Raw genomic sequence first — 57,671 nt, 5'->3', positions numbered from 1 at the left:
GATAGACAAATGATTGTCCACAGATGTACTGTATGCCACTTATGTCCATATTGTTCACTCAAATCGTGGATCTGGGCATGACAATTATGACATGGAGTTATACAATAGCTTGCACCTGTTGCCAGAATCTGCTCTGCCTTTAAGCTCCCATATTTTCTCCTTGCATTTGTGTATCCAGATTGCAAATATCCACCGCCGCCACCGCAACAATAATTATTTGATTTATTTGGGTACATATCTACAAAATTCTCTTCACCAACACATGATTTAATAACAAATCTCAACTCTTCAGCAACAGGATCACCAAAGGATTTTCTAACCAACTGGCAGGGGTCCTGGACAGTAAACTTGATCTTTAAATCTTTGTTCCAATCAGAGGATACTTTGAGTTTTCCTTCCCTTATCCATTTTGCATAGTACTGGATAATGGATTTTATCTCAAAGTTGTGGGAGATATTGAATTTCTGCAGTCCAGACCGAACTGCAAATAGCTCGTGTCCTCACTCGGTATTTAGCCACACCCTGCATCCCAAATCTTCCACTGCCTTTGCCTTTGTACGAACTATTTTTTCCCAGGACTCATCATCTGCCAAAAACATACAATAGTTTTCAGCTGCCCAACCTTTAGTCCCATAGGTCCAGTTGGCCCCTGCAAGGTGTAATATTTTCCATAAAGGCACCATCTCATCTGGTTCAGTAACTGGCTCCCTTGAGTTTTGATTTAAGTAAAATTCTGCGCCCTTTTTGTTTATTGGTGCCTTCATCTCAGCAAATTCAGGCTGTGCCGCCCTGTATTCATCTAAGACATCTTCAACAACAAACTGGAAATCTTCTTCAGATGCACCCATTGCACTACATGTATCGTGTTTTAATGCAATATCACATGACTTTAAAATTCCTGTGGGTCTTTTTTCCCTGGGCCAGGCCTGTCTTGCATAATACACCAGTTGAGGAATATCGATCTTCATCGGGCATACATATATACACCTCTGGCACATTGAACACATCCACACCCAAGGTGTGGTAGTTACAATTTCGTCCATTCCAAGTGCTGCAAGTCTCAAAAACTTCCTTGGATCCATATCCTCCAGACCTGATGCCGGACATCCAGAGGAACATGCACCGCAGGTAAGACAGCTATTTAGATTACCCCCCTCAGGGAGCAACTCCATAACCTTATCCTTAAAAAAGCTCTTTTTCTTTTTTCCAAGAACTATTTTATTATCCATAATATATTGCCTCCAAGGTACAATTACCCTTTATTTTTTAAGGGATTTGGTCCAATTCCCTTTATCTTCTCAACGAACTCAGTAACCAACTTAGCAAATCTGGGGGCCTCAGCAGATGATACCCACTCAATTGTAAATCTATCTGGATTAATACCCATCTCTTCTAAGGCAATTTTTATTGCCTTAGACCTATTTTTTGCCTTATAATTACCATCCTGGTAATGACATTCACCTAAATGTCACCCCATAACCATGACACCATCTGCACCTAATTTTAGTGCCTTGACAACTGTTTCAGGAGGAACCATACCAGAGCACATAACCCTGATTGGCCTCATGTTTGGAGGGTACTGAAGCCTTGATACCCCTGCCAAATCTGCCCCAGCATAGGCACACCAGTTACATAAAAATCCCACTATTATAGGCTCAAAATTATCTTTCATATCAAAACTCCTTAAGAATTTAGAAGGGTTTCTACCTGTGTTTCAATCTGTCCCAGGGTAAAGCCGTGAACCAATATACCACCCTTTGGACAGGTGGCCTCACAAAGTCCACAACCCTTACACAGTGCTGGATCTGGAGAAATCCTTTTCTTTATTTGACCATCAATATCTGTAATTTCCGTAAGTTTTAGCGCATTGTACGGACATACATCCACACATAATCCACATCCATCACATCTATCAGTAACAAATGATTTTATTGCATCTAGTTCCAAGAACTCTTTTGAGAGAACAATTGATGCCCGGGCTGCAGCTGCCTTTGCCTGTGCTATGGACTCATCAATTGATTTTGGGTAGTTACAAAGTCCAGCAATGAATACCCCATCTGTGGAAGAATCCACTGGCCTTAGTTTTGGATGGGCTTCATCAATAAACCCTTCTGCATTTTTGCTCAATTTAAATAATTCACATACTTCACTGTTACTATCTGTTGGAACTATACCTGTTGCTAAACATATATAGTCTGCATAAATCTCTACTGGCATCTTTAAAATGGGATCTTCTATATTTATTACAAGTTCAGAACCCATGGAACTAACTTGAGGTTTTTTGTCAACTGAGTATCTAATAAATATAACCCCCATATCCCTGGCCTTTTTATAGAGCTTTTCCCTAACTCCATAGGTCCTTATATCTCTATAAAGTACATAAATCTGCATATCAGGATTCTTTTCCTTTAATTTAATGGCATCTTGCATTGTATGGGTACAACATACCCTACTACAATAGGGCCTTTTACCTTCCCTTGAACCCACACACTGGATAAAAACAATAGAATTTAAATTAGAGGGATCAATCTTTCTGGACATGAGTTTTTCCTCAAATTCCAACGATGTCACCACCCTATCATCCTGACCATACAGGTACTCACTTGGCTTAAATTCAGCACCTCCAACACATACAACAGCAGCACCAAACCTTAGCTCCCTGGTTACACCCTGAACATCTATTTGAGCTGAAAAATTCCCTATGGAGCCATGAACACTTTTTATTGTTGCTCCTTTAATTACCTCTATTTTGGGATGATTTTCTACCCTGTGCACCTGGGCCCTAAGCCAGGGACCAATCTTTTCGCCCTGATAAGTAGTATCCAATTTCCACCCATTACCACCAAGTTCATCTTGTTTTTCAATCAAATAACACTCATAACCAAGATTTGCCAGAGTAAGTGCAGCGCTAATCCCTGATACACCACCGCCAACAACCAGGGCCTTTTGTTCCACCTTTATCCCCTGTCTTTTCAAAGGATAATCAAGGGCAGCCTTGGCAACAGCCATTTTAATCTGATCCTTTGCCTTCATGGTTGCAGCCCTGGGATCAGATTGATGCACCCATGAATTCTGGTTTCTAATATTTGCCATCTCAACGAGGAAATCATTTAACCCTGCGTCTTTTAGGGTTTCTTGAAACAGGGGCTCATGGGTCCTGGGTGTGCATGCTGCAACAACTATCCTGTTTAGATTGTGTTCTTTTATCTTCTCAATTATTAGATTTTGAGTATCAGTGGAACACGAAAACATGGTGTTTTCAACATAGTGAACATATGGAAGCGTCTTTGAGAACTCTACAAGTTCCTTAACATCTACAACACTTGATATGTTTATACCACAGGAACAGACAAACACTCCTATCCTGGGTCCTTCTCCTGATATATCTCTCTCTTCTGGATACACCTTTTCCTTGGTAAGGGTACCCCTGGCACTTGATAAAAGCTTTGCTGCCTCTGCAGCTGCAGTGGATGCCTCTGTAACTGCCTGGGGAATGTCCTTTGGACCTGAAAATGCACCTGTCACATATATGCCTTTTTTTGAGGTCTGAACTAAATTAAAAGAAGATGTCTTGGCAAAATTATATTCATCTAGATCAAATTCCATGGTATTGGACAAATCTTTAGCAGATTCAGGGGATTCTAGGCCAATGCTTAATACCACAAGATCATATTCTTCTTTTACAACCTCTCCATTTTCGTCAACATAGCGTAAGATAACCCCCCTATTATCTGGACCAGGCTCTAAGGTGTGTGGCCTTGCCCTAACAAATTCAACACCCTTAACTTTTGCGTCTTCAAAATACTTTTCAAACTCCTTTCCATGTGTCCTTATATCCATATAAAAGATAGATTGTTTAATTTTAGATCCTAGAGGCAGGTGCTCCTTAGTTACAAGAGCCTGTTTTATTGCATACATACAGCAAACAGATGAACAATATTCATTTGAGCACCTATTGGTATCCCTGGAACCAACACATTGAATCCAGGCGATTTTTTGAGGCTCTTTTTCATCTGATGGTCTCACTAAATGACCCATATAAGGACCACCAGCAGAAAGCAGCCTCTCATATTCCAAAGAGGTAACCACATCTGGGATCTCTCTATATGCAAAAGAATCCAGAGATGATGGATCAAATGGTTTAAAGCCTGGTGCGCAAATAATTGCCCCAACATTTAGGGTGATTACCTCTTCCTTGTCTTCAAAATTTATTGCCCCTGTTGGACAAAACTTCTCGCAAGCCCTACACTTTCCACGGGTTAGATAAATACAATTTTCTGGGTCAATTGCGTATTTTAGAGGAACAGATTGGCCATACTTTATATATATGGCCTTTCTCTTTGAGAGTCCATAATTAAACTCATCATCCACCTTTTTAGGACATTTTTGGGCACAAAGCCCGCAAGCAATACACTTGTCCATATCCACATAGCGTGGATGTTTTTTGATCTTTACCTGAAAATTTCCAGGTTCACCAGATACATCAATGACTTCAGACAAGGTGTGAAGATCAACATTTAAGTGCCGGCCGACCTCGACCAGTTTGGGTGAGATAATTCACATGGCACAGTCATTGGTGGGAAAAGTCTTATCTAGCTGTGCCATAACTCCGCCAATGCCAGCAGAGCGCTCAACAAGGTGAACAAAATAGCCTGAATCAGCAAGGTCAAGGACTGTCTGAATCCCGGCTATTCCACCCCCCAGGACCAACACAGACCCAACTGTCTTATGCTCATGCATATTCTCTTTCCTCTCCTTGGTTGCAGGTTGAAAGACATCTATTATTTCATTTTTAACCTTCTTGTCTCCCAAGATCTTGTCTTCAATAAACTTATCCTGGACCCTATTTTTCTCAATAAAACTATTTATTATCTCATCTGATACATTATTTTCCCTTGCAAAGGCCCTTAACCTCTCCTCTGATATAACATATTTTCTTCCAACAATTGGTTTGGCATTAAGTGTTCCCTTTCTAATCCAGTTGGTAATGGTATTTCTATGGACACCAAATACCCTGGCAATATCTACCACCTTAAATCTAACCATAAGCTACTCCTCACACTCTTTTATTATGATTTCACACATTTTAGGTATTGCCTTTGATACACTATTACTCAGGCCAGGCAATACCTTATCTGGCACAAATTCTGTCTGCACAACAAAGACCTTGACCTCCACAGAGGTGTTTTGCTTAAGTTCTTTCAAGAGATTTATAGTGGGGAATTGATGGAGGGAAAAATCTGAAATCTTTTTTGGGGATATCTCATCTAGATCAAGCTGAGTTATCTCCCCTGGCTTAAAATTACCCGTGTGGGCATCAACAATTATTATCTTTTTTGGCTTGGCTTTGAAAAGCAGTATATCAAATAAAAAATCCCTAACAGCAGTACCCATATCAATAACTTCAACATTTGGCCCAACCCTGTGTTTAAAATGTAAATTAAAATAATCAATAAAAGCAGGTCCAAAACCATCATCCCCAAACAAAGGATTCCCACACCCCAAAACAAAAACCTTGTTTTTCATAAATAATCCCTTTTTCCACAAAGAATAATTATTGCTTTTAGCTTATTATGCAATTTGTTTAATTTTAAGTCAAGTATTTTAAAAATAAATTTTTATTTTTTGCATAATACGCATAAATTCTTTACAAAAAATTATCTACATAAAATCAAAAAAAATCTTGATAAAAACAGAGTTTAGAGTTATTAATTTTGAAAACTAAAATTATTTTAGTTGACTAGTTATGTAAATATATAACAAAAAAAAGGAGGAAGGGATATGTGGGATACCAGTTAAGAGATTGGGCTCGTATTAAAGGTTTCAGGGAGCAAAAGGATGAAAACTAAAAGTAATAGGAGGAGGTTATGGCTAAGGTAAAAAAGATACTTTTAATCAGTCTCACAATACTGATGATTTCACCAGTTCTCTGTTTCGCAAAAATGGGAACAGGTAAGGTGAGTGCTGCGAGCAAGGATGTTGATATTCAGATATTTGGCAGCTTAAAGACCTACCCAATGTATAGTAAAAACGTGGATTTTAATGACGACGATACCCCTTATGACTTCACTTTAGATGAAAATGGGTTTGCAGGTGATGATGATATAAGTGTTAGAAGTGAGTTTAGGCTTGGTTTTAAGGGTGGTGGAGAGAACTGGAATTTTCTGGCCATCTTAGAATCTGATTTAACCTATGACAAGAGAAATACTGACAGGGGTGAAAGATCAGGAGGACTTGAAGATATAGAAAGGGCAAATGGAATGTCTGGTAACAGCTTTGGAGTGGAAAAACTTGAATTCACTTACGATTTTTCTTCCATGGGTGTTCCCACTAAATTGGAAACTGGTTGGCAGACCAAGTTCCTAGATTTAAAGACAGGTGGTGTACTATATGGTGATGATCACCCATATATTGGTCTTAAAGGTAAAATCGCTGGCGTTTCCTATGAGATATTAGACCTTTTTGTATATGATGACATTGGAAATGTAGGTGTAACTGACGGAGATGCATTGGACTGGAATGTATATACCTTAAAATTGACTGTCCCTGTTGCTGGGCTAAACTTTTCCCCATTCTATGCATACAGCGACAATGACATGATGGGAGCAACAGTTAATTATTTTGGTGCAGAGGTATATGGGAAAATAGGTATAATTGTACCAAGGGCAGAGTTTGTATATGCAGTTGGTAATAAAGAAAAGCTTACTACACCAAATGGGAAGACCTATACTGACTTAGACATCTCTGCATATGCTGGTTTCGCATCCCTGGAGCTTGATTTGTCAAAGGCATTCAAGCCTTATGTGGGTGGTTATTATATGTCTGGTGATGACGATGCAAATGACGACAATATCGATGCATATAACCCAATTACTAACATTTCCAGATATGCTCCTACCTTTGGCATGGAAAATGCTTTTATTTACAAATATGTTCCTATCCTAGGGTCTCACCTATATGCTAATGATTTTGCCATGTTAGGAGGGAAAGAAACAGGTTATGGTGGTATAAGTGGTTCAGGTTCTGCATATAATCCTGGTATGTATTCTCTGGGTATTGGTTGTAAGGGTGCAATGGATCAGTTCTCCTACAAGACCCAGTTCCAGTATTTCTGGTTTGATGAGACAGGTGCTTTGGAAGATGTATATGGTAAGAAGATAGATGATAGTGTTGGCTGGGAATTTGATTTGCAGCTTACATATCACTTCAACAAACACTTTTCCCTTGGAAACGTATTCTCATACTTTGATCCAGATGATGCCGTCGAAGACTTAGCTGGAGACGATTATGACAATGCTGCCATAATGGATACTGTTGAGATGATCTGGAAGTTCTAACTCAAATAACTACTGGTTAGTTTTAAAAGGGGCTGAAATCCAGCCCCTTTTTTTGATGTTTACAACTACCATAAAACCAAAAGGATATGGCATGATAAAAAAAGTTTTCATTTACTCTTTGTTGTGTACCCTTTGTATACCTCTAGTTAGTTTTGGATATTCTAATAATATAAAAGATGTAATTCACTATTTAAATAACCACTATCCATCTCAATACAGGCTTATCTCTAACATATCAGAAAAATACGGCAAAAGAGTTGTATTTCCTAAAAACAAAATTAAAACTACCAGAGGTGAAGAACTATTAATACTCCACAGACAAAAAAATATTCCATTATATTTATTACCACAATCTGCAGTAATCAAAGTATCATCATTTTTCCAAAATAAAGTCCTGGCACATATAATGTATGAATTAGGACCTGAACCCAAAATAGGAGATCCAGTTACAATACCCAGTGCACCAGTTATTTATTTGTACACAAACATACAAAATAAAAATAGTATAAGTATTTACCAGGAATTACTTAAATCACTTATCTCTTCCAACTATCAAGTAGTTGAACTATTTAAGCATAATCTAGTAAATCCACAACCAGGATATGGAGTGTTACTTCGCCTTGAATATGACAATCATCTAATCTCAATAAAAATTTGTTCTATTTACAGTGGAAATACCCTATTTACAAAGACATTTACATATAAGAAAAAATTGGCAACATATGAACCTCCTGGGTTTCCAATATTGCTGAGAACTGCAACAAAATTAGCTGAAAGAGGGGAATTAAAACAAAACATAGGACCTTCGCAAGGAATGCAAAAGGAACTCAGTTATAAATTACCATCTACCTCTTTTAAAGGTACAGCAAACTTCGTTAGTCCACAAGCCCCCAAAAGACGCCGCTTTTTAAGAGTGAGGGGACATTATGTAAGACTGGTTTCATGTAATATACTCAAAAATGGAGTAGAGCTTGCTCTACTTAACAACAAAGGTGTTTACGTTGTTAAATATACACCTGATGGTGTAAGTCGCGAGTTTCAATATATATTTAAAGAAGACCTTATTCCATTAAACCTCCATGCCATGGATATTGACAAGGATGGAAAAGATGAGCTTATGGTTACCCTGGGTAGAAAAGTACAGGAATTAGATGCCGATAACACTGAGCTATGTTCCATGATTTTAACCAACAAAGACAACTCCCTTATTCCTCTGGTAAAAAATTTTCCTTATTATTTGCGAGTAATAGAAGATAGATCAGGTAAAAAGGTCTTGTTAGCACAGCAAAAGGGAGATACTGATCCATATGATGGAGACATCTTTCGTCTTATATGGAATAACTCTACCCATAAATTCAATATAACTCCCTATAATCCAGCCAAAGATGTATATTGTATCTATCAGTTTAATCTTATTCCAGGAGATAAAGATCACATAATTATCCTGGAACCCACTAATTTTATAACAGTCTATTATGCACCCACTGAGAAAGTTGAAGCTATATCTGACAGATCCTATGGTGATTTTGAGGTAACTCCATTTAGAGTTAAATTAAAGGAACCCAAGTACTTAGGAGGTTTTACTAAAGAAACATCAAAAACCTACTTTGCTTATAGGAGATTTGTATTTAAACACGAATATGCAAATCAAAACTTCTTGATAGACAAACAAAGAAGGACTTCTTTTGGTGTGGCAAAGATAAAACAGATTGTTTTAAATGAAAATGCCGAAGACAGCTTAGTTGGTGTTAGATGGAATGGTCAGGAAGTAGTTGAGACCTGGCGCTCACGTAAAATGGCAAAAGATATCCTCGATTTTACCTTTATACCAAACAATGAGATCTTACTATTGGTTAGGGATAGATTGGGCTGTGCCCTTGTAACAATACCCTAATAAAAAATAAAGATAGCCAGGCCATTGGCCTGGCTTTGTAGAAAAATAGAAGGTGATAGGTGCCATCTCCTGAAATCTTCCAATTCCTTCAACTCATAGTTGATCTGTATTTCAACCCAGATATTAAAACTTGAGCTAACTAATAATTTTAATTTAACCTTTTAGTTACCACTACAATTTTTTCTTGTAAAAATTTGGACTTGAATTCCATTTTTTTATCATATAAAATTAATTCCATGTATATTCCAAGAACTGCGGAAAAACAATTACATATACTGGTGAAACAATATCCTGTGATCTTCATTACAGGGCCAAGGCAGTCGGGAAAGACCACCTTATGTCTTAATCTCTTTAAGGACAAAAAATACGTGTCCTTTGAGGACTTAGATAATAGGCATCTATTTTATGCTGATCCAAAGGGATTTTTAGATAACTATCCAGATGGTGCAATCTTTGATGAGGTCCAAAGGGTTCCAGAAATCTTTTCTTATCTTCAGAGAATAGTTGATTTAAAAAATAAAAATGGACTTTTTGTTTTAACAGGTTCTCAACAATTTGAGATGCTTAGCAATATATCACAATCTTTGGCTGGAAGAGTTGCGATTGTTACCCTACTGCCTTTAGTTTAAATGAGGTATATCATAGCTCTAACATACCAGAAATTGAACAGGTCCTATATAAAGGTTTTTATCCAAGGATATTCAAAGACAATCTAAATCCAACACAATACTATTCCTTTTATGTATCAACATATATAGAAAGAGATGTAAGACAACTAATAAATGTTAAAGATATTTCACTATTTGAAATATTTATAAGGACTTGTGCAGGCCGCTCAGGCCAGGTATTAAATTATTCTTCAATATCAAATGAATGCGGAATAGATGTAAAGACAGTTAAAAATTGGTTAAGTGTATTGGAGGCAAGTTATGTTATTTATTAAGGCCATATTATAAAAATTTAAATAAAAGGCTTATTAAGTCACCAAAGCTCTATTTTCTTGACACAGGACTCTTATGTTATCTTGTTGGCATAAAAAATATTGATCAGGTAAAATTTCATCCCTTATTTGGGAGCATATTTGAAAGCTTTGTGGTATCTGAGCTTTTAAAGGTATACTACAATCATGTATTAGAGCCCAATCTCTTTTTCTACAGGGATTATAGAGGAAATGAAATTGATATTATCATTGATAATATCACATCTATTTCACAAATAGAGATAAAATCTGCAAAAACCATAGCAATGCATTTTTTGAAGGGTTTTGAAATATTAAAAAATCAGGAGATTCCCATCAAAGATTCATTTTTGATATATGGTGGACATGAAAACTTAAAAGTAAAAAGCTACAAAATCATAAGCTGGAAGAATATAGAAGAGAGTCTTTGTCCTGAGCTTCTAAAATAAAAAAGGGGCGGGCAATTTTGCCCGCCCCTTTAGTGGCGTCAGGTATAACTAATTTAACTTAGAAGTTGTAGACAAAACCAAAGGTTGCAAGATAAGCATCATCATCTAAATAATCCTTTTGACCCCATGTACTGTCATCCATATCTAGGTGAGCATATCCCAGTTCTAAAACAGCTGAGAGGTTTTCGTAAATTTTGTATTGAGAATCCAAAGCAATTTGGACAAAAGAATCTTCGTCAGTGAATGCTACACCTGAATGTTGAGGCAAGTAAGTAGTTCCATGTTTTTTCACTAAATCACTATCTATAGTTCCCTGTCCATATTCAATAGCAAATGTAGATTTTAAGTTTTCTATTAAGGAAATATCCTTCAAAGCAAATCCAATAAGCCATAAACCATCAGGATAGCCATTGGCTATAGCGTAGTTATTATCATTAAAGAAAAATTCAGTGGTCTGACCTACAGCCCATCCACCCGGAGTTGTCCACCAACCATCTGTAGCAAGCAAGGGTAGGGTTTCACTACCATCCATTGGATCGTCATCATCCCCAGAGAAGTAGTATCCATAAACACTTGGAGTCATCATATCCATTTTGTAGTCAATGGCCAAGTCAACATACCAACCAGACCTATCTGCTACATCACCATATTTTTTACCAGTTGCAGGATCAGTGTAACTAATGTCACTGTTTAACTCACCATATATAAAACTTCCCTTAATCACTAATGGATCAAACATGGAAATTTTATAGGTCAAAGCTGCATACCACAGATATGAATCATCCAAATTCAAGTTGTTCAAATGAGTTAACGCTGCACCGCTGTATACAAAAGCTTCTGTGGGCTTGGAAGTAAGAGCATGATCCCCTATAAATGCATACAAGAAATAAGGAGTAATATTAATACCTTCTAATTTTACAGGCAATGCCATAAACAGTGCATCTATTGCTTCACCACTACCTGCTCCAATACCGGCATTACCATCTTCATTAAACCATGGCCTCGCCCATCCAAGGGTTACACCAAACATATCATTAATTGGAGCATTCACAACTGCCCCAGTGATGTCACTACAGAGAACAGGGCTTGCGCCAAAGGTCCCAGGTAGTGCCATGCCCTGGGCTCCAACTTTGATCAAAATATCAGTATTGGGCCACTTAAAGGTAAGATATGCCCTCTTTAGTTCTGTAACCCTGGCAACATCCATACCTGTGGAACCACCAGCATTTTTATAATCTTGCCATACGTTTTTCTTACCCCATGTGGTATCCCATTCCAATGCCAATGTTGCCTTCAAATTCTCGTTGGCTACAAAATCAAAGTAAGGTCTCAGCCTTTGAGCTGCTGTAAATTCATTCCCATCTGTGTCATCATCAAAAGTATAATTGGTCACGTGAGATACAAAGGCCCTATAAAAACCATAAGTCTTAATCTCAGTTGCAGATGCTGTAAGGGCATAAGACAGGATAAATGCACCTGCCAGCACTGCTAAAAGTAACTTCTTCATACCCAACTTCCTCCTTCTGCTATTTTTTATTAAACTAACCTGACGCCACCGACCTGAAAAGTATTTATAAACAAGTTTAAACCAAAATCAAGCAAAATTTTGCAAAAAGTTAAAAAATTTTTACAGTAAAAATTTTTTAACCGACTTTTTCTAAGATTTGCCTATTTCTTTAGCTCCGATTATTTATTAGGTTATGGATCAAGTGATTAGTGAATAGTGAAAGAATGAAGGATGGAGGTAGAAGGATGAAGGCCATCCACAGACACATACACACACATGAGTATAGACAAAAAAAACAAATTGTAGCATATTTTTGTCAAATGACCATAAAACCCTGGATATGGGAAAAACTATGACAGGATTAAAATTAAAAAAACCTATTAAAACTATTTTTTTCTGTCTTATCTCAATTATTGTATATTTTTTATCCTTGAACCTCGCTTTACAGGTATTCCTACCCAGGATAGTCTCTAAAATTCACAAAAATGCCAAAAATTTTGTCACATATAAAGAAATAAAACTAAGGTTGTTTCCTTATCCTGGAGTGAAAATTACCAACCTTAATATAAAAAAAGAACAACTTATTGATCTAAATATTAATAGCGCTGATATAATTATAAATTTTCTTGGAATTCCAGACAAATTCCTTGGTATTAGGGTCTCTCATGGGACAGTGATTCTATATAACTTGAAACTATCCCCAGAAAAAAACAACAAACCCTTTACCATCCCTGAAATCCCAATAGAATTTATTGATCTAGTCAATATTGACATTAAGACCACCATAAATAAAAGACCTGTAATCTTTCAAAATACCAATACATCTATTCTATTAAACAAAGACAACATCCATATAAAGTGCAGTGGAAAATCCAATATTTCAAAGGAAGTAACCTTGTCATCAACCATATCAAATAGTGAAAAAAAAATAAAAGCCCATGTGGTGGATTTAGACTTAGGGAAGCTACTTAAAATACTTCCCCAAAAGTATGTTTTTTTAAAGGACCTATCTGGACAAATTAGCTCTGACATTCAGATTGATATAAAAAATCAAAAAATTATAGCTGATATCCACACAACATCCAAAGAGATGGGCATATCAGGAAAAATCAAGGGACTGGACTCTCAAATAGCATTAAAAATAGATACAAACAAAAAGTCTAGCACTATTAATATAAAAAAGTTAACTACCACCTATCCTTATATTGATTTATCTGGAAATATTGAAATATCTAAAAACAAAATTATCACCCAAATAGCCAGCCAAAAAATAAATTTGTCACAGGTAATAGAATTCTACAAAAAGTTTCCCATAAAAAACTCCATTGCAGACCATGTATTATCCATAGTAAAAGGTGGTGAATTATATAATAGCACCTTTACTATGATCCATAAAAATCACAACACCAATTGGGAACTTACAGGAGCATGCAAAAACACAGATATTATAATACCACACATTGAACTTCCTCTAAAAAAGGTTTCTGGAGAAATAAAAATAAAGGACAACATATTAGAGTGCAGAAATGTAGGTGGGTATTATAAAAATTCTAAAATACTAAATGGCTACCTGGACCTTGGTCTAAATAGTCAACTAAAACCCTTTATAATCAAAACCAATGTTGAGTTTGATTTAAAGGACCTCACCCCCTTATTAAAAAAAATTAATGTATCCAAGAGGATTATCAATGAACTTGGCAAAATCAAAATTAATGCAGGTAATTGTAGTGGACTTTTTACTTTAAATAAAAATTTAGACCAATATTTATGGAAGGTAATAACAAAAAACATCAAGGCAAATGGCAAGATAGATAAAACACCATTTGATATTGCTACTCATTTATTTACTATAACAGGTGATAATATTTATTTAAAAGGAGGGAATATTAAATTAAAAAGATCTCACCTAAAAGATATAGAAGTGGATTCAGATCTAAGAAGCAAGGATTTTAAGCTATCTCTACAAAATTCAAAAATAAATATTAAAGAGCTAAAGGATGAATTTAAATATCTGTTCAATTATAGTGACAGGTTTAATGTAATTGGAGATCTTTTTTTAAAAAAACTAAATATCCATTATAATTACTCAGAAAAAAAACTAAAAGACTATTTACTAAATGGATCAATATCCAACCTAAAAGTAAAGAATTTAAATCCAGGTAAAGACCTACCCAAAGATATAAATATTTCTATATCTGGTGGAAATTTTTCTGTTTACCCAGAAAGACTAAAGTTTGTATCTTCCAATATAGATGCTCTAAATTCAAAAATAAAATTAAATGACCTTGAATTATCAGGTAATTTTAAAAATCCTAGGTCCATAAAAATTGACTTCTCTGGAGACATTTCCAGAAAGATCCAGAATATAATAAAAAAAATGGTTCCCCAACTAAAACTGGTTAAGACAAATAACAATATCCATGTAAATAAAATGAAAATCAATTCCAGTGGAAAAAATGTAACTATTAATGGTCAGGTAATATTAAACGGAATATTAACCAACTTAAAGGTAGAGAAAAATCCAATAAAATTATTTACAGCTATTGGACTAATATATAAAAATTCACGGTGTAATGTCCTGTTTAATAAACAAAAAAGAGACTTTTCCCTTAAATTTAAGGGCGAGTTAACAAAAAATATAGTAGATAGATTAATTAATGAAAATTCCTATTTAAAGGGAAAAATCTCTGGAGACTTTAGTCTAAGATTTTCTTTAAATCCATTTTATATTATAAATTCAAATGGGTATATTAAAATAAATTCCCTTTTTATAGATCCATCATCTAATCTTTCTGTAATACAATTAAGTGCAAATTCTTTCAACAATATGATAGTAATTGAGAAATCCTTAATCAGTTTATTTAAGGACAAAATAAATGCATATGGTAAAATAAATCTAGTAAAAGACCATAACAACATAGATATAGCATTAAAATCAGATAAATTACATTTAGATCCAATAATTAATAAATTCCACAAAAAACAAGAAAAAAAAGTACAATTAAAACTAAAGGGTACTATTTATTTTAAAATAAAAAACACCTTTTATAAAAAGCGAGTAATCACAGACTTAGGAGGACAAATTTTTATTGACAATGGTTTTAAGTTTCTTAAGGTATCCAGGGGGTATTTATGTAATTTACCAATAATGGCCAGGGTACAGAAAAAAGAAAAATATAATAAGTTAGACATATGGATAAATTCATCATATTTTCCAATACAGGATACATTGACCTGTCTAATTTCCAATAAAAACAAGTTGATTACTGGCACATCAAAATTAAAACTGGATCTGCACTCTAATCTGGACAGTAAAAATAATTTTATTAAAACCCTTAATGGAAAATTTATCTTTGATTCAAAGGATGGAAGGATATTTAAGCTAACCTTAATATCTCAAATTTTAACCATTATTAATTCAACAGAGATATTTTTTGGAAAGGTCCCTGACCTTGAAAAAACAGGTTTTAAATATAATAACCTGCAGGCCATTGGTGAAATCAAAAAGGGAACTATAATTTTTAAAAAATCCTTTATAAATGGAACCAATATGGAGCTTGCGTTCCATGGGAAAATTGACCTCAATACCAAGAAAGTTGATTTAATTGTATTATTCGCCCCTTTAAAGACTGTTGATAGGATTATAAAAAAGATTCCCATATTAAAAAATATCACTGGAGGGAACCTACTTGTAATTCCATTTCAGGCAAAGGGGAAAATTAACGACCCAATGATAATCCCATTGTCTCCAAAGGCAGTTGGCGCTGAGGCCATGGGGATTTTAAAGAACACCATAAAATTGCCATTTACCATATTTCAGCCATTACTACCCAACAAAAATTAACGATTAATAAAGGGGATAAAATGGGGAAAAACTTTGACACACTACCGAAAAATGCAAAATGCACAAGATGCAAGAAACAGGCTATAATAAGGCTTCCTTCCCACAATGCAAAATTTTGTAAAGAGTGCTTTGAACATTTTTTTAAGACTGCAGTTATCAGGGCCATGAAAAAGATAAAAATTCAAAAGGACACTCCCATTATGGTAGCAGTCTCTGGGGGTAAAGATTCCCTTGTGCTCTGGGACGTCTTAAATGAGCTTGGGTATAAAACCATGGGAATACATATTGACCTGGGAATAGATGAATTCTCCAAAAAATCAATTAAGGCCATTGAAAATTTTGCTGGTCCAAGGGACCTTGAATGGAAGATATATCATTTAACAGATTTTGTGGGCCTTGATATGGTACAAATCCACAAAAAAATCAGGAGAAAGATATGCTCTGTTTGTGGTAAGCTTAAAAGACAACTTTTAGATGTTGTGACCACAAAAGAGGGATTTTCTGTGGTTGCAACAGGTCATAATTTAGATGATGAGGCCGGACGTCTTTTGGGAAATCTAATTGGAAAAAGAGAAGAATATGTAAAAAAAACATACCCCTATCTCCCTTCACCCCATCCTAAAATTCCAGCAAAAATAAAGCCCTTATATCGATTGGAAATAAAAGAAATATTAATCTATGCTCAATTAAAATCAATTGAACCAGTAAATATTGACTGCCCATTATCCAGGGGAGCTACATCGAGAAAGTTCAAAAAGGCCTTAAACCTCTTAGAAAACCAGATGCCAGGTATAAAGAGGAATTTTTTGTTTAGATACATTGAACAAAACAGACCAATGACTGGTTTTGAAAACTATAGAGAGTGCAAAATCTGTGGATATCCCACGTATTTGGATCTATGTAATCTATGCAATATAAAAAAACAACTAAAAGCATAAAACACGCATCAACACTTATCTCTGAAATAATAGACCAAAAAGGAGGCACAGAAAAATTTGCATTAATTCGCCTCTGGAAAAATTGGGAACATGTCCTGGGGGAAAACCTTGCAAAACTTGCAAAACCCTTAGGTACAAACAAAAAAACACTAATAATAGGGGTTGAAGACAGTTTGCTTATGCAAGAGCTCACCTTTTTTACCCCTGATATTTTAAAAAAAATTAATGAATTTTTGGGCTATGAACCATTTGACAAAATAATATATAAGTTGTTAGAAGACAAAACTCCCCTTGACAGGATTTTAGTTGAAGAAAAATCCTTAAATAGGAGAAAAAAAATCAAAATCCCGTCAGAAGTGGGCAATTTAAAAAAAAGTATTTCAAAAAAAAGCCCAGTATACAGAGCATATATAAAATACTTAGAACTCATTCAGCAAATAAAAAACCTTAAGGAGGAGTCCTATAATGAGCGATGAAATTACCTTGGAGTCCTTGGAACTAAAAAAGCCTTTGGAAAAAATGACTGCAAAAGAGCTCAGGCAGCTTGCCATGGAAAAAATTCCCCAGATCGTTGGGGCATCTGGCATGCAAAAAGAGGAATTGCTCGCAAAAATTAAAGAAGTGCTTGGTCTTGAGGAAGAAGGCACAGTATCTCCCTACAAGGAACAAATTTTTGAGCTAAAAAGAGAGATAAAAAAACTAAGACAGGCAAAGCTCGCTATCCCTAGAAGAAACAGAAAAGAAAGGGATAAAATTAGAAAGCAGATCAAAAAACTCAGGAGAAAGACCAGGATATTGGCAACTGCAAACTAAAAAAAGTGTTGACAAGGATGTAAAAAATCTATATGGTCTGTTTCTCGTTGATTGGGGGATCGTCTAGTGGCAGGACGCTGGGTTCTGGCCCCAGTAGCAGGGGTTCGAATCCCTTTCCCCCAGTAAAAATTTTTGATAGTGTCCCCATCGTCTAGCTCGGTCTAGGACACCGGCCTTTCACGCCGGCGACAGGGGTTCAAATCCCCTTGGGGACGTAAAAATTTATGCTAAGGCCTCTAGTTTTTGAGGCCTTTTTTTAATTGAAACGCCTTACTGTCCTGATATAATGATAAATTCTCTTCTAGAGAAAATAACCAAAGTCTTTTACGTGCCACAATGGGATTCAAATCCCCTTGGGAAAGCGAGAAAAAAAAAGCGCTAACTTAATTTTAGCGCTTTTTTATTTTCGTAAAGTTTCATACTATTTTGTACCAGATTCTATACATGCGTAGGCATTGTGGTTGTGGATAGATTCATGGCTTTCCACCTCAACCCTAAACCATTTAACAAGTGGATGGTCTTTGAGTCTAGCAGCCACCCTTCTCACCACATCTTCCACAAACACTGGATTGGAAAAAGCGGATTCAGTTACATATTTTTCATCTACCCTTTTTAAAAGGGCATACACTGGTGAAGATGCAGAAGTAGTTGCCATTTCAATTACGTCTTCTACCCATAATAGACCTTCAAACTGACATCTAATCTTTACAAGTGCCCTCTGGCTATGTGCACCGTACTCGCTAATTGCAAGGGAACACGGACATACAGTCATAACAGGGACAGTTACTTCCAAAAACATAACGAGCTTGTCATCTTCTAACTCCCCTAAAAAGACACATTGATAATCCATTAAGGCTTTTATGCCACTTTTGGGTGCATGGTGTTCTAAAAAGTAAGGAAAGGAAATGGACAGATGAGACTTTCTGGCCTTTAATCTATTTTGGACATCCTTTAATAGTTCTTTAAAACTGTGGTAATCTAGGACACCAGACCACTCCTGGAGGGCTTCAACAAACCTGCTCATGTGGGTCCCCTTAAACTCCGAGGGAAGATCCACATAGATATTTACATTGGCTACTGTATGTTGAATACCATTATTCTTTTTCCTAACCACCAGGGGATACCTAAAATCCTTCACACCTACCCTATCTATGGGAATTTGAACTGAAGGCATTTTGCTCTGAATATCTTCCATTACACTAAGTCCTTACCTGTGGTTGAAAGGTTAAGGCTTCCGTATTTAACACCTTTGGTAGACTGAAGTCTCTGGGAAACTTCCTTGATCCTTTTAACAGGTCCTCTAAGTATCAACACTTCCATACAGTTATGATGATCAATGTGGACATGTAGTGATGTTATTATAATATCCAAGGATTTATGCTGAATTTCAGTCATCTTTTGAGATAGGTCACTTACGTGGTGGTCATAGACCAAGGTAAGGGTACCAGTTACCTCCCTATTTTCATCTTCCCACTCCTTTTGAACCAGTTCTTTTCTAATGAGATCCCTAATGGCTTCAGACCTTGTCTGGTAACACCTCTCTTCACACAACTTATCAAACCTATCCAATAATTCTGAGTCCAATGAAACACCAAATCTTATTGTCTGTCCCACCTTACTTTCCCCCCGCTTTATTAATTAGATAACCCAATTTTATCTTTTAAAGATTTTTTTAAACAGAGTGGATTTCTGTTGTCTTAAACAAGACATAAACCCTCATAAACGATTTTCTTCACGTTTGCAACAAACACTTAAACTCTAAACATAAAGGAGTCTAAAAAAACCAATTGACAAGTATTAAAAAAAATAGAAAATTTTTAAAAAAGTCCCTAAAGTTTTTTTCAGCCCTGTCGATAAAAAAATTAAGAATACGATCAGGAGACAGATGTGACTACTCCTAAAATAATAAATGCCATCCAAAGATATTATGTGCAGCAAAATAGATCCAAGCGTATTATATTGCTAAAAAACGACTTAACTCGTGAATTATCTGAAGACAAGGTCAGTTTATCAAAGGATGGTAAAAGGAAGGAACTTATCTCCAGGCTCACAAAAGAGGTGGTGAACAACTTGATTCTGGCAAAAAATCAACCAGAAATTGTTGAGGAAATAAAACAGGAACTGGAAAATGAATATGGACACAAACTTCTATTTAAATTTAATCCTAAAGAAAAATCCTTAACAGTCCGAAGAGAGGACAAAAGGCCTCTTTCTGATGAAGAACAGGAAAACCTACTTAAAAGGATATGGGATATCACATATAACAAATTAAATTCTGTGTTGTCCCCTTAGTTAATTAAATTAAGAAGACAACAAAATGGGGGTAAAAATGGTAATAAAAGGTGTTTTTGATAAAATAAATCTATACAATCAGAATAAAATCTCCCAGGAAAAAGAAACTCCTTTAAAGAACAAGGAAAAGGCCCCAGATTTAATAACCACATCTGATAAGGTTGAGTTGTCTGATCAGGGTAAACTCTTAAATAACTTGATTGAAACTGCCAAAAAGCAAGATGTTGTTAGACAGGAAAAGGTAAATGATCTTAAGGATAAAGTTTCATCCGGGGAGTATAAAATTGATACAAAACAGATTGCAAAAAAGTTAGTGGAAAATGAAATAGATTTATACCTGTAAAAAAGGAGAGCCATCAAGGCTCTCCTTTTTTATGCTTGAACCAGTTATTTTATTACAATATTACCCACCTTAAAATCCCTATCCCCTTCAATCCTTGAGCATTCGCTAACATCTTCACCAATCAGACGAATTACCTTTAGTTTCCCAATGGTTTCGCCAGGGGACCAAGCAACAGGGACTCCTGTTGGAGCAAATATTGGCTCTCCATATTCAACTACTTTTAAAATCTCTCCTGGTTTTATCCCTGAGAGTTTTCCTGAATTCACATAATATTTATCTTTTTTTATTGAAAATATACGTGCATACCACTCCATAATTGATTTCTTTTTCTGGGCGAATTTCAAGATACCATTTGAAATTTCTTTTAAGTATAGTTTAAATTCTTTTTCACTCTTAAACTCCTTATTTGTATCTATTATTTTATAGTTATAGTTCAAACCAGTATCCACCACTCTAATGGTAAGGAACATCTGGGCTGGAAATTTTGAATAGACTTTTGCCCTGTCAACTAATATTAAAAACCTTATTCCTGGATATAGGGACAAATTAGATACTATACACTTTAGATCTTTTTTATCCAGACATCCAGTTGGAGACAGTAACTCTCTTAGCTGGGCATCTGAAAAAAATAAAAATCCATATGAAGGGGATGAGAGATTCAAATCACTGGATAACTCATCTCTAAAATAGTTATTCTTATGAAACATAATTATCCCAATCTTTTCCAGAGGCTCACCACTTACTCTTTGCACCTGGGCCTTAATTGGTTGACCAGACATTGCCATGGGTTTTGACATAGGAGCATTTTTTCCTTCAAGTTTTTTTTCTAGTTTTGCAACCCGCTGTTCTATTGACTTACTTTCACTGAAAAATTTACTCAGGTCTATGGTATCCTTTGGAGTTGGCCTTTCCCTGAAATAGTCACCAGATATCAAAAAGGGTTGATCTACCACAATCCTTCGAACATCTGCATTTGAGATGGTACCATTGACCTTGGTTTCTGAAACAATATCTGGCTTTTTCCCATATATACCAGCACAGGAAAAAATAAATAAAAACAAAATTCCAGCTAAAATAGCTCTGTAATAAAGATAAAATTTATTCATATCCGTCCCCCATTTTAAATTTTTTATAAATTTAACACCTTTTTTATAAATTTTCCATAAAAAAAGTCCCCCAAAAAGGGGGACCTTAATTCTAAGGGACTGTGTATTTTTTGATCAAATTTAAAATGTCCAGATAAGCTCAGCTGCAAACCTCATAGCAGTATCGTCGCTTTCAGGTCCTTTTTTTCCTCCAACGGCTGTCAAAGCACTGGTTACGTCTTTTATAGTGTCACCAGGGAAGAAAAAGGCTGCTTGACCTTTGATAAATGTGTGTTTTGAAAGTGCAAGTGTTAGCTCATTATCCCATTCTGTTCCAGCATAATCACTCTCTACCTTAGTGGTAGTTGCACCATCGGCAAAGCTGGTCACATAAATATCTTCATTCCACCAGATGGAATTTACATTTGTTCTATAGATAATGAATCTTTTTGGGGCAACGGTTAATCCAACGGATAGCATGGTCATACCTGGGTTGTCACCTCTACCTCCACCAAGTCCTGCAACATTTTGGAGACCTCCAGTAAAGATTGGAGTTCCATTACCGTAGAGTTCAGGGAGATATCCATAGAGGATAGAACCATATACCAGGTTGGTATCACCAATAATTGTATTCTCACCACCCCAATATTGAGAAAATCTCTGGGCATTATCTACACCCTCATATCCATTTAATTCATCGTCATTTGGGTCATCGTCACCAGAGGTATAGATAAATCCAATATGTGGTTTTACCGTAAATCCAACGAGGTCTTTTAAATTATAAGCAATGTCACCAGCAAATGCATATGCAGAAATATCATAGCTATCATATTTAAATCCTTTTACATCATCAGCAGTTCCAAACTGGTAAACACCTTCTAAAAATAGCTCCAGTCCTGCAAATTTTCCCGTGTAATACCCACCAATGTGATGAGATTGTACGTCTGGGGCATTACCCATACCACCAGGAAATAACTTCTTTCCTATTTTTTCATTTACTGCATCAGAAAAATAGTCGTAAAAACTGCCAGTCTTAACACTTTCTATTTGATCATAGGCATAAAATACCTTTATTTTGTTTGCATCATCTATCTTATAAATCAAATAACCTGCATACAGGTCCCTATCATCATTGTTACCATCTTTTAAATCCCCTATACTGTTCTGGAAATTATTCTCACCTAATTTAAAATACCCCACAGAATATGTAATGGGTCCATAACCACCTGTGATCCAGAAACCAGGATTATCATCTCCATAAACCAATCCACCACCATCCATAACATCCAAATGCCAAATATCCCATCCAGCATGAAGCCTCAAACCAAATGGAAGAGCCATGGTGCCATGGAGTCTCTCTAAACCAAAATTGCTGTGTTCTTTGTCTTTACCACCCCTATTATCTACAGATTGAGTATCCAAAGGACTATCAAACTCAAGTGCTGCATAAAAACTCCATTTCCTATCCCTTGGCATGGCATTAAAATATAGGCGGTCTTCAGACCTTATATAACTATTGTCTATATTTCCACTTTCATTGAAATGGGCCTTGAAAAAAGACTTTTTTAAAGCACCACCAAGATATCCAGAAAGTCCTATATCTTTTAGACTATCTGCCATACCAAAGTCCCAATCGGTCTCAGACGTTGGGATCATCCTGATTTGTCCACCAAAGGACATCAAAATATCCTTTTGTGTGGAAATAGCAACTGATCCTGGACCTACCAATACCTCTTTTGTAATATCAGTTGCCTCATCTGCAGCAAAACCAAGAGATGCCACAAATACCAATATAAAAGATAAAACAATCAGTCTAAACCCTCTCTTCATACCTTTACCTCCTTTTGCTTGATGTTACACAGTCCCTTAAATTACCAGGCGATAAGTAAACAAAAAACTTTCTAAAATATTAAACAAAGTTCCTTATTTGTGTCAACATATTCTTTAAAAAAATAGTTAACACAAAATGTTATGCAAACTTTAAAATAAATCTGGAGATGTCCACTACGTCCAGTTTATACTTCAAAGCCAAAGACTTTCTTGCATCCTCTAACATAACTAAACAAATGGGACAGGATACAATAAGAGATTCAATACCCAAATTTACTGCTTCCAGAATTCTCTTTTTTGCTGTTGTATATTCATTTTTTTGCGTAAAAGAGGTGTAAAAATTTCCACCACCCCCTCCACAACAAAGAGAATCCATTTTATTTCCGGGAAGTTCTAAAAATTTAACAGGAAAGGAGGCTATAATTTGTCTAACAGTTGTAAAATCCTTTAAATATCTGCCCAGATAGCATGGATCGTGGTAAGATACCTTTCTCTCTTTGCTGTTATGTTTAATACCTTTAGTTAAACAGGATAGATTTTCTAAGACTATCTGGGTAAAATGATATGTTTTAAAGTTTATCTGAAAAAACTTGGGATATAATTCTCTAAACGCATAAAAAGTATGAGGAGATATTAGTATTACTTTGCTTACGTTTGAACCATTGATATTTTTAAGTAATTCTCCTGCTATTTCTTTAAATAAATCTATCTCTCCCAGATTATATGCTTCCAGACCATCTGATATTTCGTTATTTTTCAATATACCAAAAGATATATTTAATTTCCTAAAAACCTCTATAGTGGATTTTGACATCTCATTTGCCATAGGATCAAAACAGCCTTCATCACCCACATATAAAAGATATTCATGTTTTTTAGGATCAAATTCTTCCACCTCATCATCAACCCATTTAAATCTCTTTCTATTTGGTATTCCAAATCCATTTTTAAATTTATACAAATTAGTTAAATAGTCCCTAACAGGAGCAGGAACTTTGCTCTCATCTATTAATCTTTCTTTTGCATATCTAAATACATCTAAAAGCATATCCCTAAAATCAGGAAATGCACAGTGAGTGACACAATTTGAGCAGGTTGCACATGAATATAAAATTTCCTGGAACCTTGTACTGGTCTTGAGTTCTCCACTTAACCACTCTCTAATTAACCACATCCTCCCACCAGGTGAAAATGTTTCAAATCTATAAGAAAAATAACTAGGACAATTAAAATCCGTATAATCAGATGGAAATTTGCAATACCCACACCTAAAACACCTGTGAATAATATCTATAATGTCCATAGATCACTCCTCTAAATTTCCTGGGCTCATTATCCCATTTGTATCCAATAATTTTTTTATATTAAAAATTAGCTCTTTTGTGTTTTTATCCATTCTTCTAAGTATTTCCTTTTGCGCTGGTATTTCTGCCTTCCATGGGATTCCTCCAATATCAATTACTCTTTTATTAGTTTCATGCAGGGCCTTCTGAGCACTTTTCACATCTAAAGGATCTGCTCGGTTAAAGGCATAGGCATAAAAAAACATCATTGAATGGGAATTTCCTATAATTCTAGATCCCAGGGAATAGGCAACATTATACTTTTTTGCAATATCCAACCCCAATCTATAGGCCTTTGAAAAAATATTACTGGGAATCATTGCTCCCACATATTCAAACCCCCCTCCTTTTTTTGCATCCGCAAATCTCACTAGATCCTTACCTGGAACATCCAGAAATCTTTTTTTCATAAAAGGGAGTAATGGCAAAAAACCTGTTACCTTTTTGTGAATTAGATCTTTTACCTGGCTGTATAAAAGGTCTCTTTTAAAAATTAACTCCTCTTTTGTCTTTGCCCCATATATAACATTGCAATGCAAAAATCCCCTTGCCCACTCTGGTTTTGGAGTCATCCAGGTAATAATATCTTCAGCAATGAGAATATCAGTTACCCTATAGAGTATCTCTTCCATAAGATCAGGATCCTCACATATCAGGACCCTGACATCTTGTAGGGGATGGGCTGGATATAGTTTTAATCCTACCTTTGTAATAATGCCTGTGGTTGCAAACCATCCCAAAAAAAGACCAGATAAATCTGGCAGTGGTGCTTTTGCAAACCAGTAATCTGACACTGAGCAGCTTCCAGTTCTAATAATCTTCCCCTTGGGAAGAACTATCTCAAGACCAGTTACCATATCTGAGTGAAATCCACCTAAAAAAGAGAGGTGTCCTGATCCATGGATTGCAATGTTTCCCCCAATGGTGGCTGCTGGTGGTGCATCTGGCATGGAATGTTTAAAATGTGGATAATTTTTTTTAAGATAGGCCTGCAACTTGCCCTGGGAGATACCTGCCTCAACTACCAAATATCTACTCTTTTCATTAACTTCCACAACTCTGTCCATCCTCTTCATATCAATAAGGATCCCGCCATTTATTGCACGGTGAAGTCCAGATAATGTAAGTCCCGCGCCCATACAATATACAGGGATTTTATTTTCATTTGCCAGATACAAAATTTTACTTATCTGCTCTGCATCTCCAGGTAATATTACAACATCAGGTTCACAGGGCTCCATTGTACCCCCATCCCTTGAATAAAAAAATCTTTCCTCTCTATGTGTTGATACAAATTCTGATCCTATTATATCTTTTAATTTTTCTATTAAGTCTACATTCATCTTTTTACTCCTGAATTTTATATCTCTCCAAGTGAATGTCTTACTAAATCAGATACATGCAAAGGAAATAGACCATTGGCAAGTACCTCTTCTCCAAGGGTCATCATACACATTGGACAATTAAATACAGCAAACCGTGCCCCTGTTTTTTTCATGTCCATTATATTCTCCCTTTGAATCTCATCTGCTTCCCTGTCCTTTTGTTGGATTCTTATAACACTACCACAACAAAGGGGAGTCTTTTTATCGTATCTTCTATCTACCCTTATTGCTCCAATTCTATGAAAAATCTCATCTAACAATTCATCCATTTCAGGACATAACCTATTAGAGCACGGCCTTTGATAGGCTATTTTCTCATTTAATGGCTTTATAGCATCTTTTAGTTTATCTAATTTTCTCAATATATACTCAAAAATATGAACAGGCTTAAAAGGGACATTAATTCCATAGGCTGGGGCAAGATGTGTAAAGGCACCGTAGCATTCATCATGGAAGCATATTATCTCATGAGTATTACTTTCTTTTACATAATATTCATAAATATTTTGGATCATCTTAGGCAGTCTCTCAAGTATAGACGACATATCTGCAAAGTGAAGCCACATTATATTGCAAAAAATATCCCCTCCCCATATAATTGATGCATTCTCATATAACTTTCCTTTAATAGAATCTATAAGTTGAGGAAATAAACACATATCAATAATTGGAGGATTTAGAGATTCTTTTTTTATCCTATTCTTAGGCCCCATCATCTTGAGCTGTTGTTTATGTATTGGCTCTGGTACATTTTTAACCCCTAATTTCTCCTGAAGCTCCACTATTTGATAAAAGGGATGGTTATTATTTGGACAATACTCCTCACACCCATAACATGTCTTGCAATCATCTAACACCTTTGAATATTCCCCTCTTAATATCTTATTTTTCTCTTCTCTTGCCTTATCAACATCTTTTAGCTCTTGATACCAACATCTTGTAAGACAATCTATAGTTTTGCACGAGTAACAAATTTGAGAATCATAATTTAGTGTATACATATAAATCTCCTTATATATCTATCCGTTAAAATTTATTTCATAGTAAAAGGGATATGCAGTGAAAAGTTCACTAATTTTACTCCTTAACTCATCTTTGCTCACATCTTTTTCAGGAACAACTTCCAACCTCACTTTGGTGCCATGAAGCTTATCTTCTCCAACATGCACAGAAAACCCCTTTGCCATGTCCTTAATTTTTTTAAGCTCAGCTTCAAAGGTCCTCTTTATTGCATCCCATCTAAGTGCAGGTTTAAACACCTTTCCAACAGGGGTTAGGGGTATCTGATCAACAATTATTATCTCTTTTGGAATAGCCGCCCTCTCTCCTATATTACTTTTTGCAAATTTAAGTAACTCCTCTTCTGTTATCTTTGCTCCTTCTACTAATTCCACATAAGCTACTGGAACTTCACCTGCATATGCATCTGGTTTTCCAACAGCAGCAACATTTTTTACTTCTTTAATCTTGAAAAGGGCCTCTTCTATGGTTGATGGATCAATGTTGTGACCACCTCTGATTATCAAATCCTTTTTCCTTCCAGTTAAAAACAGATAACCATCTTCATCTATTCTCCCAAGATCACCAGTATTAAACCATCCTTCCTTTGGCCAAATACCCCTATTATGTTCTTCTTCTACATATCCTTTGAATACACATTCTCCAGAAATGCAGACAACTCCAATCTCATTGGTCTTTGCCTCTCTAATAAATTGATTATCTTCATCTAAGATAAATACGCGCACGTCCTGATATGGAAGCCTTATACCCACTGAACCTATCTTTCTCTCTCCATCCTTTGGATTCACACATGATGCAACACCAACTTCAGTTAGACCATATCCCTCTAATATCTTCATCTTGGTCTTTTCTTCAAAACGTCTAAAGAGCTCAACACTCAATGGTGCAGCACCACATATTACATATCTTAAAGATGAAATATCACATTCCTCAGTTGGAACTTCAAGTAACATGGAAAGCACTGTAGGAACACAACTAAAGAATACTGGTTTATAAAATTCTACAATCTTATAAAAATTCTTAATTATACTTGGTTCCCTGTATCCACGAGGCGATAACATAACAACGTGTGCTCCAATTGAGAATGGTGAAAGACCAGTTACAATGGTTCCATTACAATGAAACAGGGGAAGACCTACCATCACTGTTTCTCCAGCATTTATGCCAGCTGCCCATCTAATGTCATATGATACAACAATCTCATTCCAGTGCGTTCTCTTTGCAAGCTTTGGCCTTCCTGTTGTGCCTCCAGTGTGATATATGGATGCAATGTCATCTGGATCTATATTTCTCTTAAAATCTAAACCATCTCCATTGTAATTTTCAATTACCTCTTCATATCCTATGATATTTTGAGATTTATTTGATGGTCCCATTACCCTTACAATGTATTTTAGAGAAGGTATCTCATCTTTGATTTTTTCTACCTTTTGCCATATATCTGCCCCAGGGAATTCTCCTAATGCTACCAATACCTTTGTCTTTGCAGCATTACATATATCTCTTATTACATGTGGCTCTAATAAAGGATTTATGGGGTTTGCAATTCCTACTGCTTCAGCACCATATAATATAAAATATGTTTGAGGTATATTGGGCAAAATATAGGTCACAACATCTGTATCCCTTATACCAAGATCATAAAATAGATTGGCTGTTTGCCTCAATTTTCTTATAAGTTCTTTATAAGGTATAACCTGTGGCGTATTATAGGTATCTCCATTTAATATAAAACTTATTGCAGGTGCATCTGGATTTATTAAAGACCCCTTGTAGATCAATTCATATGTGCTTTTTTCTTTAATCCTCTCCTTTACTGGGACCTTTTCTATCTCTTCTATGTCCTTTACATTTCTGATTAAAAAATTTTCACTCATATCCCCCTCCTTTTAAAAAATAAATTTTGATATAATCTCCTTCATTATCTCAGTGGTCCCACCCCCAATGGATAACACCCTGTTATCCCTATATAGCCTCTCAACCAAAGATTCCCTCATAAACCCATAGCCACCAAAGATTTGAACAGCGTCATATACCACCTTATCACTGACCATGCATGCAAAATTTTTAGCCATAGATATCTCTTTTATGCAATTTTCACCCATATCAATCTTTGCTGCAATCCTGTATGTGAATTCTTTGCTAACCTCAATCAAGGTTGCCATATCCACTAACTTATGTTCTATCACTTGAAAATCCTTAATCTTTTTCCCAAAGGCCTCCCTCTGCTTTGCATAAGAGAGGGCCTCTTCATAAGCGAGTTGTGCTGTCATATTGGCCATTATTGCAAGCTGTAGCCTTTCATTCTGGAAATTTTCCATGAGATAATAAAACCCAAAATTTTCTTCTCCAATGAGATTTTCAGCTGGGACCTTACAATTATCAAAAAATATTTGAGCAGTATCTGATGCCCACCAACCCATTTTTTTTAAAGGAGAAGATGTCCTATAACCAGGAGATGTTGCTTCAATTATGAGTACGCTTATCCCCTTTGCCCCTTCACCTCCTGTTCTCACAGCACAGGTTATCTGATCAGCTCTACATCCGCTTGTTATAAAGGTCTTTGACCCATTTACAATGTAATAATCCCCTTTTTTTTCTGCAGTGGTTTCTATATTGGCAACATCTGATCCACCAGATGGTTCAGTAACAGCCAGTGCTGCAATCCTCTCCCCCCTTATCACTGGTTTTACAAATTTATCAATCTGCTCCTTTGTACCATGTTTAATAATAATTGGGATAGCAATATCTAAAGAGCCAAGTCCTGCAGAAAAACCTCCTGAGCTAGATCTCATGAGCTCCTCAGTTGCTGCAACTTTATAAAATATATCTCCAGAAGTTCCCCCTAATTCTTCAGGATATCCTATTCCTAATATCCCCAACTCCCCTGCTTTTTTGTATATCTCCTTTGGAAAACTACCTGCCTCTTCCCATTCGTTCACATAAGGCAAGACCTCCTTTTTCACAAATTCCCTAACGGTTTTTCTCACAAGCTCGTGGGATTTAGTAAAATAATCAGGAGCCTTATATTTGAGTCTATATTCCATATTTAGATTCTCCTAACCCAAATTAAGTAATTGTGATTACCTCAAGATAAATTTAAGATTCCTCTTTATATAAATCCTTATATATGTCTTTATATTTCTCCCTCAGTATATTTTTTTGAAGTTTACCTGTTGCTGTCTTAGGAAGATCCGTACTTATTATCACCTCTTTGGGAACCTCAAATGGAGATAATTCCTTTTTGCATAAATCTATTATCTCTTGCGGATCAATATCTTCCCCTGGCATAGGTTCTACAAATGCTGTTATAGCCTCTATCCATCTGGGATGTGGCAGTCCCACAACAGCAGCACCAACAACCTTAGGATGTGACAAGATCACCCGTTCTACTTTAATAGAAGGTACATTCTCTCCTCCTGTCTTTATCATATCCTTCTTTCTATCCACAAACACAAGCAATCCATCTTCATCAAAGTATCCTAAATCCCCTGAATGATGCCATCCATATTCCCAAGTCTTTTTGGTCTCTTCTTCATTTTTCAAATACCCATTCATTGTCCCAGGACCCCGCCAAACAATTTCACCAATCTCTCCAGGACCTAAGATGTTTCCAGATTCGTCCATTATTGCAGTATCCAATACCAGGGCAGATTCACCCCAATAATTCCCCATTTTTTTTAGCTGCCACTGATCCTTAAAACAATTGGTTGAAGGGAAACACTCAGTTTGACCAGTACCCAAAATAAATTCCACATGGGATCCAAAACGTTCCTTTGCCATTTTTAAGGTATTTCCATCCATTGGAGTCATGGCATAGATACATTTTTTTAAGCTTGAAAGATCTACATCTTTACTTAAGGGATGATCAAGTAAGGTTTTATACATCATAGGCAGACAAAATATAAATTCTATCTTTTCCTTATCTATTGCTTTAAGCAATTTTTCAGGATCAAAAGAAGGGAATATAACACTCTTTCCTCCAATATGAAATAGTGATATAGTTAATGTCTGTTGTGCACAGTGGAAAAGGGGCATGATTGTAGTGGCAACATGGGGTTTAGTAATGTCCAGTTCAATTAGATTACTAAGAGACATCAAAAATACTGACAGATGAGATATCTGAACACCCTTTGGCCTTGATGTTGTTCCACTGGTATATAGTATCTCAAAATTATCCCTATCTTCTATTATAACATCTTCTATTTCATCTTCCTTTTCAACAATTAGGGGATCAAATATTAACACATTATCTAATACTTCATGTCCAACAATTGGTAGGGATACAAATTTCTCTATAAAATCTAGTTTGGGAATATGATCTTTTATGTGAGGATAGAGCCTATCATCAAATATTATCACTTTTACCTCAGAATGTGTTAAAACATACAAAAGGTCATTAGGATTTAATAAGGGATTTATGGGTACTGCTTCAAACCCACCTTTTCCACATCCATAAAGACATATTAAATATTCTGTTGAATTTGGTCCAATTAATCCAACCCTATCGCCTTTTTTAACTCCAATTTCCCTCATTTTCCATACAAAATTATTTAAGCAACTATTTAGCTCTCTAAATGTAAGCCTGATCTCTTTGTCTTCTCTAACTTCAACCACTCCTTCTTTATTACCAGATAATTTGGCCCTTCTCCTAAATATATCCCCAACACACACCCTTTGCACCAAATTTTTATAAAGCTCAAAAGACATAATCTCCCCCTCCTTTTTAAAAAGTTTTAAGTTATTCCTTTAACTTTCTTCTAAGTATCTTTCCAACAGCACTTTTTGGAAGCTCATCTCTAAATTCAACTATCCTGGGCACCTTAAAATTTGCTAAGTTTTCCCTGCAAAAATTAATAATCTCCTCTTCTGTGACATTACCCTTATATTCAGGTTTCAATGCAATGTATGCCTTCACAGTCTCCCCCCTGTATTCATCAGGTACCCCTATAACTGCTGCCTCTTGAACTGCAGGATGCTTGTATAAGACATTTTCAACTTCAACTGGAGCAATATTATAACCAGATGCAATAATTAAATCTTTCAATCTATCCACAAAATATACAAAGTCATCTTCATCAATATAGCCCATATCACCTGTTTTAAACCAACCATCTGAAAGAAAATTACTTTTGGTTTCCTCTTCCTTATTATGATAACCTTTTGCAACTTGAAGCCCCCTATAATATATCTCCCCTCTTTCACCCCTTTTTAATACCTCACCATTTTCACCAACTATCTTCGCTTCAGAAAAAATAGGAATTCCTATTGAAGTTGAATTTTCTTTTCGCTCTGGTATAGATATAATTCCACCGCTATTTGTCTCAGTCATGCCCCATCCATTTGTTAAACTAAGTCCCGTATACTCAAACCACTTTTTTTGAACTTCTTGAGGAACTGGTGCTCCGCATCCAACTGAACACGCAAGACTTTTTAATTTCTCTTTACTTAAGAGATCAGCCCTAGACATGAGGGCAATGTAAAATGTTGGAGGTGCAAACACCACATTTACCTTATATTTTTCTATCACATTTATTACGTATTCAACATCAAATAAAGGAATTGGAACTATTGTTCCCCCTTGATACATAACTGGTAAAAAATGCAAATAATATCCAGCAGTATGAAACATGGGCATAATTGACAAATTCACCTCATGATCCCCCCATACCCTAAATGCATGGGTATGAGTTAATGAGTTGTATACCATGTTAAAATGTGTACAAAGTACCCCCTTGGGTCTACCTGTGGTACCCGAAGTATATAATATTAATGCAACATCTTCTTTTGGATTAACCTCTTCTACTTCATATACTGGATCAGCTTTTTCAATTTCTGAGAAAAAATCCATAGTTCCTTCAATTTTTGCTTTAGGTTGTTCCCAAAGAGATCTTAAATTTTGGGGGGGAACAAAGTCAGGTGCAGCAAAATCATGGATACTTGTGACAATTACGTGTTCTATTTTCCCTTGATCCATAAGAGGCTTTATTCTGGGATATAAAATATCTAAACAACATATTATCTTTGCGCCAGAATCTTCAACTTGATATTCTATTTCGTGGGTTTTATACATTATATTTATAGGAGTATGTATTGCACCTAATTTGGTTACACCATAAAATGCTACTATGTGTTGTAATGAATTAGGCAACATCGTGGCTACAACATCATTTTTTTTCACTCCCAATCTATTTAATAAACCTGCATACCTAGATGTAAGATCTTCTAAGTATTTGTAACTAATAGATTTCTCTAAAAAAATAACTGAAGTATTATCTGGTTTTGATTTAACTGTTGATTTAAATAAATCATAAATAGAACATTCTGGTATTTGCGGTAGTTCTTCATGAACCCAAGATGGATGCATTATACAATAAGCATCATCTGGGGCGTATGTTAATGATTCTTCAATCCAATTATCTGGGTACCCTATTTTTTTGTATGTTTTATAAAATTCATCATCATAAAAATTTTTACCCATTTTATACCTAGATTCCATTACCATCTCTCCCCCCCCTTTAAATAAAGTTTAAATTGTTAACCCTGTGGCGGAATAACCAGTGCCTCTCCTACCCCTATGAGCTCACCTTTTTGATTTTTGAACTTTATATCCATTTTTACCCATTTTTTATCATGAATCTTTTCTTTAACAGTTGCTATTGCAGTTATTGTATCCCCGAAATAGGTTGGCCTTAAAAATCTGGTTGATATCTCAAGGGCAATGGTTCCAAGGCCAGGGAGTTTTGTGCCTAAGACTGGGGCAATTAGACTCTGTGGAACTGCCCCATGGGCCACCCTTTTCCCAAACAGAGATTTCTTTGAATATTCCTCATTCACATGCATGGGATTAAAATCACCAGATATTCCAGCAAAGAGATATACATCTGTCTCAGTTATGGTCTTGGTAAAGGATGCACTCATGCCAATCTCAAGCTCGTCAAAAGTATATCCCATCTCAAAAGCAGAATAATCAACTGGCTCAAAATGGGAGATTGCAAGGATAGTATCTTTGGGCTCTTTTGAAAAAACTGCCCTAACCCTAACATTAGATCTCATCTTGGATGCTGGTACCCCTTTTACTATATGGACCATAGGAGTTGTTGTTCCATCTAGTTTAATAAGTGCCAACACAAAGGGAGGTTTTAAGGGATAGTGGCCTTCACAGTGATTTACAACTGTGTATGTGATCACTGTTCCTTCATTGGATACATCCACCATATTGTCTTTTATGTCTAAAAAACATCTGTCACACAAACTTCTAGGTGGAACATACACACTACCACACTTATCACACCTTGTTCCAAAGATCCTCTTATCATCCCGTAACGCCTTAATAAACTTTGATCCCAATGTTCCAGCAAAATATTGATAGGGCAAAGCCAATTTACCATGAACTACAAAACTATACCTTTTCATATCTAACTCCTCTTTGTTTACAACACCTCAAAATACTTAATATCAGTTATTGCCCCTATCCTTACATCATTCCAAACAGGTCTGACCCTTGCTCCCTTTTTTAACTTCTCATGTGGTGTAGATGGATCTATCTCATGCCAGAAGGTGTCAGGATCCTCACATCCATCTAGGATAATATAAGCACTTATATATGGGGTTTTTCTTATTTCTCCTGTTAAAGGATCAGGGGCTGCATAATAGATAATATCAGCCACGGTTAATATACCCTCTGGCCCAACCTCTACCCACTCATCTGCTGCCACTCTACAAATTGCACACACCTCTCTAGGTGGACATTGTAACCTTCCACATTTTGGGCACTTGTTTGCCATAATCTTTTTTTCTTTTAGCTTGTGCAAAAAATATCCCATCACTTCACCTGTTGAAAACCTCTGGGGTATAGATAATATCTGTTTTAGACGAATTAGCTCTTCCACTTCCTCCTTTTTATCCAGGGTAAATTTCTTAAAAAACTTTGCAGATTTTTGAGCAATAGACACATCACCATCTATTTTTAACCTTCCAGATGAAAGCAAATTAAGTGCATCTAATCTCCCAAGGGTAAATCCAATAAAATCTTCATCCTTCATGGATATAACAACATCAGGCTCTACCATACCCTCTTCTACCTTTACATCTCCCATATCAATTATAACTGTCCATTTTCCCCCTTGATCTCCTGTTATATCATACCCAATAGTACACTTCTCATCTTTAATAATATGACGATTTGCCCTCTCAATAAAACTATATATGATATCCTTTACTGTTACCTTTTCCATAGATTTCATCCCCTTGTTATCTTTTGGGTTTTTCAGCAGATAATATTCCCAAAACAGTCCAAAAAGTGCCTCCAAATCCAGATGCAAGAGCCCTATCTACGTCCTTTTTAATTTGGTGATCTCCAGCCTTTCCCATTATCTGCAAGGCAGCCTCAGCAAACCTCACCATTGCAGTGGCACCTATTGGATTTGAAGCTATGACCCCTCCAGATGGATTAACAGGAAATTTTCCGTCCATATATATCTCTCTTTCCTCAACTAATCTTAAATGCTCATCACCATCAAATAGGAGAAACTCTCTAAGCCAATCAACACCCCACCAGCTTGATGGATCATACATCTCAAATACATCAAAATAAGACATTGGGTCCTTTATGTTATTCCTCTTAAATAGCACCTCAGCCGCATGCCTATGGGTCATTTTTTGCTTTTTTAGACCAAACAAAGTACCCATGTGCTCTTCCCTGTGCACTGTGACATGGTCCACTAGCCATGCTGGTCTATCACAAATCTCCTTTGCCTTGTCCTCTGATGCCATAATAACCACACATGCCCCATCGCTCTGTGAACACATATGGATCATCCTGAGCTCCCCAACTAGTTGTGGAGAGTTGTTCATGAGATCTTCAGCCATATCAAAGTTAAGTCCAAGCCTTCTATGTGCCTTTTCATTTTTCATTGCATGCATGTCCATAATAATCCTGTAGTCTATTGATGCCCGCTTTGCCCTTTGTTCTCCGAATTCTTCCATCATCTGTGTTGCTGTGATTCCAACTAGTGCACCACTTTGAAGCTTTCTTCCCCAAAGTGGATCTGCCATATTTGTTATGCCACCGGTTGTGTGTCCTTCCTGGAGTTTTTCAAATCCAATTGCCATGACCACATCGTGCATGCCAGAAGCAACTAGTGCATCTGCAGCACAAACCAAAGTGGCTCCAGTAGTGCCCCCTGTTGTGAGTCTTAAACATTCCTTGCCCATTACCCCTGTACCAATTGTGTGCCAGAGATCTGGCTGATGAACCATCTCAAAAAGCTCCATGTTTCCATGAAGTACACAATCTATATCATCCATTGTAAGGTCAGTTTGGTTTAATGCCTCCACTATTGCCTCTGTGATCATCTCTGGTTGATTTACATCTTCCCTGTGGGATGAATATTTTGTCTGTCCAACACCAACTATTGCTACTTCCCTCTCTCTTTTCCTCATGTCCCCCTCCTTCAATTATCCCTAGATAAAACTAATATTGAATGAAACTGACCAGCTGGTCCCATTGAGCTGTGCACCAATGCCCTTTTTGGATCCTTTACCTGATTTTCAGATATGTTTTCTAGCTGTTTTACTGCCTCAATGGTGCGAAATAGGCCACCTAGTATTAGGGGAGATCCTATTAACATCCCACCTGATGGATTTATGTTTTTCTCATCAATACCTCCATTTTTTACAAATGAGCTAATATCTTCTAAATTGCACAGCCCAAGACCACTTGCCCAAAGGGGCAGCTGATAGGCATATTGATCTGACAACTCAAAAAGGTCTATTTCGTGAGTTGATTTTAAATTTGCTCGAAAAAGTACCCTATCTAAAGCATCTCTTAAAGTTGTCAAATCTAGTAGGTCACCATTTTGGGGGAAATATGAGTTCATGGAACACCCAACTCCATCTATCCAAACAGGATTTTTTGTTATTTCCTTTGCCCTTTTTTTAGATGCCAAAATAAAACCAACTGCAGCATCAGAAACAGGATATGCATGGAGTTTTCTAATTGGCTTACACAAATATTCAGAGGCAATTACCTCCTCTTTTGTTACCTTAGTCACTTCAGGATAAAAGATATTTTTAGCCCCCCTATCCTTTGCCCTGACAACTATTTCTGCCAGCTCTTCATCACCAATATTTACCTTATCCCTTAACATCTGTGCCTGCATACCTGCAGCAATTAAGAAATCCATACCAACAGGCCTCTCATAAAATGGATCAAAGGCCATGTGTGTCACCATGTTTCTCGACTTTGCTTGGGACTCCTTACAATGCCCCACCACCATGACCACATCAGCAATCCCTGAGTTTATAACACTACATGCATAATAGAGGGCCTGAAGCCCTTCTTGAGACACCTTTTCCTCACACCTAAAATGGGCGCCCAGTACATCAGTCATTGCATTATCAGATATGGTCCTTGCATCAAACACATCATCTGATACACTTATTATTATTTCAATCCCATTGTCAGAAAAATCTAAAGAAGTCTCATCAAGGAGCTTCTCTACCACCTCCCACGCCATTTCCTGAAATCGCTGATCCCACTTATTTGACTCCACAGTGGTCTGGGCAAATGCACAAATACCAACCCTTTTCATCTACATCCCCCTATTTTTTTACAAAAAACAATTCCAAAAATCCCCAGCCTTAATCTTTTTGATTATAACATCCTTATCCAAAGGCGCATCCATCTCAATCCATGCCCTGCCACACATTCTTATATTATGGGCATCATCTGTTGCCACCTTAGGATATGGAATATCAGGAATATCTATTTCTTTGGTATAAAATCCCCTGGAAGTTACCTCTATTGCGTCAATGTTAATTATCTTTTTAACAAGCTCAATTTTTTCCAATACCCCCTTTAAATCAAAAGCTATGTCCATTGGATGGTTGAAAATTCTCAATACTTCCTTGTCACCATATATTTCATTTACATGGACATAACCATTTACAAATATGGTCTTTTCAATGCCTTTAAATACCAAAATTTCTGGTTTTACTTCATCAAGGACCTTATAACAGCCATTTTTCATAATAAAATCGTGATCAGTAAATGCAATAAAATCAAAACCCTTTGATGCATATATATCTATTGCCTCAAATAAATCCATCTCTCCATCAGAACACAGTGTATGAACATGAAGTGCTCCCCTAATTATCATTAAAGTCTCCAATAGTGAGATTTTTTATACCACCATAAATAAAGTCTATTACGTCTTCTCCAATTAACTCCATATTTTTTCCATTATTGATTATAAAGTGGTAAGATATTTTTTCAAAGAGACCCATCACTATAGTTGCTATCACTTCAACAGACATATCTGATTTGTATTCAATATCATATCTTTGTTTAATTTTATCCAGTGCCTTCATTAAATCTTTTATGAGTTTATTAAATAACTCTTGTCTCTTTTTTTCAATATCAGGGGTTTGTCCTACAGATTCCCTCATTAATATTAAAATAGTGTCAGGATGTTTTTTACATAGGTCATAAAAGAACACCCGTCCTGCATTCAAAAATCCTTCAATGGTGCCTTCCTTTTTTTTAAATTCCTCTCCTAAAGCACGCCTGAGTATCTTACCACTCTCATCTATTAACTTTATCATTATATCTTCTTTATTTTTAAAATAAAAATATACTGTGCCAACAGACACTTCTGCCTTATTGGCAATGTCTTCTATAGTTGTTTTATTATAACCTTTTTCACAAAAAAACTTCATTGCTGCAGATAATATTGTCTCATATCTATGCCTCTTTTCCCTAAGTCTTCTTTTCTCTGCTGGTGAGAGGTCTTTCATTTCAATATCTAACTCACTATCTAGCATAACATCTCCTTTTTGAGTAGGAATTAAAAACGCTTATATCCAAGAAGTAGGTCTCCAAGATCTACCCTTGAAACCTCTGTTGATTTACCAAGGACCTGCAAGAACTTTGATAACACATATGCCTTGGGGGCGTAGCTTTCATTGAAAAATCCATGAATTGATAGGATTGAAATTGCTCCACTTGATATTTTTTCAAGTGATTCTAAGCAAAAAACCTTTGCAACTAGTGCTGTTTCTATTGCTTCTTTATCTATTTTTTTGATTGAATTAGTCTTTGATGAGATGAGGTAAGAGGCATCTAATAGGGTCTTCATCTCAGCAAGCTTAAAGCCCACCTCTTGATAGTGAATAACTGGTTTGTTGTTATTCTTGTGTGTCTTTGCAAAACATACAGCTTCATTGAATGCAGCATTCATAAGTCCCATGGCACCAGATATTGCAATTTTATTTAACTCATAAAAAAATATATCCAGAAATCCATCTTTATTGTTATATAAAAAAACATGTTCTTTTGGAACTTTTATATTTTTTAATTTTATATTAAAAAAATTTATCCCTTCAACAAACTCATTATTGATCATCTCATAGTCTAGATCATCTTTTTTTATCAAACACAAACAAGGTGTATTCTCTTTTTTTGCCAAAACAAATACTGATTCACATAAATCTAGAAATGGAACATATCTTTTTTCTCCATTTATTAAAAATTCTCCATTAGATTCAGTTAGTTCTGTATTTATATTTTCTAAATGAAAATTATTATTTTTTTCAATATAACCAATTGTATTTAATAATGGAATATTGTATGATTTTAAGTCTTTTTTAAAATTATTTAAAAATCTTATACCAATTTCAAAAATAAAATACAAAGGAAATTTTTTTTCAGATAATTTAGACCTAACTGCATTTAAGGTTGGTCCTTCACAACTAAAATATCCTGCTTTTGAAAACTCATTTATTAAGTCTTTTAAAATATCTTTATTTAGTGATGGTGCGCCCTCTAAATTTAAAGAATCAATTTTTGCACATATATTTTTTATTTGAATTTTTTCCTGTTCGTTAAAATCAAAATACATCTCCCCCTCCATCTTTTACATGGTTGCAATGATCTTGGATATTATCATCTTCTGTATATCAGAGGTACCACCTCCTATTGGTGCCAATCTTCCATCTCTAAATACCCTTTCAATATCAAACTCATGGGTATATCCATTGCCACCATGGAGCACCATGGCATCATTTGTGGGTCCAAGGCTATAATCTCCCACATATAGCTTTGCCACTGCAGCCTCAAGATGGTTTAAAGGACGGCCCTGGTCCTTGCACCATGCTATCCTATAGGCTAGTAGCCTTGCTGTTTCATAAAATATCTTAATATCTGCAATCTTGTGCTTTATTGCCTGAAATTTACCTATGGGCCTGCCAAATTGGATCCTTTTTTTTGCATAATCTATGCACCTATCTAAGATATATTTTGTTGCACCTATAAATGGGGCAAGCAGGGCACTTCTATCCCACTCAACAGTCTCAAGTGACATAAAAAATCCATTTCCTTCCTTGCCAAGCAAATTTTCTTCAGGGATCTCACAGTTGTTAAATATGAGCTCAGAGGTCTGAGATGTCCTAACCCCCATTTTTTCAATGGGAGGTCCAGCAGCAAAACCAGGGGTCCCTTTTTCCACTATAAAGGCAGAAATCCCCTCATGCCTTTTTTCAGGATCAGTTTTGGCATATACAACTGCAACATCTGCAATTGGTCCATTGGTAATCCACATCTTATTTCCGTTTAAAATATATTTATCTCCCTTTTTTATTGCTGTTGTGGTCATTGATGCAACATCAGACCCTGCATTGGGCTCAGAGAGCCCCATACAACCAATTAACTCGCCAGTGATCAATTTTGGGAGATATTTTTCAATCTGTTTCCTTGTACCATGCCTAAATATTGTGTCAGCACACAAAAAGGTATGTGCTCCATAGGACAGGGTCAGACCACCATCAACTCCAGCTTCCCCTAGTGCCTCAGCAGCAACCACAGTGGTCACCACATCTGCACCACCCCCACCTAGCTCCTCTGGAAAATGAAGCCCTAAGATCCCAAACTCCCCTAATTTTCTAAAGGATTCAAAATCAAACTCCTCTTTTTTTTCAAACTCCCTAACCCTTGGCACAATCTCCTTTTTTGCAAAATTAATAACTTCCCTTTTAAACATCCTCTGCTCTTTTGTTAGGCTAAAATCCATGCCCCCTCCTTTTTTTCAGCGATATTTTTATTGAACTCTATTCTACTATTGAATTATATTCAATAAAACAAAAAATAAAAATTTTTGTCAATTAAATTTTTTTGGCCTTGTATTTGCTCGCTACTCTCCTGGATTTAAAATTCTTTGTTTCGTTTTTTACAAAAGATTAAAATTATTGATATTTAATAGCTAATCAATTTCACTGTTAATTTTTAATGTTAACATATTAACATTAACTCAAAAAAATATAACCTCTTAGAGGTTAAGGAGGTGGCTATGGGAAGGTGTATAAATCATCCAGACAGGGAGACCAATTATTTGTGTATGAAGCACAATGTGTATTTGTGTGATGAATGTCTTACGTGCCAGGATCCTGAGCTCTATTGTAAATTTAGGTCCTCGTGTCCCATCTGGTTTATTTACAAAGAAAGAAAAAAAAGAGAAAGGGAACAAAAAGAGGAGGAAGGATCAAAAAAAGTTAAAGTGGTATTTTTACCTGATAAAAAAGAAGTATCTGTTGATGCAGGGATGAACCTTTTAGACGCAGCAAGGGAGGCGGGAATAAGGTTAAATGCCTCCTGTAATGGGGCAGGCGCATGTGGAAAGTGCAAATTAATTATAAAAAAAGGCAAGGTAGAGACAAATCCAACGGTTCTGCTCACAGAAAAAGAAAAACAAATGGGTTATGTGCTTGCTTGTCAGACAACAGTTGTTGAAGACATGGAAGTTGAGATTCCACCTGAAACATTAGAGAGGCAAATGGTTTGCGCAGGTCAGGGCAAAGAGGCCACTGAAAAACTAAAAGGCCTTGTTGACGCAATAGAGCCAATCCACCATGAAGTGGAACTCCGCTTAGATCCCCCCACTTTGGAGGACACAGTAAGTGACTTAGACAGGTTATTTAGAGGTCTTAAAAAATTAGGATACGATACAAGTAGAATGAATGAAAGTTTAAAGGTGATTCAAGATTTGGCAAACGTAATGAGGGCTGAAAATTTCCACATTACAACATCCATAATTAGCAGGGACTGTTCAAATGAAATAGTTGCTGTAAGGCCAGGACATGTGGAGGAGAGACATCTGGGAATTGCAGTTGATCTGGGCACAACCACAATAGTTGTATATCTAGTGGATATGTCAAATGGAGAAATCCTTGGAGCATTGGGAGATCACAATAAACAGGCAGCATGTGGTGATGATGTAATAAACAGAATTGTGTGCGCTGAAAAAGACGGTGTAAAAAAGCTCAGCAAGATGGCAAAATCAACCATCAACGGACTTATAAATGAAATCTTAAATACCACTGGTGCAGATCCCAGGGAGATAAAAAATGTGGTGGTATCAGGAAACACCACCATGACCCATCTTTTTTTAGGAATTGAGCCAAGATATATCAGGAGAAAACCATATATACCCACTGCCAGCCAATATCCAATATTTAAGGCAATGGAACTTGGCCTTAGGACCAACCCCTTTGCAGCAGTCTATGTGATGCCTGGTCCTGCCAGTTATGTTGGAGGAGATATTGTATCTGGCGTACTCTATTGCAATATCCACAAAGAGGACAAACTCACCTTATTTGTTGATGTTGGGACAAATGGAGAAATTGTACTGGGAAATAAAGATTGGTTACTCACAGCCTCCTGTTCAGCAGGTCCTGCCTTTGAAGGTGGAGGTATTAGATTTGGTATGAGGGCAGAGATTGGAGCAATTGAAAAGGTAAAAATAAATTCTGATACACTGGAGCCTGAACTAAAGGTAGTTGGAGATGTAAAACCAAGGGGTATATGTGGATCTGGTATGATAGACCTAATGGCTGAGATGTTAAAAAATAAAATAATTCAGCAAAATGGAAAATTTAACTTAGATACTACCCATCCAAGAATAAAAGAAGAAAAAGGGGAAAAACAATATATCCTGGCATTTGCCAATAAAGAGACGGAGCTTGAGCAAGACATCGTGTTTACAGAATCTGATATAAGCAATCTAATCAGAAGCAAGGGTGCCATATACGCAGGATTCAGGGTGTTATTAAAACAGGCAGGACTCACCTTTAACGATTTAGACCAGCTATTAATTGCAGGCGGTTTTGGAGAACATTTAGATATAGACAGGGCAATTACCATTGGACTTCTACCTGATATTGATAGGTCAAAATTTAAATACGTTGGAAATAGTTCAATTGCAGGGGCGTATATGTGTCTGTTATCAAAAGATGCCCGAAAACAGGCAAAAGATATCTGTAATTCAATGACCTATATTGACTTTAGCGACAACAATGAATTTATGGAGGAATTCACCTCAGCCCTATTTTTACCCCATACTGAGATGAAAGACTTCCCAAGTGTGAAATTATAATTTCCCTCCCTACATTCTAATATGCCCAGGTCTTCTTTGGTTTGAGTTCAAGACCTGGGCACAAATCCCATTTTCCCATATATTGTCTCATTTACAATAATGAGACACATTTGCTACTTTCAATAATTAATTGAAAATAAAAATTTTTTTAATAAATGTCTCATTTAAATGTATCATAATAATCGCCGCTACAAGCATATGCTTCAAAATTATCCAAAAATATTTTAATTCTCCATGAAAAATTTATGACATCAGGCGATTTTTCCCGGTTTATTGTACAAAGGCATTAGATGGCATGTTAGTTGCTTTTGTAATATAAAATTAATTTAACCCCATATGATCGGAAAATATTTTATGAAAGAAAAAGATTCAGATTATCAGTTCATCTTGGAATATTTAAATAAAGTGGAGATGTTAGTTAATGAGATGCTGGAGTTATCCAACAAGGGAATTAAGGAATTTAATCAAAATGACTTTTTGGTTCTTTGTGGGGTTATTAGAGATTGTGCCTTTAAGATAAAAAATAACTTAAATAAAACAAGGAATGTTGGAGGTTAATAATGGCCAGAGAAATCCATATAGATAAGGATGAATGCCTTGGATGTGAAAGTTGTGTTGAAATCTGTCCAGAAATCTTTGGATTTAATGAGGCAGAACAAAAGGCATATGTAAAACAGGTGGAAGGGTGTGATGATGATGTAATCCAGGAAGCTGTTGACAGCTGTCCTGCAGGTTGTATTAGTTTTAACGCTGAATGATATTTATAAGGGGAGAAAACAAAATGAAATGTCCAGGTCAGGATACTCAATTTTGGGATAAGTCAGCGGTGTTTGAGGTAAAATGTCCCAATTGTGGTGAAGATGTGGAGTTTTTTAAAGACGATACCATGAGAAAATGTCCCCACTGTGGACACAAATTCTTAAATCCCAAAATGGATTTTGGATGCGCTGCATATTGCCAGTATGCTGAGCAGTGTCTTGGAAATCTTCCACCAGAACTTCTGGCACAGCGAAAGAATATGTTAAAGGACAGAGTTGCAATTGAGATGAAACGTAAATTTGGACAAGATTTCAAGAGAATTGGACATGCTATAAAAGTTGCCAGATATGCTGAACAAATTGCACGGGAAGAAGGAGCGGACATGGGGGTTGTTTTAATTGCTGCATATCTCCACGATATAGGTATTATTGAAGCCGAAAAAAAATATAACTCTTCAGCTGCCATATATCAGGAAGAATTAGGGCCTGGTATTGCTGAGGAAATTTTAAAGAGATTAGGGGCAGATGATGCACTTATATCCGAGGTTTGTGATATAATAGCACACCATCATCATCCAAGGGAAGACGATACAATAAATTTTAAGTGTGTATATGATGCTGATACTATCGTGAATTTAGAAGAAAAGATAAAAAAACAGGAAATAAGTCCAGAAAAAATAAAAGAAATTATAGATAAAAGATTTTTAACTGAAACTGGAAAAAAACTGGCAAAAAAGGTATTATTAGACTAAGGAGTAATCTATGAAAGTACTTAGAAAGATCATAGAAGTTGATGAAGAAAAGTGTGATGGTTGTGGGCAATGTGTGCCTGCATGTGAAGAAGGGGCTATACAGATAATAGATGGCAAGGCAAAACTTGTTGCTGAAAAATATTGTGATGGACTTGGCGCCTGCCTTGGTGAATGCCCCAACGATGCAATAAGGCTAATAGAGCGGGAAGCAGAGGATTTTGACGAAGAGGCTGTGGAAGAATATTTGAGTTCAAAAAATAAGGACAAGCAGGATGAAAAATTGGCGTGTGGATGCCCATCTAATCAGGTGCAAATTTTATCCAAGGGTGATAAGCAACAAAATAGAGGAGAAAAGGTAAAATCTGCCCTTTCCCACTGGCCAGTCCAGATAAAGTTAGTTCCCCCACATGCACCTTTCTTACAAAATGCAGACCTCCTGGTTGTGGCTGACTGTGTAGCTGTGGCCTACCCAAATCTCCACGCAGATATGCTACCAGGAAGGGTCATCATGATAGGATGCCCTAAATTCGATGATAGAGATGAATATGTGGAAAAATTTACTCAGATTTTCTCTAATAACAACATAAATTCAGTTGAAGTGCTCATTATGACTGTACCATGTTGTTCTGCCCTGCCATCAATTGTAAAAAAGGGGATAGAAAAGAGCGGAAAAAGTATAACAATTAAACAGACAGTAATAAATCCAGAAGGTAATATTGTTGATACTCTAATCAAATAATAAACAAACTAAAAAACAAAAAAGGAGTGTACTATGTTTTGTAACCAATGTCAGGAAACCGCAAAAAACCAGGGATGTACCAAGGTTGGTGTATGTGGAAAAAAAGAAGACCTTGCCAACCTACAGGACCTACTCATCTATCTTGTAGAAGGCATATCCATTTATGCCAATAAACTTAAAGAAATAGAGGAGGTGGACAGTAGTGTAGGGAGATTTGTTTGTGAAGCAATGTTTAGCACTATTACTAATGTGGGCTGGGATAATGCAAAATTTGAAGAATGGATAAACAGGGCCCTTAAAGTAAGAGAAGATGTAAAGGAAAGATTTCTTGCTGCATACAAGAACAAATATGGAAAGGAATTCAGTGAGCCTTTAGACGATGCAGCAACATGGACAAGCTCAAATCCAAAGGACTTTTATGAAAAGGCCAAAGAAGCAGGCTGGCTGAGATTTGAAAATGAAGATCTCAGGTCTTTAAAACAGACCATATGCTTTGGAGTCAAGGGAATTTGTGCCTATGCTGACCATGCTGCACTTTTGGGATTTGAAGACAAAGACATATATAACTTTATTTTTGAGGCAATGGCAGCAATGACAGAAGATTTGTCTGCAGATGAGCTCTTAAATCTGGTTTTAAAGACAGGAGAATATGGTGTTAAGGTCATGGCATTACTTGATGAGGCAAACACATCAACTTATGGTCATCCTGAAATTAGTGAGGTATACCTAGGTGTTAGAAACAATCCAGGAATCTTAATTAGCGGCCACGACTTAAAGGACTTAGAAGAGCTCCTAGAACAAACAAAGGGGACAGGCATTGATGTATATACCCACGGAGAGATGCTCCCTGCCCATTATTATCCTGCATTTAAAAAATACGACCACTTTGTTGGGAACTATGGAAGCTCATGGTGGCACCAGAATAAGGAATTTGAATCCTTTAATGGACCTATTATCTTAACAACAAATTGCCTCATACCTGTTAGGGGAAACTATCTGGACAGATTGTTCACAACAGGGGTTGTTAATTATCCAGGAGCAACCCACATTGATGACAGACCAAAGGGCGGGACCAAGGACTTTTCAAAGGTAATTGAAAGGGCAAAATCCTGTCCACCACCAACCCCACTAGAAGACAAGAAAATAGTTGGTGGATTTGCCAGAAATCAGGTCCTGGCACTTGCTGACAAAGTAGTTGATGCTGTAAAATCAGGTGCTATTAAGAGATTTATTGTTATGGCTGGATGTGATGGAAGGCAGAAAAAGAGGGAATATTTCACAGAAGTTGCCAAAAATCTGCCAAAAGACACTGTTATCTTAACAGCTGGATGCGCCAAATATAGATATATCAAGCTGGATCTCGGGGATATTGGTGGGATTCCCAGGATACTTGATGCGGGGCAGTGTAATGACAGCTATTCTCTGGCAGTAATTGCCCTTAAACTAAAGGAAGTTTTTGGTGTTGATGATATAAATGACCTGCCAATATCCTTTGATATTGGATGGTATGAACAAAAGGCTATAACCGTATTTCTGGCACTACTCTATCTGGGATTTAAGGGAATGAGGGTTGGCCCAACCCTACCAGGATTTTTGTCACCAAATGTTGCAAAAATCCTAGTTGAAAAATTTGACCTAAAACCCATTGGAGATGTGAAAGAAGATATAGAAGCAATGATGCAGGGTAAATAATAGGCCAAGTTAAATTCCATGGGCCCGGACAATTTTTATCCGGGCCTTTTTCAAATTCTCATCTATTAATCTCCTACTTTTTCCCTGTTTGAATTCCTAACCCAGGTTTGTCAAAACTTGGATTAATATTTTAATATACCCAAAAAATTAAAAACTCCTTTATGTTATGGTTTTTAATTCAAATTTCTGCATTAACCCGAGTTTATCATCTTGATAAACTCGGGTTAGATTGGCTTCCAATAATTGAGATTGACAAAATAAAAAATAATAGGCAATAAGGTTAACGTTACACATTATTAAAAACTTTAAGGAGGTATGGTTATGAGAAAATTTTTGTTAATGGCTTTGATTTGTTTTGGTTTTTTAGGTTTTGTATTGTCGCCTGTTTTTGGAGGAGGGTCTTTTACCCCCAATGGAAACCAGAGGAAGGGTAAGTATCTCTACAGGAAGTACTGCAGAAAATGTCACGATGGATCTTCAGCAAAAACATTGTCACCAAGCTCAAAAACAATGGCTGAATGGGAAGAGGTGTTTGCCCATTATGAAAACCTAAAATGCAAGGATGAGTGGAATAAGTTAAAACACAAAGATCTAAATGACATATTCAGTTACTTACATGAACATGCCTATGATTCCCCACAACCAGCAACCTGTGGCTAATGGAGGTAGTAAATGGTAAAAAAAACATTTATATTGTTATCTATTTTCCTCTTATTTTTCACCTATGCCCATGCAGGGGCAAATACACAGGACCTTATAAAGCAGACTGAGGAGCTAAAATCCCAGTTAAATGAGCTCCAAAAACAGATGATGCTCCTTCAACAAAAACTAATGGAGACCCAGCAAAAATTAGAACAAAATGAAAAACAGCAAAAAATGGCCAATAAAAAGGTAGATAGTTTAGCTAGCAGGGTCTCCAAGGCAATTAAACATGCAGCTTCTGACAAAGTAAGACTCAGTGTAGAGCTTGAGCCCAAATTCTGGTCAATACACATGGATGATGTGTATGCAGCCCCAAGCTCCTTAACAAGTCTGTTCTTTAAAGATTATAATCCCGCTAACCCCTTTGCAGGTGGTTTAAATGGCGCCACGCTTCCCCAGATCCAGCAGATGTTTCAGGGTATGAAACAGGCAGGTATGGTACCCAAGGCAGACAAAATAGATGTTGACAATGACATTGTTAGGACCCTCAGGTTCAGACTTAGAATGGACTCTGAAGTTAACAAACACTTGAGATTTGCTGGAAGAATGGCAGTTTACAAAGTGTGGGGAGATAGTGTTGGTATAAATGTAAATAGTGCTGGAATGCACGATATTACTTTAGACGGGACTGAGTCATCAAATCCACATGGAGATGATGTAAAACTGGAGAGGGCCTATTTTGTATATCACAATGAATTCCATAAAATAAAATGGCACTTTTCCCTTGGCAGGAGACCATCTACAGAAGGTCCTCCATTTGAATACAAAGAAAACCTCCCTGATGTAGGAGGATCACCCCTTGCAACTATTATCAACTGGGAGTTTGATGGGGCATCTTTGGGATTTAACTTTGAAGACCTCACTGGAATACCTGGTCTTGCCTTTAAACTCTGTTATGGTTCTGGTTTTGAAAGTCAATATGGAACAACAAGTGCCTTTGTGAGTCAGCCTGATTTAGATGATGTAGATCTCTTTGGCTTCATTGCCACATTGTACAACGGTTGGGTTGATCCACTGAACATGGACTTAAAAGTAATGGTGAACTATGCATATGCACCGGAGATTTCAGATGGGTTTACTGGTCTAACTGTAATGCCTTTTATTGTTTCTAAAGATTCACAGGGCAAGTACCATTTTGAGCAAAACACAGGCCTTTTTGTGGACAGGGTTGAACCACAAACTGACATTGGAAAATGGCAGGCTTCCACCTTGCTTGTTCAAACCAATATGTTAGACGGGGCCTTAGACCTGTTCTTGTCTGGATCCTGGAGTCATACCGAGGCAAAAAGGGTATCTAAAATACCACTATATGAAATGCTTGGATACAGCTTGCTCTCGTCCAATGGAAAGTTAGAAGATAGAGATGGATGGGCATTTTATGGTGGTGTTAGGTACAACTTAGATGACTATGGCCTAAAACTGGGCTTTGAATACAACTATGGATCAAAATATTGGTTCCCATTTACTGGTGCTGAGGACAACCTGGTTGCATCCAAGATTGCTACCAGGGGACATGTATGGGAGCCTTATTTTATAAAATCCTTGGTAAACAATAACTTCTATATCAAAGCAGGTGCCCAATTCTATAAATATGAGTATTCAGGAAGTGGAAATCCTTTAGGTGAACCAGTTGACATAGACAAGATCACAGGTATGGACGCCCTGTTTCCAGTCATAAAATATATGCAACAATATTACCTATCTGTTGTGTACAAATTCTAAAAATAAAAGGCGACCTCAAAGGTCGCCTTTTTTAAAACTAACTTCACTTTTAAGGAGAACTAACAAATGGCTGAAAATGGATTTCTTAGTTTTGCTGCCCAAGAGATAAAACAGGGATACTCCTTTATTTTTGGCAAAAAATGGCCTGCGTGGCTCTCTGGAATCCTGCTGGCATTTCTCGCCATTATGATCTTTTTGTGGTGGCATACATGGGGTATTGCTGGTGGATACAGAAACTGGGGTGACTGGCTTTATTATCTAATTGGCCTGTATGATAAAGCACCACAAAAATCTCCTTTGGAAAATGGCATGAGTGTATCTAACATTGGTCTTGTTTTAGGTGCCCTGGCGTCTGCCCTATTTAGCAAACAGTTTAAAATAAATCCTGCACCTAAATGGGAGTATTTAAAGGGCATAGTTGGCGGTGCCCTTATGGGAATAGGTGCTGCCCTGTCTGCTGGATGTAATGTTGGAGCCTTTTATTCTGCTCTGGGAATGCTAGATTTAAGTGGTTTCCTTATGATGATTGGGCTTTTTACAGGCGCATATATTGGTCTAAAATACCTTTTATGGGAAATGGAACACATTGAAGTTGGTGGAACTGGTGCTACAGGTGCAAAAGATGCCAATTTTGATAAAATCAAACCATTTTTTGGATATCTGGTGACAGCTCTAGTGATAATTGCATTTTTTATCTATTCAAAATTTAACAAGACCCAGATGGGAGGGCTTCTTTTCTTTGGATTTTTGATTGGAATGGTCATGCACAGGGGTAGATTTTGTTTTGCCAACGCCTTTAGAGAACCTTTTATGACTGGCGACGGTACCATGATGAAGGGTGTTATGATCAGCCTTATGTTATATGTTGGAGCCAGTGTGGTAATAAAATGGGCATATATTCAGCCACCAGAAGCTGGTGTTTATCATCCATATTTTGGAGCACTTATTGGTGGAATGATCTTTGGTTTTGGCATGCTCCTAGCTGGTGGATGTGCAAGCGGTACCCTGTGGAGGATGGGAGAAGGACATATAAAGCTCTGGCTGGCATTTGTGGGATTTACCCTATCAAACTCCCCAACTGGAATGCTAATTAAAAAATATGGTCTCAAAAAGATCCTGGGACATGGAATTTTTGCCCCAAATATCCTTGGATGGCCCATTGCCTTTGTATTGTTCATCCTTGTTTTTGTATTTATAATAATCCTTTTAAAATGGAATGAAGAAACAGACAAATTTGTTGTATTTTAAAAATATAGGGGGATTTAAAATCCCCCTTCCCTCCTAATCCTAATCCAGAAATTCAAACAAAAAGCTGTAATATATTAAAATATATGATTTTTTTAGAATATTATTAAACCTCATCTGAAAATTTCCGATTAAAGTTTATAGATATTAGCCCATGTTTTGATAAACTTGGGCTAAAAATACCCATAAACAAAGTTTTGGCCTTTATCTTCTAATTCTCACATAGGTACTTGACTAACCTAGTTTCCAGTATTAACCAATATCCACAATCTGGCAAATTCTAATTTTAAGTATTTATCAACATATAAACCCCGAGACAATATCCTATAATTGATTTAGATCTATTTTTTTGAGATATTGTTTTTATTTTAAAAGCTAAATAAATACCTTGAAATTCTCATAAAGATAAAGTTAAAGTGCTAAAAAAATAGGAGCAGGGCAAAATGAAAAAAAGTTTTATTTTCATACTTATTGGTCTAATTTTTGTAGGATGCAGCAAAGAAGAGATATCCTACAAATCCCATTCAAAAACTATTAAAAACGTGAAGGTGGACACAATAAAAGCATTAAAAATACGAGAAGAGGTAAAATTAACGGGTTCTGTTATCCCGTTGGATAAGGCGAGAATATTTTCTAAAGTAATAGGTGAAGTCAGGGATATTAAGGTAACAGAGGGAGAATATGTAAAAAAAGGTGATATTATAATAGATATTGATGATAGTCTATATAGGGCAAGGTTAAAACAGGCAAAGGCAACGTCTTTAGAAATAAAAAGGCATATAGATTCTGCCAAAAAGAAACTATCTGCTGCAAAATCCAACTTTATACTGGCAAAAAAGACTTACAACAGGTTTAAAAAACTAAAGGACAAAGGGGTTGTCAGTAAGCAGAAATATGATGAGGTGCTTGCGAATTTTAATAGTGCAAAATCCATGTACATGGCAGCAAGATCAGAAGTAGATGCCCTTTATGCAAAATTAAAAATGGTAAAAGCCAAAGTTGAAGAGGCAAAAATATATATTGGTTATACAAAGATAAGGGCTCCTTTTAAGGGCATTGTAATAAAAAAATTTGTTGACATTGGCGATAGTGTAGCTCCCTCTTCACCCCTTCTTGAAATTCAGTATAACAACAATTACCAGATAAAATGTGAGGTTCCAGAGGCCTATATAAATTTTATAAAAATTGGAGATCGCATAAAGAGTGAGATCTTAAAAAAGATGGTGCCAGCCACTGTAACTACCATTGTCCCACTTGGGAACGAGATATCCAGATCTTATGAAGTAAAGCTGAATATTCCAAGCTTTGACTTTATAAAACCTGGTATGTTTGCAAGTGTATTTATTAAAACCAGAGAGATAACCCCTATTCTTGTTCCCACATCTTCCGTGGTGTCCCACGGTCAGATTCAAGGGCTCTATATTGTGGATAAAAATGGAAAGATAAATTTCAGAGTAATCAGGACAGGAAGAATCATGAACAACATGGTTGAGATTATATCTGGAGTAAGACCTGGAGAAAGATATGTAGTCTCGCCCACGCCATCTATAAATCATGGAGACAAGATAGCTGCAGGGGGTGTAATCTATGGATAATCCTAAGTCCCTTGGTATTGCTGGAAAGATTGCAGATTATTTTATAGATTCAAAACTCACCCCTTTAATTATTATTGCGTCTCTGCTCCTTGGGCTCCTGACCCTTTTTGCCCTACCCAGGGAAGAAGAGCCCCAAATAATTGTGCCAATGATAGACATATTTGTTGCAATGCCTGGAGCAGATGCAAAGGAGGTGGAGGTTCGAGCAGCTAAACCAATGGAAAAGCTTCTGTGGGAAATCCCTGGCGTTGAATATGTTTATACCACATCATATCCTGGATATCTAATGGCTGTTGTGAGATTTTATGTTGGAGAAGACGAAGAAAAATCAATTATCAGGTTGCAATCAAAACTCATGGCAAACTATGATAGGATTCCATATGGCGTCTCTCCTCCTTTAATTAAACCGAGATACATAGACGATGTACCAATTTTGTGCCTCACATTTTGGAGTGATAAAGAAGACCACTATACCCTAAGGCGAATCGCTGCACAGGTAGAAGATGAAATAAAAAAATTAGACAATGTGTCACTCACCACATTAATTGGGGGATATAAACGCCAGATAAAAATACTCCTGGATCCTTCTAAGCTGGCTGCATATAATCTGGATCCAGTAATCCTGTCCAGAATGATTACATCATCAAACATTGCTTCAAATACTGGTGAGATCCCCTCAATAAATGGAGAAATCCTAATTCATTTAAATGGATTTTTTAAGTCAAAGCAGGATGTGGAAAACCTTGTAGTGGGAGCATATAAGAACAGGCCAATCTATTTGAAGGATGTTGCAGATATAGTAGATGGTCCAGCAGAACCTGACAACTATGTGTTCCTTGGGCCTGGACCTGCTGCAAAAGAAAAAGGTATATCCCATATAGAAACAAAAGATGGAGTCTTTCCGGCGGTTACCCTATCCATTGCAAAAAGAAAGGGTTCCAATGCAATAGTAGTGGTAAAAAATGTTTTAGAAGTAGTTAAGTCTTTAAAAGGAAAAGTTATACCAGAAGATGTAAATGTCACTGTAACAAGGAATTATGGTGAAACTGCAAAAGAAAAATCCAATGAACTTCTATTCCATATGTTTCTTGCTGTTATATCGGTTACTCTACTTATCTGGTTTGCACTAGGATTTAGGGAATCTGGAATTGTTGCATTTGCAATACCTGTTACACTTGCCCTAACCATTGCTGCCTTTTATTTCCATGGATATACCTTAAACAGGATAACCTTATTTGCCCTTATCTTTTCAATAGGAATACTGGTGGATGACGCCATTGTCGTTGTTGAAAACATTGCAAGACACTATCGTCTTCCAGAAAATAGAGACAGGAGTTTTAGAGAAATAGCAGTCTATGCAGTGAGTGAAGTAGGAAATCCAACTATTTTAGCATCTCTAACAGTTATTGCTGCAATACTTCCCATGGCCTTTGTGAGGGGACTCATGGGACCTTACATGAGGCCAATTCCAATAGGTTCTACTGCTGCCATGATTTTTTCCATGTTGGTTGCATTTATAGTAACACCGTGGGCATCACTACTGCTTTTAAAAAAAGATAGAACCCCTGGTCATAAAAAAGAGGATATAACAATACGTATCTACAGAAAGGTAATGGGAGAACTAATCCACAAAAAGGTTTATACCTGGTCATTTTTAACGTCCATTGTTATTTTGCTTATTCTCTCCTGTTCTCTCATCTATTTTGGTTGGGTTAAGGTAAAGATGCTACCTTTTGACAACAAAAGTGAATTCCAGGTAGTTTTAGATATGCCTGAAAATGCCACCTTAGAAGACACCACCAGGGTTGCAATGGAAATGGCGGATTACTTAAAGACTGTACCAGAGGTAGTGGACTATGAAATATATTCTGGTATTGCTGCTCCCTTTAATTTCAACGGTATGGTAAGGCACTATTATTTGAGACGTGGTGCAAATGTGGCGGACATACAGGTAAATTTAGTAAACAAACACAAGAGAGACGCCCAGAGTCATGATATTGCCAAAAGGGTGAGGCCCCATTTAAAAGAAATTGCAGACAAATATGGAGCCCGGGTAAAAGTAGTTGAAGTGCCCCCAGGCCCACCGGTCTTATCTACTTTAGTGGCAGAAATATATGGCCCAGATTATAAGACACAGGTTCAGATTGCCAAAAAAGTCAGGGACATATTTGACCACACCAAAGGGGTTGTTGATGTTGACTGGTATGTGGAAGAAAAAAGTCCTAAAATAGATATAATTCCAGACAAGACAAAGTCAGCTCTCAATGGAATTCCCACATACAAGATTAATAAGGCCCTTGAGTTGTGCTTAAAGGGTGAAAGATTGGGACTTTTGCACCTTCCAAATGAATTGGAAGACGTATGTCTTTTTATGAGGATGAAATTTAGTGAAAGGTCAAAGCTTGATAGGTTAACCTCTGTTAAAATTAGAGGGATTAATGGCTCATTGGTTCCCTTATCAGAGTTAGTTACCACAAAAAAGACCACTAGAGAAATAAGTATTTATCATAAAAATTTAAGACCAGTTGTGTATGTGATAGGGGATGTTGCAGGAGAAAAGGAAAGCCCTGTTTATGCAATTCTGGATATGTATAACAAAATAAACAACATAAAACTCCCAGACGGCTATAAGATAAAACAGCTATTTACTAAATTACCAGATGATAATTCCAGGAGATATTCCCTTAAATGGGATGGAGAGTGGCAGGTAACCTATGAAGTATTCAGGGACCTTGGGATTGCCTTTGGAGTTGTCCTGGTACTTATCTTTATCCTGGTAGTTGGGTGGTTTAAATCCTTTACTACCCCTCTAACCATAATGGCGGCAATTCCCTTTTCTCTAATTGGTATCTTACCTGCCCATGGAATGCTCCATGCCTTTTTTACGGCAACTTCCATGATTGGATTTATTGCTGGAGCAGGAATAGTGGTCAGAAATTCTATAATTCTTGTGGATTTTATAGAACTCAGATTAAAGGAGGGATATCCTTTAGACAAAGCGGTTATAGACGCTGGAGCTGTTAGATTTAGACCAATGCTCCTTACAGCAGCAGCAGTTATAGTTGCAGCCTCTGTAATACTCTTAGATCCAATCTTCCAGGGCCTTGCCATATCCCTTATGTTTGGAGAAATTGCATCCCTGCTAATATCTAGAATGGCTGTTCCAATCCTATATTATTTAGATAAAAGGTGGGAATTTCAACATACCCACACAAAATAACCAACCAATAAAAGGCCATTGGATTTATTGGCCCTAATAAACCCAATGGCCTTTTTGTTTTAACTTTAAATAAAAAAGAGCCTCTACTGCTTCAGTAGAGGCTCTTTAGCGGAGCCGACGAGACTCGAACTCGCGACCTCCGGCGTGACAGGCCGGCGTTCTAACCAAACTGAACTACGGCTCCCATGGGCGGAACAGGGCTCGAACCTGTGACCCCCGGCTTGTAAGGCCGATGCTCTCCCAACTGAGCTATCCGCCCTAGCGGAAATGGACTATATATATTTTTGTACTACCTGTCAACTTTTTTTTAAAATATAACTAATATTTTTCAAAAAAAATATCTTCTTTTAAAAGATATTTTAAGGGTACCATATAATATTAAATCATCACCCCTGACTCCATAGCAACCTCAAACTTCTCATCTATTACATCCATATGGGATTTTACGTTCAGCATCTTATAAGGATAATAGTTCTCAAGCTTTTCAGGTTCAGACAGAGAAATATTATAACCTTTATGTTTAGCAATTTCATTTGCCAAACTCACCACTAAAAGATCTTTTGTTATGTTTGAACATCCTTTTAAATAATTATGGAACTTTGCTATTTTTAAAAAAGAATATGAAAAGCCATGGGAAGCCAATAAAGCTACCCCTAGCTCAGAATGTATATTTTGCATATGAATCTGTATATCTTGAATTTTTAATTCCCCTTTTATATCTTTTTTCTTTATAACATCATCCACTGCTGTTATAAACACTAATTTTCCAATATCGTGAAAAAGTCCCAAAAGATAAGGATCTTCATCCAGTTGGATATCCATTACCTCACATATTATTTCACAAAGATTAGCCACAGCCACTGAATGTTGCAAATATTTTTCTAAAAAACTATCAAATATACTTTCGCTACTAAAAATCATATCTTTCATGAACAGATTATGTATTACATTTAAAGATTCCTCTAGTCCTATTCTAAAGAGTGCATCCTCTAACGATGTTATTTTTTTAATAGGTTTATATATAGGTGAATTTGATATATGAATAATTTTGTAAGTAACAACAGGATCTTGTTTTATAATTTCAGCTATAGTAGAGATATCACTTCCCTTTGTTATAGCATCCTGAACAGCCATCCACACATTTGAAAAACCAATGGTAAACAATTCACCTTTTTTTAGCTTTTTTACAACATACTTTATAATATCTTCTTTGTCATTTTTTGATTTTTGTTCTTGTGATATATAATGTCTTATCTTTTTTAAGATTTTGTTTTTATTAAATGGTTTAACAATATAATCATTACATCCCAATTTAATACACATTTTAACAGTATTAATATCTGATTTTGATGTGGTCATTATTATTTTTGATCTTCTATTTTCTTCTAGTCCTAGCTCTTTTTCTGTATCTCTTATCTTTTTTAAAAGATCTACTCCACTATCATCTGGAAGTATGATATCTAAAAATATCAATTTAAAAGGAGATCTGTTTTTTAAAGATGTTAAATATAAATTTAATCCCTCATTAGCTGTTGTAGTACTTTCACACATAAAATAAGGTGATAAAATCTTTTCTAATTTTTTTCTACTTACATATTCATCTTCTACAATTAACACCTTCATAAAGGGTTATCCTTTCAGTTTATTATAAAACTCCCTTAATCTAACAAATTCATTTTCTAACTTTATTAATATACCCATTAATAAATCCTTTTTCCCTTGTTTTGCAGACATCTCCATCTCATATGCAATATCTCCCAAATTATCAGCACTTAAATTAT

Annotated in this window: 47 protein-coding genes, 4 tRNA genes and 1 pseudogene (1 of these 52 running past the window's edge); 24 read left to right on the top strand and 28 right to left on the bottom strand. The window is 36.3% G+C overall.

Going from position 1 to position 57,671, the window contains the following annotated elements; translation table 11 throughout:
* The 5 genes in view from ACYQ0O_RS07355 to ACYQ0O_RS07335 are tightly spaced (at most 57 nt apart) and all read right to left on the bottom strand, a layout consistent with a single transcriptional unit that may run on beyond the window.
* Positions 1 to 1,229 carry the 5' portion of a (Fe-S)-binding protein gene (locus ACYQ0O_RS07355; protein ID WP_459891785.1) on the bottom strand. The gene continues 88 nt to the left of window position 1, outside the view, so 1,229 of the gene's 1,317 nt are visible here — the first part of the coding sequence; it begins with the start codon at positions 1,227 to 1,229; the stop codon falls past the left edge of the window.
* Positions 1,230 to 1,252: 23 nt separating this feature from the next.
* Positions 1,253 to 1,672, bottom strand: coding sequence for a hydrogenase iron-sulfur subunit (locus ACYQ0O_RS07350; protein WP_459891784.1), 420 nt, complete (start codon positions 1,670 to 1,672; stop codon positions 1,253 to 1,255).
* An 11-nt stretch (positions 1,673 to 1,683) separates the two neighbouring features.
* Positions 1,684 to 4,500: a 4Fe-4S binding protein gene (locus tag ACYQ0O_RS07345; protein WP_487247195.1), complete on the bottom strand. Its 2,817-nt coding sequence runs from the start codon at positions 4,498 to 4,500 to the stop codon at positions 1,684 to 1,686.
* 57 nt (positions 4,501 to 4,557) lie between these two features.
* A complete protein-coding gene (locus ACYQ0O_RS13300) occupies positions 4,558 to 5,046 on the bottom strand; it encodes a helix-turn-helix domain-containing protein (RefSeq protein WP_487247194.1) in 489 nt (162 codons plus the stop codon).
* A 3-nt stretch (positions 5,047 to 5,049) separates the two neighbouring features.
* Positions 5,050 to 5,526 (bottom strand): hydrogenase maturation protease, encoded by a 477-nt coding sequence (locus tag ACYQ0O_RS07335; protein WP_459891783.1) that lies wholly within the window; start codon positions 5,524 to 5,526, stop codon positions 5,050 to 5,052.
* Between the two features lie 341 nt (positions 5,527 to 5,867).
* Here ACYQ0O_RS07335 and ACYQ0O_RS07330 point away from each other — a divergent pair, with 341 nt between their 5' ends.
* The 4 genes and pseudogenes from ACYQ0O_RS07330 (at position 5,868) to ACYQ0O_RS07315 (ending at position 10,638) form a co-directional block, all read left to right on the top strand.
* Entirely contained in the window at positions 5,868 to 7,337 is a 1,470-nt protein-coding gene (locus tag ACYQ0O_RS07330; RefSeq protein ID WP_075069863.1) for a hypothetical protein, read from the top strand.
* Positions 7,338 to 7,428: 91 nt separating this feature from the next.
* Positions 7,429 to 9,231, top strand: coding sequence for an FG-GAP repeat domain-containing protein (locus ACYQ0O_RS07325; protein ID WP_459891782.1), 1,803 nt, complete (start codon positions 7,429 to 7,431; stop codon positions 9,229 to 9,231).
* 236 nt (positions 9,232 to 9,467) lie between these two features.
* Positions 9,468 to 9,860 (top strand): ATP-binding protein, encoded by a 393-nt coding sequence (locus ACYQ0O_RS07320; protein WP_459891780.1) that lies wholly within the window; start codon positions 9,468 to 9,470, stop codon positions 9,858 to 9,860.
* Positions 9,806 to 10,638 (top strand): annotated as a pseudogene (locus tag ACYQ0O_RS07315) (ATP-binding protein). Before ACYQ0O_RS07320 ends, ACYQ0O_RS07315 begins: the two are co-directional and overlap by 55 nt.
* Before the next feature lie 58 nt (positions 10,639 to 10,696).
* Here ACYQ0O_RS07315 and ACYQ0O_RS07310 read toward each other — a convergent pair.
* Positions 10,697 to 12,145: an outer membrane homotrimeric porin gene (locus tag ACYQ0O_RS07310; protein WP_459891779.1), complete on the bottom strand. Its 1,449-nt coding sequence runs from the start codon at positions 12,143 to 12,145 to the stop codon at positions 10,697 to 10,699.
* Positions 12,146 to 12,369: 224 nt separating this feature from the next.
* Between ACYQ0O_RS07310 and ACYQ0O_RS07305 the strand changes: the two genes are divergently transcribed.
* The 7 genes from ACYQ0O_RS07305 to ACYQ0O_RS07275 all read left to right on the top strand — a co-directional run bounded on the left by ACYQ0O_RS07305 (position 12,370) and on the right by ACYQ0O_RS07275 (position 17,955).
* On the top strand, positions 12,370 to 12,501 hold the full coding sequence (locus ACYQ0O_RS07305; protein ID WP_459891778.1) for a hypothetical protein: 132 nt from the start codon (positions 12,370 to 12,372) through the stop codon (positions 12,499 to 12,501).
* On the top strand, positions 12,498 to 15,989 hold the full coding sequence (locus tag ACYQ0O_RS07300) for a hypothetical protein (protein ID WP_459891777.1): 3,492 nt from the start codon (positions 12,498 to 12,500) through the stop codon (positions 15,987 to 15,989). The genes ACYQ0O_RS07305 and ACYQ0O_RS07300 overlap by 4 nt, the downstream gene beginning before the upstream one ends.
* A gap of 20 nt (positions 15,990 to 16,009) precedes the next feature.
* Positions 16,010 to 16,927 (top strand): PP-loop family protein, encoded by a 918-nt coding sequence (locus ACYQ0O_RS07295; protein ID WP_459891776.1) that lies wholly within the window; start codon positions 16,010 to 16,012, stop codon positions 16,925 to 16,927.
* Positions 16,897 to 17,403: a DciA family protein gene (locus ACYQ0O_RS07290; protein WP_459891775.1), complete on the top strand. Its 507-nt coding sequence runs from the start codon at positions 16,897 to 16,899 to the stop codon at positions 17,401 to 17,403. Before ACYQ0O_RS07295 ends, ACYQ0O_RS07290 begins: the two co-directional genes overlap by 31 nt.
* The gene (locus tag ACYQ0O_RS07285) at positions 17,393 to 17,740 is read left to right on the top strand and encodes a hypothetical protein (RefSeq protein WP_459891774.1); all 348 of its coding nucleotides are present in this window, start codon (positions 17,393 to 17,395) and stop codon (positions 17,738 to 17,740) included. Before ACYQ0O_RS07290 ends, ACYQ0O_RS07285 begins: the two co-directional genes overlap by 11 nt.
* A gap of 52 nt (positions 17,741 to 17,792) precedes the next feature.
* A tRNA-Gln gene (locus tag ACYQ0O_RS07280) sits at positions 17,793 to 17,863 on the top strand.
* Between the two features lie 17 nt (positions 17,864 to 17,880).
* Positions 17,881 to 17,955, top strand: a tRNA-Glu gene (locus ACYQ0O_RS07275).
* Between the two features lie 206 nt (positions 17,956 to 18,161).
* On the opposite strand, the gene folE2 is transcribed toward ACYQ0O_RS07275, so the two are convergent.
* Entirely contained in the window at positions 18,162 to 18,935 is a 774-nt protein-coding gene (gene folE2 / locus ACYQ0O_RS07270; protein WP_075069329.1) for a GTP cyclohydrolase FolE2, read from the bottom strand.
* Positions 18,935 to 19,354 carry a nickel-responsive transcriptional regulator NikR gene (gene nikR / locus ACYQ0O_RS07265; RefSeq protein WP_075069328.1) on the bottom strand — a complete coding sequence of 140 codons (420 nt, stop codon included), beginning with the start codon at positions 19,352 to 19,354 and terminating at the stop codon, positions 18,935 to 18,937. The genes folE2 and nikR overlap by 1 nt, the downstream gene beginning before the upstream one ends.
* Before the next feature lie 273 nt (positions 19,355 to 19,627).
* Here nikR and ACYQ0O_RS07260 point away from each other — a divergent pair, with 273 nt between their 5' ends.
* The gene (locus ACYQ0O_RS07260) at positions 19,628 to 20,032 is read left to right on the top strand and encodes a hypothetical protein (protein WP_459891772.1); all 405 of its coding nucleotides are present in this window, start codon (positions 19,628 to 19,630) and stop codon (positions 20,030 to 20,032) included.
* A 37-nt stretch (positions 20,033 to 20,069) separates the two neighbouring features.
* A complete protein-coding gene (flgM, locus tag ACYQ0O_RS07255; protein ID WP_459891771.1) occupies positions 20,070 to 20,375 on the top strand; it encodes a flagellar biosynthesis anti-sigma factor FlgM in 306 nt (101 codons plus the stop codon).
* Positions 20,376 to 20,419: 44 nt separating this feature from the next.
* On the opposite strand, the gene ACYQ0O_RS07250 is transcribed toward flgM, so the two are convergent.
* From ACYQ0O_RS07250 to ACYQ0O_RS07170, 17 genes are all read right to left on the bottom strand, one after another.
* The gene (locus ACYQ0O_RS07250; protein WP_459891770.1) at positions 20,420 to 21,481 is read right to left on the bottom strand and encodes a hypothetical protein; all 1,062 of its coding nucleotides are present in this window, start codon (positions 21,479 to 21,481) and stop codon (positions 20,420 to 20,422) included.
* Between the two features lie 120 nt (positions 21,482 to 21,601).
* Entirely contained in the window at positions 21,602 to 23,290 is a 1,689-nt protein-coding gene (locus ACYQ0O_RS07245) for an alginate export family protein (protein ID WP_459891769.1), read from the bottom strand.
* 139 nt (positions 23,291 to 23,429) lie between these two features.
* Positions 23,430 to 24,593, bottom strand: a complete 1,164-nt coding sequence (locus ACYQ0O_RS07240; RefSeq protein WP_459891768.1) for a (Fe-S)-binding protein — start codon at positions 24,591 to 24,593, stop codon at positions 23,430 to 23,432.
* A 3-nt stretch (positions 24,594 to 24,596) separates the two neighbouring features.
* Positions 24,597 to 25,976 carry an FAD-binding oxidoreductase gene (locus ACYQ0O_RS07235; RefSeq protein WP_459891767.1) on the bottom strand — a complete coding sequence of 460 codons (1,380 nt, stop codon included), beginning with the start codon at positions 25,974 to 25,976 and terminating at the stop codon, positions 24,597 to 24,599.
* Positions 25,977 to 25,993: 17 nt separating this feature from the next.
* Positions 25,994 to 27,019 (bottom strand): heterodisulfide reductase-related iron-sulfur binding cluster, encoded by a 1,026-nt coding sequence (locus tag ACYQ0O_RS07230; protein WP_459891766.1) that lies wholly within the window; start codon positions 27,017 to 27,019, stop codon positions 25,994 to 25,996.
* Positions 27,020 to 27,037: 18 nt separating this feature from the next.
* Positions 27,038 to 28,915, bottom strand: coding sequence for an acyl-CoA synthetase (locus ACYQ0O_RS07225; RefSeq protein ID WP_459891765.1), 1,878 nt, complete (start codon positions 28,913 to 28,915; stop codon positions 27,038 to 27,040).
* Positions 28,916 to 28,927: 12 nt separating this feature from the next.
* On the bottom strand, positions 28,928 to 30,085 hold the full coding sequence (locus ACYQ0O_RS07220) for an acyl-CoA dehydrogenase family protein (protein ID WP_459891764.1): 1,158 nt from the start codon (positions 30,083 to 30,085) through the stop codon (positions 28,928 to 28,930).
* Positions 30,086 to 30,137: 52 nt separating this feature from the next.
* On the bottom strand, positions 30,138 to 31,748 hold the full coding sequence (locus ACYQ0O_RS07215) for an AMP-binding protein (RefSeq protein ID WP_459891763.1): 1,611 nt from the start codon (positions 31,746 to 31,748) through the stop codon (positions 30,138 to 30,140).
* Between the two features lie 31 nt (positions 31,749 to 31,779).
* On the bottom strand, positions 31,780 to 33,543 hold the full coding sequence (locus ACYQ0O_RS07210) for a class I adenylate-forming enzyme family protein (protein ID WP_459891762.1): 1,764 nt from the start codon (positions 33,541 to 33,543) through the stop codon (positions 31,780 to 31,782).
* Positions 33,544 to 33,575: 32 nt separating this feature from the next.
* Positions 33,576 to 34,454, bottom strand: coding sequence for a MaoC/PaaZ C-terminal domain-containing protein (locus tag ACYQ0O_RS07205; RefSeq protein WP_459891761.1), 879 nt, complete (start codon positions 34,452 to 34,454; stop codon positions 33,576 to 33,578).
* Positions 34,455 to 34,471: 17 nt separating this feature from the next.
* Positions 34,472 to 35,275 carry an SCP2 sterol-binding domain-containing protein gene (locus ACYQ0O_RS07200; protein WP_459891760.1) on the bottom strand — a complete coding sequence of 268 codons (804 nt, stop codon included), beginning with the start codon at positions 35,273 to 35,275 and terminating at the stop codon, positions 34,472 to 34,474.
* Positions 35,276 to 35,291: 16 nt separating this feature from the next.
* Positions 35,292 to 36,482 (bottom strand): thiolase C-terminal domain-containing protein, encoded by a 1,191-nt coding sequence (locus tag ACYQ0O_RS07195; protein WP_459891759.1) that lies wholly within the window; start codon positions 36,480 to 36,482, stop codon positions 35,292 to 35,294.
* Between the two features lie 11 nt (positions 36,483 to 36,493).
* Positions 36,494 to 37,633, bottom strand: coding sequence for a thiolase C-terminal domain-containing protein (locus ACYQ0O_RS07190; RefSeq protein ID WP_459891758.1), 1,140 nt, complete (start codon positions 37,631 to 37,633; stop codon positions 36,494 to 36,496).
* Between the two features lie 18 nt (positions 37,634 to 37,651).
* The gene (locus tag ACYQ0O_RS07185; RefSeq protein ID WP_459891757.1) at positions 37,652 to 38,200 is read right to left on the bottom strand and encodes a PHP domain-containing protein; all 549 of its coding nucleotides are present in this window, start codon (positions 38,198 to 38,200) and stop codon (positions 37,652 to 37,654) included.
* Positions 38,190 to 38,864, bottom strand: coding sequence for a TetR/AcrR family transcriptional regulator (locus tag ACYQ0O_RS07180; protein WP_459891756.1), 675 nt, complete (start codon positions 38,862 to 38,864; stop codon positions 38,190 to 38,192). The genes ACYQ0O_RS07185 and ACYQ0O_RS07180 overlap by 11 nt, the downstream gene beginning before the upstream one ends.
* Positions 38,865 to 38,887: 23 nt before the next feature.
* The gene (locus ACYQ0O_RS07175) at positions 38,888 to 39,940 is read right to left on the bottom strand and encodes an acyl-CoA dehydrogenase family protein (RefSeq protein ID WP_459891755.1); all 1,053 of its coding nucleotides are present in this window, start codon (positions 39,938 to 39,940) and stop codon (positions 38,888 to 38,890) included.
* 15 nt (positions 39,941 to 39,955) lie between these two features.
* Positions 39,956 to 41,107: an acyl-CoA dehydrogenase family protein gene (locus tag ACYQ0O_RS07170; protein ID WP_459891754.1), complete on the bottom strand. Its 1,152-nt coding sequence runs from the start codon at positions 41,105 to 41,107 to the stop codon at positions 39,956 to 39,958.
* A gap of 276 nt (positions 41,108 to 41,383) precedes the next feature.
* On the opposite strand from ACYQ0O_RS07170, the gene ACYQ0O_RS07165 reads away from it, so the two are divergent.
* The 11 genes from ACYQ0O_RS07165 (at position 41,384) to ACYQ0O_RS07115 (ending at position 55,890) form a co-directional block, all read left to right on the top strand.
* The gene (locus ACYQ0O_RS07165; protein ID WP_459891752.1) at positions 41,384 to 43,465 is read left to right on the top strand and encodes an ASKHA domain-containing protein; all 2,082 of its coding nucleotides are present in this window, start codon (positions 41,384 to 41,386) and stop codon (positions 43,463 to 43,465) included.
* A gap of 336 nt (positions 43,466 to 43,801) precedes the next feature.
* Positions 43,802 to 44,023 (top strand): hypothetical protein, encoded by a 222-nt coding sequence (locus ACYQ0O_RS07160; protein ID WP_459891751.1) that lies wholly within the window; start codon positions 43,802 to 43,804, stop codon positions 44,021 to 44,023.
* Between the two features lie 2 nt (positions 44,024 to 44,025).
* Positions 44,026 to 44,223 (top strand): ferredoxin, encoded by a 198-nt coding sequence (locus tag ACYQ0O_RS07155; RefSeq protein ID WP_075069291.1) that lies wholly within the window; start codon positions 44,026 to 44,028, stop codon positions 44,221 to 44,223.
* Between the two features lie 23 nt (positions 44,224 to 44,246).
* Positions 44,247 to 44,975: an HD domain-containing protein gene (locus ACYQ0O_RS07150; protein WP_459891750.1), complete on the top strand. Its 729-nt coding sequence runs from the start codon at positions 44,247 to 44,249 to the stop codon at positions 44,973 to 44,975.
* A gap of 10 nt (positions 44,976 to 44,985) precedes the next feature.
* The gene (locus ACYQ0O_RS07145) at positions 44,986 to 45,714 is read left to right on the top strand and encodes an ATP-binding protein (protein WP_459891749.1); all 729 of its coding nucleotides are present in this window, start codon (positions 44,986 to 44,988) and stop codon (positions 45,712 to 45,714) included.
* 33 nt (positions 45,715 to 45,747) lie between these two features.
* Complete coding sequence (gene hcp / locus ACYQ0O_RS07140) at positions 45,748 to 47,406, top strand: hydroxylamine reductase (protein ID WP_459891748.1); 1,659 nt, start codon at positions 45,748 to 45,750, stop codon at positions 47,404 to 47,406.
* Positions 47,407 to 47,727: 321 nt separating this feature from the next.
* Complete coding sequence (locus tag ACYQ0O_RS07135) at positions 47,728 to 48,066, top strand: c-type cytochrome (protein WP_075069290.1); 339 nt, start codon at positions 47,728 to 47,730, stop codon at positions 48,064 to 48,066.
* A gap of 12 nt (positions 48,067 to 48,078) precedes the next feature.
* Positions 48,079 to 49,830: a DUF3373 family protein gene (locus ACYQ0O_RS07130; protein ID WP_459891746.1), complete on the top strand. Its 1,752-nt coding sequence runs from the start codon at positions 48,079 to 48,081 to the stop codon at positions 49,828 to 49,830.
* 66 nt (positions 49,831 to 49,896) lie between these two features.
* Entirely contained in the window at positions 49,897 to 51,078 is a 1,182-nt protein-coding gene (locus ACYQ0O_RS07125) for a YeeE/YedE thiosulfate transporter family protein (RefSeq protein ID WP_459891745.1), read from the top strand.
* A gap of 440 nt (positions 51,079 to 51,518) precedes the next feature.
* The gene (locus ACYQ0O_RS07120; RefSeq protein ID WP_459891744.1) at positions 51,519 to 52,670 is read left to right on the top strand and encodes an efflux RND transporter periplasmic adaptor subunit; all 1,152 of its coding nucleotides are present in this window, start codon (positions 51,519 to 51,521) and stop codon (positions 52,668 to 52,670) included.
* Entirely contained in the window at positions 52,663 to 55,890 is a 3,228-nt protein-coding gene (locus tag ACYQ0O_RS07115; RefSeq protein ID WP_459891743.1) for an efflux RND transporter permease subunit, read from the top strand. Before ACYQ0O_RS07120 ends, ACYQ0O_RS07115 begins: the two co-directional genes overlap by 8 nt.
* 109 nt (positions 55,891 to 55,999) lie before the next feature.
* Here the strand turns inward: ACYQ0O_RS07115 and ACYQ0O_RS07110 are convergent.
* From ACYQ0O_RS07110 to ACYQ0O_RS07100, 3 genes are all read right to left on the bottom strand, one after another.
* A tRNA-Asp gene (locus ACYQ0O_RS07110) sits at positions 56,000 to 56,074 on the bottom strand.
* A gap of 2 nt (positions 56,075 to 56,076) precedes the next feature.
* Positions 56,077 to 56,149, bottom strand: a tRNA-Val gene (locus tag ACYQ0O_RS07105).
* A gap of 119 nt (positions 56,150 to 56,268) precedes the next feature.
* Positions 56,269 to 57,513: an HDOD domain-containing protein gene (locus ACYQ0O_RS07100; protein ID WP_459891742.1), complete on the bottom strand. Its 1,245-nt coding sequence runs from the start codon at positions 57,511 to 57,513 to the stop codon at positions 56,269 to 56,271.
* Positions 57,514 to 57,671: the final 158 nt, after the last annotated feature.

The organism is Desulfothermus okinawensis JCM 13304 (assembly GCF_054654515.1).
Note: the sequence above shows the minus strand (reverse complement) of the source record. Positions and strands in the feature narration are given on the sequence as shown.

Excerpts from the sequence above, each read along its gene's own strand:
- ACYQ0O_RS13300 (WP_487247194.1), bottom strand. The coding sequence starts at position 5,046 with ATGGTTAGATTTAAGGTGGTAGATATTGCCAGGGTATTTGGTGTCCAT.
- ACYQ0O_RS07335 (WP_459891783.1), bottom strand. The coding sequence starts at position 5,526 with ATGAAAAACAAGGTTTTTGTTTTGGGGTGTGGGAATCCTTTGTTTGGG.
- ACYQ0O_RS07330 (WP_075069863.1), top strand. The coding sequence starts at position 5,868 with ATGGCTAAGGTAAAAAAGATACTTTTAATCAGTCTCACAATACTGATG.
- ACYQ0O_RS07325 (WP_459891782.1), top strand. The coding sequence starts at position 7,429 with ATGATAAAAAAAGTTTTCATTTACTCTTTGTTGTGTACCCTTTGTATA.
- ACYQ0O_RS07320 (WP_459891780.1), top strand. The coding sequence starts at position 9,468 with ATGTATATTCCAAGAACTGCGGAAAAACAATTACATATACTGGTGAAA.
- ACYQ0O_RS07310 (WP_459891779.1), bottom strand. The coding sequence starts at position 12,145 with ATGAAGAAGTTACTTTTAGCAGTGCTGGCAGGTGCATTTATCCTGTCT.
- ACYQ0O_RS07305 (WP_459891778.1), top strand. The coding sequence starts at position 12,370 with ATGAAGGATGGAGGTAGAAGGATGAAGGCCATCCACAGACACATACAC.
- ACYQ0O_RS07300 (WP_459891777.1), top strand. The coding sequence starts at position 12,498 with ATGACAGGATTAAAATTAAAAAAACCTATTAAAACTATTTTTTTCTGT.
- ACYQ0O_RS07295 (WP_459891776.1), top strand. The coding sequence starts at position 16,010 with ATGGGGAAAAACTTTGACACACTACCGAAAAATGCAAAATGCACAAGA.
- ACYQ0O_RS07290 (WP_459891775.1), top strand. The coding sequence starts at position 16,897 with ATGCAATATAAAAAAACAACTAAAAGCATAAAACACGCATCAACACTT.
- ACYQ0O_RS07285 (WP_459891774.1), top strand. The coding sequence starts at position 17,393 with ATGAGCGATGAAATTACCTTGGAGTCCTTGGAACTAAAAAAGCCTTTG.
- folE2 (WP_075069329.1), bottom strand. The coding sequence starts at position 18,935 with ATGGAAGATATTCAGAGCAAAATGCCTTCAGTTCAAATTCCCATAGAT.
- flgM (WP_459891771.1), top strand. The coding sequence starts at position 20,070 with ATGGTAATAAAAGGTGTTTTTGATAAAATAAATCTATACAATCAGAAT.
- ACYQ0O_RS07250 (WP_459891770.1), bottom strand. The coding sequence starts at position 21,481 with ATGAATAAATTTTATCTTTATTACAGAGCTATTTTAGCTGGAATTTTG.
- ACYQ0O_RS07245 (WP_459891769.1), bottom strand. The coding sequence starts at position 23,290 with ATGAAGAGAGGGTTTAGACTGATTGTTTTATCTTTTATATTGGTATTT.
- ACYQ0O_RS07240 (WP_459891768.1), bottom strand. The coding sequence starts at position 24,593 with ATGGACATTATAGATATTATTCACAGGTGTTTTAGGTGTGGGTATTGC.
- ACYQ0O_RS07235 (WP_459891767.1), bottom strand. The coding sequence starts at position 25,976 with ATGAATGTAGACTTAATAGAAAAATTAAAAGATATAATAGGATCAGAA.
- ACYQ0O_RS07230 (WP_459891766.1), bottom strand. The coding sequence starts at position 27,019 with ATGTATACACTAAATTATGATTCTCAAATTTGTTACTCGTGCAAAACT.
- ACYQ0O_RS07225 (WP_459891765.1), bottom strand. The coding sequence starts at position 28,915 with ATGAGTGAAAATTTTTTAATCAGAAATGTAAAGGACATAGAAGAGATA.
- ACYQ0O_RS07220 (WP_459891764.1), bottom strand. The coding sequence starts at position 30,085 with ATGGAATATAGACTCAAATATAAGGCTCCTGATTATTTTACTAAATCC.
- ACYQ0O_RS07215 (WP_459891763.1), bottom strand. The coding sequence starts at position 31,748 with ATGTCTTTTGAGCTTTATAAAAATTTGGTGCAAAGGGTGTGTGTTGGG.
- ACYQ0O_RS07210 (WP_459891762.1), bottom strand. The coding sequence starts at position 33,543 with ATGGTAATGGAATCTAGGTATAAAATGGGTAAAAATTTTTATGATGAT.
- ACYQ0O_RS07205 (WP_459891761.1), bottom strand. The coding sequence starts at position 34,454 with ATGAAAAGGTATAGTTTTGTAGTTCATGGTAAATTGGCTTTGCCCTAT.
- ACYQ0O_RS07200 (WP_459891760.1), bottom strand. The coding sequence starts at position 35,275 with ATGGAAAAGGTAACAGTAAAGGATATCATATATAGTTTTATTGAGAGG.
- ACYQ0O_RS07195 (WP_459891759.1), bottom strand. The coding sequence starts at position 36,482 with ATGAGGAAAAGAGAGAGGGAAGTAGCAATAGTTGGTGTTGGACAGACA.
- ACYQ0O_RS07190 (WP_459891758.1), bottom strand. The coding sequence starts at position 37,633 with ATGAAAAGGGTTGGTATTTGTGCATTTGCCCAGACCACTGTGGAGTCA.
- ACYQ0O_RS07185 (WP_459891757.1), bottom strand. The coding sequence starts at position 38,200 with ATGATAATTAGGGGAGCACTTCATGTTCATACACTGTGTTCTGATGGA.
- ACYQ0O_RS07180 (WP_459891756.1), bottom strand. The coding sequence starts at position 38,864 with ATGCTAGATAGTGAGTTAGATATTGAAATGAAAGACCTCTCACCAGCA.
- ACYQ0O_RS07175 (WP_459891755.1), bottom strand. The coding sequence starts at position 39,940 with ATGTATTTTGATTTTAACGAACAGGAAAAAATTCAAATAAAAAATATA.
- ACYQ0O_RS07170 (WP_459891754.1), bottom strand. The coding sequence starts at position 41,107 with ATGGATTTTAGCCTAACAAAAGAGCAGAGGATGTTTAAAAGGGAAGTT.
- ACYQ0O_RS07165 (WP_459891752.1), top strand. The coding sequence starts at position 41,384 with ATGGGAAGGTGTATAAATCATCCAGACAGGGAGACCAATTATTTGTGT.
- ACYQ0O_RS07160 (WP_459891751.1), top strand. The coding sequence starts at position 43,802 with ATGATCGGAAAATATTTTATGAAAGAAAAAGATTCAGATTATCAGTTC.
- ACYQ0O_RS07155 (WP_075069291.1), top strand. The coding sequence starts at position 44,026 with ATGGCCAGAGAAATCCATATAGATAAGGATGAATGCCTTGGATGTGAA.
- ACYQ0O_RS07150 (WP_459891750.1), top strand. The coding sequence starts at position 44,247 with ATGAAATGTCCAGGTCAGGATACTCAATTTTGGGATAAGTCAGCGGTG.
- ACYQ0O_RS07145 (WP_459891749.1), top strand. The coding sequence starts at position 44,986 with ATGAAAGTACTTAGAAAGATCATAGAAGTTGATGAAGAAAAGTGTGAT.
- hcp (WP_459891748.1), top strand. The coding sequence starts at position 45,748 with ATGTTTTGTAACCAATGTCAGGAAACCGCAAAAAACCAGGGATGTACC.
- ACYQ0O_RS07135 (WP_075069290.1), top strand. The coding sequence starts at position 47,728 with ATGAGAAAATTTTTGTTAATGGCTTTGATTTGTTTTGGTTTTTTAGGT.
- ACYQ0O_RS07130 (WP_459891746.1), top strand. The coding sequence starts at position 48,079 with ATGGTAAAAAAAACATTTATATTGTTATCTATTTTCCTCTTATTTTTC.
- ACYQ0O_RS07125 (WP_459891745.1), top strand. The coding sequence starts at position 49,897 with ATGGCTGAAAATGGATTTCTTAGTTTTGCTGCCCAAGAGATAAAACAG.
- ACYQ0O_RS07120 (WP_459891744.1), top strand. The coding sequence starts at position 51,519 with ATGAAAAAAAGTTTTATTTTCATACTTATTGGTCTAATTTTTGTAGGA.
- ACYQ0O_RS07115 (WP_459891743.1), top strand. The coding sequence starts at position 52,663 with ATGGATAATCCTAAGTCCCTTGGTATTGCTGGAAAGATTGCAGATTAT.
- ACYQ0O_RS07100 (WP_459891742.1), bottom strand. The coding sequence starts at position 57,513 with ATGAAGGTGTTAATTGTAGAAGATGAATATGTAAGTAGAAAAAAATTA.